Genomic DNA, 55,035 nt, shown 5'->3' with positions numbered 1-55,035 from the left:
AGGTGGAACCTGCGTCGTCGGGGCCGGAGTTGGAGATGACCTGGATGTCCGGGTACTTCGCCTGGACGGCCGCGCGGAACTGCCGGAAGCGGGTGAGGAACTCGTTCGGCAGGTTCTCCTCGTTGCCGACCTCGATGTGGGTGAGGTGGAAGGGCCTGGGGTGGCCCATCCCGGCGCGCACCTTGCCCCATTTCGAGGAGGCGGGCCCGTTGGCGAACTCGACGAGGTCGAGGGTGTCCTGGATGTGCCGCTTCAGCAGGGCGTCGTCGGCGACGGCCTTGTTCTGGCCGCAGCCGGTCACCAGGGCCGGTACGACGGGCAGCGGCATGGCGCCGATGTCCTCGGCGAACCGGAAGTACTCGAAGTAGCCGAGGCCGTACGACTGGTTGTAGCCCCAGAAATTGGAGTTGACGGCGCGCTGCTCGACCGGGCCTACGGTGTCCTTCCACTGGTAGGAGCGCCGGCGCTGCCAGCCGGAGGCCTCGCTGTAGTCCTCCATGGAGCCGGTGTTGACCAGGCAGCCGCCGGGGAAGCGGACGAAGCCGGGGTGCAGGGCGGCGACCTTCTCGGCGAGGTCCTCGCGCAGGCCGTTGGGCTCGTGCTTGTAGGTGTCACGGGGGAAGAGGGACACCATGTCGAGGGCCGTCGCGGCGTCGGCGGCGACGGTGAGGCGGCCGGTGGTGCTGGTGCGGGCGGCGGTGAAGGAGGCCTTGTACCGGGCCCAGCCGTTCTTCCTCACGGCGGTCCGCCGGGCGGGCGCGAGCGTGCCGCCGGCGTCCTGGAGGGTCACGGTGAGCGTGCTGCCGGCCTCGGCCCGGGCCCAGACCGAGAAGTCGTACCTCTTGCCGTCCTGCACGGCGATGCCGGTGTTGTAGCCGGCGTTGGTGACGGACGAGCCGGCGGCCAGGGCGAGGTAGGCGCGGTTGCGGTCGTTCAGCCGGCCGGAGTCGTTCACGACCCGGGCGGTCCCCGAGACCGTCCACGCGGTCAGCGGGGTGTACGCCTTGTTGTCGTCGGCGGAGTACTCGAAGGACCGGTTCTGGACGAGTTCGGCGTACAGGCCGCCGTCGGCGGCGCGGTTGATGTCCTCGAAGAAGACGCCGTACATCGTCTTGTCGATCTTCGGCCCGGTGGCGGAGGGGTCGACGGTGATCGCGTAGTCGGTGACGTCCTCGGCGTGGGCGGGGGCGGGGAGGGCGGCCGTGGCGAGCAGGAGGGCGCTCGTCGTCAGGCCGAGTCTCCAGCGGACGGTGCGTGACATGGATACTCCGCGGCTCGATGTTCGAAATATCAGACGTTGGTCAGCACTTCGAACGCACGATAGGGAAGGGGTATGGACACGTCAATGGGACGGAGCGCGGCGCGTAAGCTCTGCGACATGGACGGGTGGGTGCCGTACGGGATCGTGTTCGGCTTCTTCGCAACAGTGCTGGGCGTTCTCACCTGGCTCGCGCGCGCGATCCGGCGCCGGGGCGCGGCGGGCGGGGGCGCGGGGGCCGCCCTGGCCGCCTACGAGGAGGCGTTCCGCACCACGGGGTACGCCGCGTACCAGGAGATCCGGGCACAGGCGGAGCGGAAGACACCCGCCGACTCGCCCGACGGCCCGCACCGGCGGACCCGGGGGGCGCGGTGACGGGTGGGGTGTGGCCGGTGCCGGACGTGCTGGCCCATCTGGCCGGGCGCTGGCGGGTCGAGCGGGACGTACGGGATCTGGCGAGCGGGGCCGAGGGGCACTTCGGCGGGGTCACCGTCTTCAGCGCGCTGGAGGGCGGCGGGCTGCTGCACGAGGAGTCCGGGACCTTCACCTGGCAGGGGACGGCGCGGCCGGCCACGCGGACGCTGAGGTTCCTGCCGCATCCGGTGCCCGGCCGGGCCGACGTGCGGTTCGCGGACGGGCGGCCCTTCCACGAGCTGGACCTGACCACCGGGCGGTACGTCGCCTGTCATCCCTGTGCCGCCGACCGCTACCGGGGCGAGTTCACCGTCCGGGACGCCGACCACTGGCGCACGGTGTGGCGGGTGGCGGGCCCGGCGAAGGACCTCCTGCTCACCACGGACTACGTGCGCGAGCGCTGAGCCGGTATGCCGTCCAGGCGCAGGTTCCAGCGGCCGCCGCGGCCCGTGACCGTGGTCGTGGACAGCGGGCGGACGTCGATGTTCCAGTACGTCGAGGGCGGCGCCTTCAGCGCGTAGACCAGGGCCGCCCGGATCACCGACGGCTCGGCCACGGCGACGATCCGGCCGCCGTCCTCCACCGGCCGGGTGTCCAGCCAGCCGCCGACCCGCGAGATGAACGCCAGCAGCGACTCGCCGCCGTGCGGGGTGGAGCGCGGATCGGCGAGCCAGGCGTCCACCGCCTCCGGCTCCCGGGCCATCGCCTCCCCCAGCGTCAGCCCGCGCCAGCGCCCCATGTCGCAGTCGCGCAGCGCGAGCTGGACCAGCGGGGCGTACCCCAGGGCGTCGCCGGTGGCCCGGCTGCGCGGGGTCGGCGAGCAGTAGCGCAGCTCGGCGGCGGCCAGCGGCAGCAGTTCCCCGGCGACGCGCTGCACCTCGTCCCAGCCGCCCTGGTCCAGCGGCCGGTCGTCCTCGAAGCGCTCCGCGAGCGGCGGAGCACCGCGTGCGGCGGCGACGAACGTCACCCTCAGTGGCATGCGGTGATGGTGAGCCGTGCGGGGGTGCGGGTCAAGGGCCGTGACATGGGAGTTACCAGAGGTATGCCGATGTTTACCCGAAGGTGTGCGCCATCCACTGGTCAGGGCGGTCCAGGGGCCGGAAGCCGAGCTTCTCGTAGACGCCGTGCGCGTCGTGCGTCGCGAGCAGGAGGCGGCGCAGCCCGAAGGGCACCAGGTGGTCGCGGACGCGGGCGACGAACGCCGTGCCGATGCCCTTGCCGCGCACCGACGGGTCGACGTACACGTCCGCGAGCCAGGCGAACAGCGCCTGGTCGGTGACCACGCGCGCGTACGCCACCTGCTCGCCCGACACCGTGTCGTACACCCCGAAGTTCAGCGAGCACGCCATCGCCCGCTCGTGCTTCTCGCGCGGGCGGCCGGTCGCCCAGTACGCGTCGGACGACAGCCAGCCGTGCACACGGTCGACGTCGACCCGGGCGGAGTCGGCGGAGAACTCGTACCCCTCGGGGAGGTCAGGTGTGTCGCTCATACGGTGATCCTCACAGACCGGGCCGGTCGGTGACGAACGGATTCGGCACCACCTCGTCGTACGCCGTCCGCAGCCGCCGCACGCCCTCCGCGATCTCCCCCGTGCCGGCGACGGCCGCGAAGCTCAGCCGGACATGGGCGGCGGGGGGTTCGGCGCTGAAGTAGGGGCGGCCCGGGGTGAGGGCGACGCCCGCGCGGAGGGCCGCCGCGGTCAGGGCCGACTCGTCCGTGCCCTCCGGCAGGCGCAGCCACAGGTGGTAGCCGCCGGACGGGATGTGCGGCAGGGCCGGCTCGGGCAGGTGCCGGGCGAGCGCGCCGGTCATGGCGTCCCGGCGGGACTTCAGCTCGGCCGAGAGCGCCCGCAGATGGCGGGGCCAGGCCGGGGAGCCGACGAGTTCCAGGGCGGCCTCCTGCAGCGGCCGGGGGACGAAGAAGCTGTCCACGACCTGGATGGCGCGCAGCCGTTCCAGCACCGGTCCGCGCGCGGCCAGGGCGCACACCCGGAAGCTGGGCGAGGTGGCCTTGGTCAGCGAGCCGACGTGGACGACGACACCGTCCGGGTCGTCGGCGGCCAGCGGGCGCGGCAGCGGGCCCGCGTCGGCGTGCACGAGCCGGCGGACGAAGTCGTCCTCGACGACGAACGCGCCGGCCGCGCGGGCGATGCGCAGCACCTCGGGGCGCCGGGCGGGGGCCAGCACGGCACCGGTCGGGTTCTGGAACAGCGGCTGACAGACGAACACCCGGGCGCCGGTGGCGTGGAAGGCGTCCGCGAGCAGGTCCGGGCGGACCCCGTCGGGGTCGACGGGAACCGGGACGGGCCGCAGTCCGGCCGCGCGGGCGAGGGCCAGCATGCCCGGGTAGGTGGGCGACTCCACGAGCACCGGGGCGCCGGGCGGGGCGAGCGCGCGCAGGGCGGTGGCCAGCGCGGCCTGCCCGCCCGCCGCGATCAGCACCTCCGCCGCGGTGACGCCGCCCCCGATCCCGCGCGCGAACCACTCCCGCAGCTCCGGCAGCCCCTCCAGCGGAGGCCTCCCCCAGGCACCGGGGCGCCGCCCGGCACGGGCGAGGGCCGCGGCCATGGCCCGCTCCGGCTGGAGGGAGGGGTGCAGATAGCCGCCGTTGAGCTCCAGCACCCCGGGCGGCGGGACGGCCAGCGACACCGTGACACCCCGGGCCTCCACCGTGCGCGGTACGAGGTCGGCGGTGCCGTCGGCGCTCAGCGCGACCTCCTGCCAGGAGGTGTCCCCGGCCGGGGACTCCTTCGGGCGCGGGCGGGCCCGGAAGGCGCCGGCACCCGGGCGGGTGACCACCAGGCCCTCGGCGGCGAGCTGGGCGAGCGCCCGGGAGACGGTCACCGGACTCACCCGGAAACGCTCGACCAGCGCCCGGCTCGACGGCAGCTTTCCACCTGGAGAGTAGCGCTCCAGCTCGCTCCGCAGCTGTTCCGCCAGTTCACCCACACTGCTACGCTGTTGCATGACACCACAGAGTAGCGCTACTACCGCCAAGCCGATAGCAGTCACCGGCCCCCGGGAGGCCCGGGGACTCGGCACCGCCCAGGCGGCACTGGGCGTGGTCGCCTTCTCGCTGACCTTCCCCTCGACCGCCTGGGGCCTGGAGAGCTTCGGCCCCTGGTCCCTGGTGGCGCTGCGCGGGGTTCTCGCCGCGCTCGTCGCCGGCTGCTGTCTGCTCGCCGCGGGGGTGCGGCCCCCGGCGCGCCGGCATCTGGCCGGGCTGGCCGTGGTCGCCGGCGGCGTGGTGGTGGGCTTCCCGATGCTGACCACGCTCGCCCTGCAAACATCCACCACCGCCCACGCGGCCGTCGTGGTGGGCCTGCTGCCGCTGACCACCGCCGTGTTCTCGGCCCTGCGCACCGGAGCCCGGCCCTCCCGCCGGTTCTGGCTGGCGGCCGTGGCGGGCGCGACGGCCGTGATCGGCTTCACCGTCGCCCAGAGCGGCGGCGCGCTCACCGCGGCAGACGGCTATCTGTTCGGGGCGCTGCTGGTGTGCGCCGCCGGCTACACCGAGGGCGGCCGGCTGGCCCGGGTGATGCCGGGCTGGCAGGTCATCGGCTGGGCGCTGGTGCTGTGCCTGCCGCTGGCCGTGGCGGCCGGGGCGCTGGCGCTCGCCCACGAGCCGGTGCACCTGAGCTTCCACGGGGTGGCGGGTCTGGTGTGGGTGGCGGTCGGTTCCACGTTCCTCGGACTGCTCGTCTGGTACCGGGGCATGGCGGCCATCGGCATCCCCCGGGCGAGCCAGTTGCAGTTGGCTCAGCCCCTGCTCACACTGGTGTGGTCGGCGCTGCTGCTGGGCGAGCACTTCACCGTGGCCGCTCCCCTGACCGCCGTGGCCGTGCTCGTGTGCATCGCCGTCACCCAGCGGTCGTGATCGTGAGGAGGGCCGGCAGATGCGCGCATCCAAGGGCGACCAGCTTGTGCAGCACGGCAGGGTGGTGGGCCAGCACGACCAGGTCTCCGAAGTGGTCGAAGTGATGGGCGACAACGGCAATCCGCCGTACCGCGTCCGCTTCGACGACGGGCACGAGGCGATCATGTCTCCCGGCCCCGACTGCCAGGTCAGGCACCGGGAGCAGCAACAGCAGTAGTCACCGGAGCGGTCACCGCGGTGGTGTCGCCGGCTCCCGGTAGTGGTCGGCGACCACCCGCGCCATCGCCCCGGCCGGATCCGCCGCCAGGTCCTTGGCGGCGAAGTACACGTGCCCGCGCACCCGCGGGTACCGGGCGGCCAGGGCCAGGTGCCGGGAGAGCTCGGCCGGGTCCTGCCAGGCCGCCGGCTCCCCCGCGGCGCCCGCCCGGTACAGCGCCTCGCCGACGTACAGGTGCGTCCTGGTGCCCTCGGCGACCTCCGCCCACCAGGCCACGAGCCGGGCGTAGTCGGCGGCCGCGTGGCCGATGTGCCAGTAGAGCTGCGGCACGATGTAGTCGATCCAGTGGTTGCGCACCCACGTGCGGGTGTCCGCGTACAGGTCGTCGTACGTCTCGACGCCCGCCCGGGTGTCGGAGCCGCGCGGGTCGGTGGCGGCGTTGCGCCACACGCCGAAGGGGCTGATCCCGAACCGGGTGCCGGGCCGGACCCGCCGGATCCCGGCCGCCATCTCCCGCACCAGCTGGTCGGTGTTGTCCCGGCGCCAGGCGGCCCGGCTGGAGAAGGCGCCGCCGTAGCGGTCGTAGGCCTCGTCGTCGTCGAAGGTCTGCCCGGCGACCGGGTAGGGGTAGAAGTAGTCGTCGAAGTGGACCGCGTCGACCGGGTACCGGGCGACCGCGTCGAGCATCGCCCGCTGCACGAACGCGCGGACCGCGGGCAGGCCCGGGTTGTAGTAGAGCCGGCCGCCGTAGCGCACCACCCAGTCGGGATGTTCGCGCGCGGGGTGCGAGGCGGCCAGCCGGGTGGGGTCGGTGTGGTTCGCGATCCGGTACGGGTTGCACCAGGCGTGCAGTTCCAGACCGCGGGCGTGTGCCTCCTTCACGGCCGTGCCCAGCGGGTCCCAGCCGGGGTCTCGGCCCTGGGTGCCGGTGAGGTACTCCGACCAGGGCTCGTACGGTGACGGCCACAGCGCGTCGGCCGTGGGCCGGACCTGGAGGATCACCGTGTTGAGCCGGTCGCGCACCGCCCGGTCGAGATGGGCGAGCAGCTCCTTGCGCTGCGTGCTCGCCGGGAGCCCGGGCCGCGAGGGCCAGTCGCGGTTGACGACGGTGGCGATCCAGACGCCCCGCATCTCGGCGCTCGCGCGGGGCAGCCGGCCGGCAGCGGGCGCGGTGGGCTGGGCGGGGACGGGAACCGGGTCCCCGACGGACGGAGCCGGCCGCGGACCCGTGACGGACGCGCCCGGTCCCGGAGCCGTGGCGGACGCACCCGGCCCCGGGTCGGCGGCGGAAGGTCCGGCCCCCGGTGCCGGTGCCGTGACGGCCGCCCCCGGCTGCGGGCGCGGGGCGCTCGCGGCCGTCGCCGCGGTCGGTACCGAGGCCAGCGTGGACAGGGCGGCCAGGGTGAAGGTCCGCCGAGACATGCGCCCCATCGGCACACCCCCATACGCTTCGGATCCGCTCCGTCACGGATCGTTCCGCGCCTCAGGATGCCCCCACCCGGCTGATCGATCATCGATACTTGACGGTAACGTGCACGATCGGAGCAGGCGCCGAACCCGGAGGTCTGCCATCGAGCCGGAGAACACAGCGAAGGGGACGATGTGACCGACATCGAGCGCGTCGGAATCGTGGGCTGCGGCCAGATGGGTGCGGGCATCGCCGAGGTGTGCGCCCGCGCCGGACTGGACGTGAAGGTCGCCGAGACCACCGGCGAGGCCCTGGAGATCGGCCGTACCCGGCTGCTCAACTCCCTGGCCAAGGCCGCCGAGCGCGGCAAGATCACCGAGGAGGAGCGGGACGCCACCCAGGCGCGGCTGAGCTTCACCACCGACCTCGGCGAGTTCGCCGACCGGGACCTGGTGATCGAGGCCGTGGTCGAGAACGAGCAGGTGAAGACCGAGATCTTCCAGGTGCTCGACCAGGTGGTGACCCGCCCGGACGCGATCCTGGCCTCCAACACCTCCTCCATCCCGCTGGTGAAGCTGGCGGTCGCCACCTCCCGTCCGGACCACGTCGTCGGCGTCCACTTCTTCAACCCGGCCCCGGTGCAGAAGCTGGTGGAGCTGATCCCGGCGCTCACCACCTCCGAGGGCACCCTGAGCCGCGCCCAGGTCTTCGCCGAGAAGACGCTCGGCAAGCACGCCATCCGCGCCCAGGACCGCTCCGGGTTCGTGGTGAACGCGCTGCTCGTGCCCTACCTGCTGTCCGCGATCCGGATGTTCGAGTCGGGCATCGCGAGCCGCGAGGACATCGACAACGGCATGGAGATGGGCTGCGCCCACCCGATGGGCCCGCTGAAGCTGTCCGACCTGATCGGTCTGGACACCATCGTCTCCATCGCCAACTCGATGTACGCCGAGTACAAGGAGCCGCTGTACGCCGCTCCCCCGCTGCTCCAGCGCATGGTCGAGGCGGGCCGGCTGGGCCGGAAGACCGGCTCGGGCTTCTACACCTACGGCTGATTACGAAGAGCGACGCCTGCGGGCCCGGCACTCCTGCGAGTGCCGGGCCCGTCCGTTTCACACACCGTGTGCGCGCCGGGCACGCATATGCCCGCCACACACGCTCCCCACGCGCCCACCAGGCGAGTTGACTCATCATGCGCATGCAAGGGATGCGGAACCACCCATTTCGACTACTGAAAGGAGCGGACCCGTGACCGCCGAACCGGAGCATCCCGTGGTCCATGGAGAACTCGCAGAGTTACGCCGCCGCCTCGACGTGGCCTACGCCCGTGTCGAGGGAGGGCTGGCGCTGCTGCGCCACCGTACCGAGGAGACCGCCAAGGAGCTGGACGAGCTGGACGCCCGCCTGAACTCGCTGGAACACGCACGCTGGCCGCTGCCCTCGCTCGCCGCGCTCACCTCGCTGGGCGCGCTCCTGGTGACGATCTGGCAGGCGCTGGCCCATTAGCCGTCGGCGAGCCTGAGGTGGTGCAGGAGGAGTAACGCGGCCGCCATGTTGGCGGCCGGGACCTCCCCACGGGCGATCAGGTCGGGGACGAGTTTGAGGGGGACCCATTCCCGCCGGTCCGACTCGAAGTCGTCCACGGGGTGCCCGACGTACTCGCCCCGGTCCGACCAGTAGATGTGGTGCCGGGCGTCGGTGAGGCCGTTGGACGGCTCCACGCTCATGAGGTGGTGCAGGGGCCCCGGCCGCCAGCCGGTCTCCTCCTCCAGTTCCCTGGCCGCCGCGCTCGCGATGTCCTCGCCGTCCTCCACGACGCCCGCGGCCAGTTCCCAGCCCCAGCTGTCGGTGATGAAGCGGTGGCGCCACAGCAGCAGCACCTCGTTCGCCTCGTTCACCACCGTGGCCACCGCCACGGGGCGCAGCCGGATCAGGAAGTGGTCCAGGTGCCGGCCGTCCGGCAGCTCGACATCTGCGAGATTGACGCTGAACCAGCGGTTTTCATACACCGTTTGTTCGTTCTGTTTCGTCCACTGCACGGTTCTGCCACCTTCCGCCGAGTAAGTGGCAATATCGCAGCAGGGACGGTGCGCCCCACAGTGGGCCTACAGCGGTACGCGCAGTGCTCCGTCGATGAGTTCGGCGGCCTCGGCGGTGCCGGCCGAGCCGCAGCGCACCAGATGCTCGCGTACCGCGCGGAGTCTGTCGCGCAGCCGCTGGGACTCCATGCCCCGGGCCTGCTCCGCCATCCGCACGGCGGTGACCACCGCTTTCTCGGCGTTGCCCTGGCGCAGTTCGATGGTGCTGAGCATGGCCAGCCGGTGCACCCGCCCCCGGTCGTGGGCGGGATTGCCGACGGCCGCCGCCGCGTGCTCCCCGGCGGCGGCGAGTTCACCCAGACTGAGCAGTGCCTCGGCCACCTGGACGTTGACCAGCCCGGGCTGGACGTACCCGGTCTCGTCGGGCTCGTATCCCCGCCGGATCCGGTCGGCCGCCGTCTCCGCCCGCCGGATGCAGGACAGCGCGCTGCCGCCGTCCCCGAGATGGGCGTACGCCTTGGCCTGCATCGCGTACAGGTCGGAGGCGAGCGCCGGGGTGATGTGCCGGCCGGCGGCGCGCAGCGCGGCCTCCGCGAAGGCGACGGCCTGCCGGTACTCCCGCATGAACAGCGACTGGTTGACCAGCAGGGCGATCACATAGGCGCCGAGTCCCCGGTCCCCGCTGGCCTTCGCGAGCCGCAGCGCCTGGTGGAAGTAGCGCTGGGCGAGTCCGTGGGCGTCGGAGTCGTACGCGCAGATGCCCGCGATCGCCACCAACCCGCCGGTGGCGCGGTGCAGTTGGCGGCCGGTGGCGTCGGTGTAGCTGCCGCGCAGCAGCGGCGCGGCCTCGGTGTTGAGGAAGCCGACGATCCGCGTCCGGGTCGCGATTCCGCCGGCCTTGCGGTACATCTGCTCGTAGTGCGCCCGGGCGGCCCGCAGCATCTCGATGTCGGCCGCGGTGACCGGGCTCCGGCCGCCGCGGGAGACGTCCACGTCCTCGGGCGGGTTCTCCCACTCCCACACCGGCATCACGGCCGGGGTCCCGGTGACGGCCGGGGCGCCCAGCACATGGGGCCGTTGCTGTTCGTCGGAGCGCCACAGGGCGGTGGCCCGCTCCACGAAACCGCCCAGCGAACCGGCGTGCGGGGTGCTGGGCTCGCCGGGCACGCCGAGGCCGATGTCGTCCAGGGTGACGGGCCGCTGGAGCCGGGCCGCGAGCACCTCGCAGATCAGGTCGGGAACCTGGCCGCGGGGCCGCTGGCCCTTCAACCAGCGTGCCACGGCGGTGTGTTCGTAGCGCAGGGCGAGACCGCGGGCGCGGCCCGCCTGGTTGACGTGGGCGGCGAGGCCGGCATGGGAGATCCCCGCCTCGTCCAGGATGGCGTCGAGCAGAGTGTTGGGCTGCATGGGATGCCCCCCGAGTGGCCTGGTGCGGTCAGCGTAGTGGCTCCGCCTTCACACGGGGTGTGAACGGAGTGCCCGTATCCACCGGGTGCGCGCGCTGTCGCGGAGCGTGTCGGCCCGGTTGACTGCGGTGTCTCGCAAGAGACCGGCCGGGCCGCCGGCTCCCCCTCGAACGACGGCGGCCCGGCCCTGGGCGCGGGAGGCGCCAGGGGATTCCGCGCGGACCCGGGCCGGTCCGGACATGACCCCCTAGCGTCGCGTGACGGCCGGTCGCGGGGCACCCGGGCGGGTCCGCTCGCCCCGGGTCCGGCCGTTCCGCAGCACCAGGAGGGCCACGTCGTCCGTCGGTCTGCCGGCCGTGTGGTGCAGGAGGGACCTGAAGAGAGTGCGCAGCACCGTCTGCGGTGGCACCGGCTGGTCGCCCACCGCCTCGCGCAGCGCCGCGGACAGCGGGAAGAACCGGCCGTGCGGGTCCCGGGCGTCCTCCGCCCCGTCCGTGAAGAGGACGAGCGACTCCCCCGGATGCAGCCGGCCGCAGGACAGGACCTCCAGCTCCGCCGGGAGCGGAAACGGTCCGAGCGGCGGAAGGGGATCCCCGGTCAGCGGTTCGACCGTCGTGCCGCTGACCAGATACGGCCATGGATGACCGCAGTTGAGGGCGCGCAGCTCGCCCGCCCGGCCGATCTCCAGGAGCAGGACGGTGACGAACTCCTCGGCGACCGGGTTGCCGAGGTCGGCGGAGCCGTTCGCGGGGTGCTCGGCGCGGGCGCGTTCGCGGAGGTGGCGGGCGAGGGCGCGGTCCAGTCTGCGCAGCACCAGGCCCAGTTCCGGCTCGTCGTGGGCGGCCTCGCGGAAGCTGCCGAGGAGGGCGGCGACGGTGCCGAGGGCGGCCAGACCGTGCCCTCGTACGTCTCCCATCACCACCCGGACCCCGTGCTCGGTGGCGATGGCCTCGTACAGGTCGCCGCCGACGCTCGCACCCCGGTCGGCCGACACCTGGGCGGCGGCGACGTCGATCCCGTCGAGTCTGGGCGGCAGCGGGCGCAGGACGACGTTCTGCGCGGCCCGCGCCGCCCGCCGGGCGAGCCGCAGCTCCCGCAGCAGGGTGCTGCGGACGTGGAATATGAGGCCGGTGCCCACGGCGAAGAAGACGGCGCTGGTGGCGATGCGCGCGCCGAGGCCGTCCTGCTGGGAGAGCGGGCAGCCGAACTTGTAGCCGACCGCGACGGCTCCCCAGACCGTGGGCAGGACGACTGCCCGCCCGGTGGGCGCCCGTGCCTTGATGCGGATCATGCCTCTGGTCCCCCCTGTGGGCCCTGACAGAGCAGACGGACCGACCCCGAAAGGCCGGTCCGATTCTGTCCACGGCATGACCCGGCTGGGTCGGATCACCCTCACTTCCCACCCGAACGAGTGAGACGACCCGGGCCGCCTCGCATTTATGCAGCTGGCGGCAGGGCTGAGGAACCGTGCGGCCGGCGGCGGAGAACCCGCGGCCGGCCGCACCCGGAGCCTTGAACGGCGACTAGCCCCGCAGGACCGCCCCGGTCCGCTCGCCCGCGAGGGCGACCGCCGCGTCCCGCGCGGCCGAGGCCTCGTCCACGGTCAGCGTCCGGTCTCCGGCGCGGAAGCGCAGCGCGTACGCCAGCGACTTCTTCCCGTCGCCCAGCTGCTCGGCGTTCTCGTACACGTCGAACAGCCGGATCGACTCCAGGAGTTCCCCCGCGCCCTCACGCAGCGCGGCCTCCACGTCGGCGTGCGGCACGAACTGGTCGACCACGAGGGCGACGTCCTGCGTGGCGACCGGGAACGCGGAGATCCGCGGCGCCCGCGGGACACCGTCGCCCGCCGCCTCCAGGGCGTCCAGGTCCAGCTCCGCCGCGCAGGTCCGCTCCGGCAGGCCCAGGGCCTTGAGGACCCGCGGGTGCAGTTCGCCCGCGTGACCCACGACCCGCTCCGTGCCGTCGGCGACGACGACCAGCTCGGCGCAGCGGCCGGGGTGCCAGGGACCGTACTGGCCCTTGCGCACGATCAGTTCGGTACCGGCCTCGCGGGCCACGGCACGCGCCGCCTCGACGGCGTCGGCCCAGTCCGAGGGACGGCCCTTGCCCCACCAGCCGGACTGCTCGCGAGCGCCGGCGAGGACGACGGCGACGTGGCGCGGCTGCTCGGGCAGCGCGGCGTCCAGCGCGGCGATCTCCTCGTCGGTGGGACGCCGGTCGACGGGCAGGTGCGCGGCGACGCGCTGTTCCTCACGCGGGTGGAACACCAGCCCGGTCTCGAACAGCGCCAGGTCGTGCGAGCCCCGGCCGGCGTTGCGCCGCAGCGCGCCGAGCAGGCCCGGCAGCAGCGTGGTGCGGAGCGCGGGCTCCTCGTCGCTGAGCGGGTTGACCAGCTTGACGACCCGGCGGGCCGGGTCGTCGGCCTCCAGGCCGAGCTGGTCGAAGACCTGCTCGCTGACGAAGGGGTAGCTCGGCGCCTCGACGTAGCCCGCGCCGGCCAGGGCGCGGCCGGCCCTGCGGTGCAGCCGCTGGCGGTGCGTGAGGCCGCGGCCCGAGGGGAGCTTGGGCAGCGTGGAGGGCAGGTTCTCGTAGCCTTCGAGCCGGATGACCTCTTCGGCGAGGTCGTTCGGGTCGGTCAGGTCGGGCCGCCAGGACGGGACGGTGACGATGAGCTCGTCCTGCCCGTAGACGTCGCAGCCGACCTGCTGGAGGCGGCGGACGACCGTCTCCCGGCCGTACTCGACACCCGCCACCTTGTCCGGGTGGTCGGCGGGGATGGTGATGGTGTGCGGGGCCGAGGGCGCGATGACCTCGGTGACACCGGCCTCCGCCGTACCTCCGGCGAGCAGGACCAGCAGGTCCACCGTGCGCTGCGCGGCGGCCGCGGCGGCCTGCGGGTCGACACCGCGCTCGAAGCGGCGGGACGCCTCGGACAGCAGCTTGTGGCGGCGGGCCGTACGGGCGATCGAGACGGCGTCGAAGTGGGCGGCCTCGATGACCACGTCGGTCGTCGCGCTCGCGGCGTCCTCGTGGTCGGCGATCTCCGTGTGGGCGCCGCCCATGACACCGGCGAGGCCGATCGGGCCGCGCTCGTCGGTGATGACCAGGTCCTCGGCGTGCAGCGTGCGCTCGACGCCGTCGAGGGTGACGAGCTTCTCGCCCTCCTCGGCCCGGCGTACGCCGATGGTGCCCTCGACCAGCTTGCGGTCGTAGGCGTGCAGGGGCTGGCCCAGCTCCATCATCACGTAGTTCGTGACGTCGACGGCGAGCGAGATCGGGCGCATGCCGACCTTCTGCAGCCGGCGCTGGAGCCAGATCGGGGAGCGGGCCTCGGGGCTCAGGCCGGTGACGGTGCGGGCGGTGAAGCGGTCGCAGCCGAAGGGCTCGGAGACCTGCACCGGGTGGCCGAAGGCGTTCGGGGCCGGTACGTCGATCAGGGCCGGGTCGCGCAGCGGCAGGCCGTAGGCGATGGCGGTCTCGCGGGCGACGCCGCGCAGGGACAGGCAGTCGCCGCGGTTGGCGGTGACGGCGATGTCCAGGACCTCGTCGACCAGCTCCAGCAGCTCGATGGCGTCCTTGCCGACCTCGGTCTCCGGCGGCAGCACGATGATGCCGTGCGTGCCGTCGTCGCCCATGCCCAGCTCGTCGCTGGAGCAGATCATGCCGTGGGACGTCTTGCCGTAGGTCTTGCGGGCGGCGATGGAGAAGCCACCGGGGAGTGTGGCGCCGGGGAGGACCACGACGACCTTGTCGCCGACCGCGAAGTTGCGGGCGCCGCAGACGATCTCCTGGGGCTCACCGGTGCCGTTGGCCTGGCCGACGTCGACCGTGCAGAAGCGGATCGGCTTCTTGAAGCCCTCCAGCTCCTCGATGGTCAGCACCTGGCCGACGACCAGCGGGCCCTTGAGGTCGGCGCCGAGCTGCTCGACGGTCTCGACCTCCAGGCCGGCCGAAATGAGCTTGGCCTGGACGTCGCGGCCGGTCTCCGTCGCCGGCAGGTCGACGTACTCCCGCAGCCAAGAAAGCGGGACCCGCATCAGATCTCCATCCCGAACGGCCGGGTGAACCGGACGTCACCCTCGACCATGTCTCGCATGTCTTCGACGTTGTGGCGGAACATCAGCATCCGCTCGATGCCGAACCCGAAGGCGAAACCGCTGTACTTCTCCGGGTCGATGCCGCAGGCCGTGAGGACCCGCGGGTTGACCATGCCGCAGCCGCCCAGCTCGATCCAGCCCTCGCTGGAGCAGGTGCGGCAGGGCCGGTCGGGGTTGCCGACGGACTCGCCCTTGCACACGTAGCAGAGCATGTCCATCTCGGCGCTCGGCTCGGTGAAGGGGAAGAAGTTGGGCCGCAGCCGGGTCTTCATGCCCTCGCCGAACAGGGACTGGACCATGTGGTCCAGGGTGCCCTTGAGGTCGGCCATGGTCAGGCCCTCGTCCACGGCGAGCAGTTCGACCTGGCGGAACACCGGGGTGTGGGTGGCGTCCAGCTCGTCGGTGCGGTAGACGACACCCGGGCAGATCACGTAGACCGGCAGCTCGCGGTCGAGCATCGAGCGGATCTGCACGGGCGAGGTGTGGGTGCGCAGCACCATGCCGGACTCGGTGCCGCCGTCGGGGCCCTGCACGAAGAACGTGTCGGCCTCGCCGCGGGCCGGGTGGTCCGGGCCGATGTTGAGCGCGTCGAAGTTGAACCACTCCGCCTCGACCTGCGGGCCCTCGGCGACCTCGTAGCCCATGGCCACGAAGATGTCCTCGATGCGCTCGGACAGGGTGGTCAGCGGGTGGCGGGCGCCGGCCGGGACGCGGTCGTAGGGCAGCGTGACGTCCACCGCCTCCTCGACCAGCACCCGGGCGTCACGCTCGGCCTCCAGCTCGGCCTGGCGGGCGGCGAGGGCCTTGTTCACCGCGCCGCGGGCCATGCCGACGCGCTTGCCGGCCTCGGCCTTGGCGTGCGGGGGCAGGGCGCCGATCTCGCGGTTGGCGAGCGCCAGCGGGGAGGCCGGGCCGGTGTGGGCGACCTTGGCCTCGTGGAGCGCGTCGAGGGAGTCCGCGGCGGCGAAGGCGGCGAGCGCCTCGTCCCGCATGCGCTCGATCTCTTCCGGTTTCAACGCCTCGACCTCGACAGGGTCGTACGACTTATTGGGTGCCGACATCTCTTCCCGTGCTTCCGATTGGCTGGCGGATGGTCCCCGTGACCGTGGTGGGCCGTGAGAAGGACACAAAGGTGCCAAAGGCCGAGTCTAACGGGGTGGAGGTATGCGAATGCGCCCGTGGGCCGTCAGGCCCACCCGTCACCCGCCACCGCCCTATACGACGCTACGCGGCACCTCGAATTCAAACGCCGGGGCCGCCACGGGCAACGTAAATCGGAACTCGGCGCCGCCGCTCGCGGCGCGGCCGACCGTGATCGAGCCGCCGTGGGCCTCCACGATGCCCTTGACGATGTACAGCCCGAGACCCGTGCCGCCGCGCTTGCTGCCCCGCCAGAAGCGGGTGAAGACGCGGTTCATGGACTCCTCCGGGATGCCGGGCCCCTCGTCGCTCACCGTGACCGACGTGCCTGTGTCCTCGCCCTCGCGCGGGGACGGTGCGGGCGTGACGTCAATGGTGACGGTTCCCTCTCCGTGCCGCACGGCATTTTCGATGAGGTTGCTGAGCACCTGGTCGATCTTGTCGGGGTCGGCCCACAGCGCGGGCAGCGGCTGTTCGATGCGGAGCAGGAAGCGGTCGGCACGCTGGCCGGCGGCGACGTAGGCCTGGATGTGCCGGGAGACGGCGGCCCCGATGTCGACGGGCTGACGGCGCACCTCCAGCCGGCCGGAGTCGATGCGGGAGATGTCCAGCAGCTCGGCGATGAGGCGGGTGACACGGTCGGCGTCGGCGTCGACGGTCTCCAGCATCAGCCGCTTCTGGTCGTCGGTGAAGCGTTCCCACTTGGCGAGCAGGGTGGCGGTGAAGCCCTTCACGGAGGTGAGCGGGGAACGCAGCTCGTGGGCCACGGTGGCGATCAGCTCGGCGTGGCTGCGCTCGGTGCGGCGGCGGGCCTCGGTGTCGCGGAGGGAGACGACCACGGACCGGACCGGCCCCAGCGGCTCGTCCCGCACGTAGCGGGCGGTGACGAGCACCTCACGGCCGCCCGGCAGCAGCAGGTTGCGCTCGGGCTGCCGGACCCGGATCGGCAGCCCGCCGTAGGGATCGGTGAGCTGCCACCAGCGCCGGCCCTCCAGGTCCTCCAAGGGCAGCACCTTCTCCAGGGACTGGCCGAGGGCGTCGGCGGCCCGGACGGCGGTGATCCGCGCGGCGGCGGCGTTGAAGCAGGTCACGCGGCCCTTCTCGTCGGCGATGACGAGGCCGTCGGGCAGCTGGTCGGGATCGACGCCCGGGCAGCCGTCGGCGGGCCCGGGCGCGGGCGCGCGCCGCGCGTCCCGCCCTTCCGGCGCGGTGCTCGTGCCGGCCACACTCATCCCCGTACCCCACCTCTCAGACGGCGCAGGGCCCCGCGCTGGTCACCTTACTGGCTCTCGGTGACGGAGCGGCACCCTCCGGAGGCGCGCTGTGCACGGGCCGACGCGTAGAGACATACGGCGGCGGCGGTGGCCAGGTTCAGGCTCTCGGCCTTCCCGTGGATGGGGACGCGGACGACGGCGTCGGTGAGGGCGCGGGTCTCCTCCGGCAGCCCCCAGGCCTCGTTGCCGAACACCCAGGCGGTCGGGCCGCCCATCGTCCCCTTGTCCAGCTCCTCGTCCAGGTCGCGGTCGCCGGCCCCGTCGGCCGCGAGGATGCGCACCCCGGCCTCCTTCAGCCCGGCCACGGCCCGCTCGACGGGGACGCCCACGGCGACGGGCAGGTGGAAGTGGGAGCCGACGGAGGCCCGTACGGCCTTGGGGTTGTACAGGTCCACCGAGGCGTCGGTGAGGACCACGGCCTCGGCGCCGGCGGCGTCGGCGCAGCGCAGCACGGTCCCCGCGTTCCCGGGGTCGCGTACGTGCGCGAGGACGGCGACCAGCCGGGGCCGGCTCCTGAGGATCTCCTCGAAGGGGGTGTCCAGGAACCGGCAGACCCCGACCAGGCCCTGCGGGGTGACGGTGGTGGAGATCTCGGCGATGACCTCTTCGGAGGCCAGGTGCACCCGGGCACCGGCGTCCCGGGCCTCCCCGACGATGTCGGCGTACCGCTCCGCGGCCTCGACCGTGGCGAACAGCTCGACCAGCGTCGCCTGTCCCCCGGCCCGGTGCCCGGCAGCCTCCCGCACGGCCTGCGGCCCCTCGGCGAGAAACAGCCGGTCCTTGCCCCGGAAGTTCCGCTTGGCGAGCCGGCGGGCGGCGGAGACACGGGCGGAACGGGGGGAGATGAGCTCAGGGGAGACGGGGGGCATCCTCGTACCTTCGGAGACGTGTGGCGCCCCGCGGGGGGCGCGGGGCTCTGTCGATGTGCGGCTCCGCCGCGCGGGCGCGGGCGGCCACGGCGGACCCGTGGCCGAAGGACGTGCAGTGGACCCAACAACAGGACCCGCAAGCCGTGACAGCCTGCGGGTCCTCCAGTGAACGTCGGCTCAGAGCCAGCGCGGCGTCACGCGGCCTTCGGGGCGTTGACGTCCGACGGCAGCGCCTTCTGCGCGACCTCGACGAGCGCCGCGAAGGCGTTCGCGTCGTTCACGGCCAGCTCGGCCAGGATCTTGCGGTCGACCTCGATGTTCGCGGCCTTCAGACCCTGGATGAAGCGGTTGTAGGTGATGCCGTTGGCGCGGGCAGCGGCGTTGATGCGCTGGATCCACAGCTGACGGAAGTCGCCCTTGCGCTTCTTGCGGTCGTTGTAGTTGTAGACCAGCGAGTGGGTGACCTGCTCCTTGGCCTTGCGGTACAGGCGCGAACGCTGACCGCGGTAGCCGGAGGCCTGCTCCAGGATCGCCCGGCGCTTCTTGTGGGCGTTGACTGCCCGCTTGACGCGTGCCACTTGTTAACTCCTTGTAGCGGGGTCGTGGGGGTGCTCACACGACCCGGAAACGATTCGGTCCCGGTCCCGACGCACGGCGCTCAGAGGGCGCCGCGGCGTCACTTGCCGAGAAGCTTCTTGATCTTCGCGGCGTCGCCCGGGGCCATCTCGGCGTTGCCGGTGAGGCGACGCGTGACGCGGGACGACTTGTGCTCGAGCAGGTGGCGCTTGCCGGCGCGCTCACGGAGCACCTTGCCGGAGCCGGTGACCTTGAAGCGCTTGCTGGCACCGCTGTGCGACTTGTTCTTCGGCATAGCGCCGTTATCTCCTCGTCGGTGGCGCTCCGGTGCCCGGTCGTGAAACCGGGCACGGCGGAGCGTCGCTCTTCTTTCGGTTACATCCTCGGGGACGTACGTCCCCCGGGATCACGCCTCGGCGGAAGCCTCGGCAGGGGCCTCGTCGTGGCCCTCGGCGTTCACAGCGTCCGGGTCCGCGGCGTTCTGCGACTTGCCGGGGTTCGCCTTCGCCTCGGCCTTGCGGGCCTCCTGCGCCTGGCGGGCCTCGGCCATCGCCTCGGTCTTCTTCTTGTGCGGACCGAGAACCATGATCATGTTTCGGCCGTCCTGCTTCGGGTTCGACTCGACGAAGCCGAGGTCCTGGACGTCCTCCGCGAGACGCTGCAGCAGTCGGTAGCCCAGCTCGGGGCGGGACTGCTCGCGACCACGGAACATGATCGTGATCTTGACCTTGTCGCCCTGCTTGAGGAACCGGACGACGTGACCCTTCTTGGTGTCATAGTCGTGCGGGTCGATCTTCGGCCGGAGCTTCATCTCCTTGATGACCGTGTGCGCCTGGTTCTTGCGCGCCTCACGGGCCTTCATGGCCGACTCGTACTTGAACTTCCCGTAGTCCATGAGCTTGCACACGGGCGGACGGGCGTTCGCCGCGACCTCGACCAGGTCCAGGTCGTACTCCTGCGCAAGCTCCAGTGCCTTCGCGAGCGGGACAATGCCCACCTGCTCGCCACTGGGACCGACAAGTCGCACCTCGGGAACGCGAATCCGGTCGTTGATGCGGGGCTCGGCGCTGATGGATCCTCCTCGGTAGCACCACACGGCGGTCTGGCGGACAGCCGCGTAACGTCTCTTTTCGTTAGACCTAACCGCGCCGAAGCACAAAAAATGCCCCGGACGATCACAGGCGGGGCTCCAAGCACTACCGGAGCACCGCCGCGATGCCGCGGGGCGCGCTTTCGGGCGACTCCATCGTCCGTACGGAACGATGGTGGCCGCCTGACCGGGTGACCCGCCGTCCCGGAGGACGGTCGGGTGGGAGATCGGAGCCTCCACTTGTGGGCCGGACACAGTCATGTCCAGCCGGTCGTCTCCCAGACTAGCAGGCTCCCTTGACAAGGGCTAATTGAGGGGCACCGGGCCCGACCACCTATGGTGTGGGACATGAGTGACACCCCTGCCGAGTCCCCTGAGTCCTCAGAGGCCCCCGACTTCGACGCGATGACCCGGGACATCGCCGAGGTCCCCGCCGTCGAGGTGATCGTGACGGTCGCCGTCAACCTGATGAGCGCCGCCGCCGTGAAGCTCGGGCTGAGCGAGGAGGGCGACAAGTACAAGGACCTGGACGAGGCCCGCAAGCTGATCACCGCGCTCGCCGGTCTGCTGGACGCGGGCGCGACCGAGATCAGCTCCTTCCACGCGGCCCCGCTGCGCGACGGCCTGAAGTCGCTGCAGCTGGCGTTCCGCGAGGCGTCGATCGTCCCGGACGAGCCGGGCCAGGGGCCGGGCGAGAAGTACACCGGCCCCGTCTACGGCTGATCTACTCCTTCACGTACAAGGGCTCGCCCGGAGGCGTGGTCCCGGCCGGCAGCAGTGCCAGGTCGAGGCCGCGCACCAGGCGGGCCCGCAGTGTTTCGTCCGCCGCCAGCCGCTCGGCGACCGCGCGGGCGGCCTCGGCGGGCGGCGCGGCCGGGTCGAGGACGAGCGCGAGGGTGCCGTCGGCCCGCCCGGGGCCGAGGTGGGCGCGCAGCACGGCGGGCTCGGCCGCCACCGCCGTCCGGACGGCCTCCACCACGGCGGGGTCGGCGAGCGGGTCGGTGCTGGTGCGGCCCTCGGCGAGGGCCAGCAGCGCCGGGCCGGTCAGCTCGAACGGCACCGGTCCGGCGAGGTCGAGGACGACCGTGTCGGCCTTCTCGTGCGCGGCGGCCTGGAGCGCCTGGTGCAGGGGCACGGCGACCGGGCGGGCCGCGGGGTCCCAGCGGGCGAGGGAGTCGGTGGAGGTGAAGGCGGGCAGCGCGGTGCGGTCGCCGGCCTTCAGGGTGGGTACGGCCATGTCGCTGGTCTTCTCGCGGCGCAGCCCGTTCTCGTCCTCCTCGACCTCGCCGAGCACGGCGACGACGGGGACCAGCAGACGGGCGCCCTTGAGCGCCTCCAGGACGGGCCCCAGGGCGCTGCGGTCCTCGGCCCAGGCGGCGAGCGCGGCGCTCAGCCGGGGGTCGGCGGAGCCGTCGTCGTCGGAGAAGCCGGGGTCGGGAATGTTCTTGTTCGCCACGGTCACCGACCCTATCGGCACGTCTCCGGGCCGCCACAGGCACGCCACCCGGCCCACGGCACGCGCGTCCTCACAGGAACCCGCTGCGGGGTGCTTCGTCGCACCCGCCCGGAGACCGGGTACGCCGCGGGCGGCGGCTCAGGCCGGCCGTCTGCGGCTCCGCCACAGGATCACGCCGGCCACCAGCAGGACCCCGCCCACGCTGCCCGCGAGCGGCGCAGCCCAGCCGGAGGCGCTGCCCGCGGCCCTGACGGGGTCCGGGCCGGCACCGAAGTACTCGTCGCCGTACGACGCCGGGCGCAGGCCCCCGGGTTCGAGGCGGACGGCCGCCTTCAGCGCGGCCGCCGGGTCGATCATGCCGAAGCCCCGGGAGTCGTCCCGGCCGCCCACCGGGGCGTCCCGCGCGGTGTCCTCCAGGAGCTTCTTGATCTGGGCCGGGGCCAGGTCGGGATGGGCGGACCTGATCAGGGCGGCGGCGCCGGAGACGAAGGCGGAGGCCGCGCTGGTGCCCCAGCCCGCGTAGTACTTGTGGTCGGGGTCGGCGATGACGACGTCGACTCCGGGTGCGCTGACGGCGGCGTACCAGCGGCGGGTCGAGAAGGCGGCGCGGGTGCCGTACTTGTCGACGGCGGTGGCGGCGATGACGCCCGGGTAGGCGGCCGGGTAGGAGACGTGGTCGCCCTTGTCGCCGCCGTTGCCCGCGGAGGCGACGACGACCACTCCCTTCTTCAGGGCGTACTGCACCGCCTCGTCCTCGCTCGGCTCGGGGTGCGCGGAGTCGGAGTCGTCGCCGAGGGAGAGGTTGATGACGTCGGCGCCGTGGTCGGCGGCCCAGCGGATGCCGTCGGCGAGGGCGTTGCCGCGGGTGGTACGGGCCTTGGCGCGGGCGGGGTCGCCGTCCTCCAGGATCACCCGGACGGGCAGGACGCGGGCTTGCGGGGCGACGCCCATGACGCCCTCGGAGTCGCCGGTTCCGTGGCCGTGCCCGGCGATGATGCCGGCCATGGCGGTGCCGTGCCGGCCCCAGGTGCGGTCACCTGGTTCGGCACCGAAGCCGATCATGTCCTTGGCGGGCAGGACGTTGCCGGCGAGGTCCGGGTGGTCGGTCTGCACACCGGTGTCGAGGACGGCGACGGTGACGCCGCGGCCCTTCGTGGTCTGCCAGGCCTCGTCCAGGTGGAGGGCGGACAGGCCCCACTGCTGGGCGCGGATGCCGTCGGCGTGGGCGGTGGCGGACGGCAGGAGGGCGAGGGAGCCGGCGAACAGCAGGCTCACCGCCGCCTTGGCGGCATGCTTCATGAAGGCTTCTCCGTGGCTGTGCCGACGGTTTTCCGCAGGCGCCGCTGGACGCGGTCGGCCAGGCCCTGCGCCTCGTTGCCGAGGCCGGCCCGGGCCGGGTCGGTGGTGGCGCCGGAGCGGACGGCGTCCGCGGCGGGCTGGGGGGCGTCGACGGTACGGCCGTCGGCCCAGCCGGAGACGGCGTAGGCGACGACGGGGGCGTCGGTGAGGACGGAGAGGGTCCAGGAGGCCCGCTGCCGGTCGCCGAAGGCGGCGGCGGCCGTGCCGGCGGCGGCGTACGGCCGGGGCATCAGGTCGGCACGGCTGTCCAGGTGTTCGTCGCGGAAGCGGGCGGCGAGCGCGGTCATGGCGGCCGGGTCGGCCTTGGTGAACAGCAGGCCGACGGTGGTGACGTAGCTCTGGGTGGCGTCGGTGTAGGTGGCGCGCAGCAGCCGCTGGCAGCCGACCGGGGCGAGCGCCTTGGACAGCAGCGGGTCGAAGGCGTGGGCGCAGCCGCTGTCGGGGGCCACGGCGATCCGGGTCCAGGTGCGGTCGGCGCCGCCGGGGCCGGCACCGGTGCCCTGGACGGTGGGCGGGAACAGCTGGTCCACGGGCACGCTGTGCCAGAGCGTCCGGGCGGTGCCGAACGAGTCGCGGGTGCCCTTCGCGCCGTCGTCCCCGGTGAGCCAACTCCCGGTAGCGGCACCGCCGATGAGACCGAGTCCCAGCACGAGGCAGGCGGCGGCGGCGACGGTGCGCGGGCCCACCCGGGGACGCGTGCGCCCGCCGGACACATCGGGCTCCGCGAAGGACACCACGGGCCGCCCGCCCGGCGCGGCACTCCAGGAGTGCGCCGGATCCGGCCCGGGGTTCACGGGGTGCGCGGGCGCCATCGGACTCCGGGCGGCAGCACGGCCTCCTGCCAGCCCCGTGGACCGTGCCGCGGGTGCGGGGTGAGGGGGTGCCGGGGCGGTGGGGTGCGTGGGCGCGGGATGCGTGGGCGCGGGATGCCGGGGACCGGGTGCCGAGGCGCGCGGCGAGGCGGACGCGGACCCGGAGGCGGACGCGGACCCGGACGCCGGGGACGCCGAACGGATCGGACGCAACCGGGCCGTGGTCTCCGACCGGGTCTCGGCCGGCGCGCTCTGCCTGCCGGCCCGGAGCCGGGCCGTCGTCGTCTCCCCGACGCCCCCCTCCGAAGTCTCCGTCCCGCCCGGCGCCGTGCCCCTTCCCGGCCCAGTCCCGGCCACGCGCGCCGCCGCGCCGACCGGGGCTGCGGGAGATGCCGGAGAGGTGGCGGTGGTGGGAGGCGAGAGACAAGGGGAAGCTGACGAACTCCCCGCGCCTGCGGGGCCGGTGGGGCCTGGGCGGACCACCGAGGCCGCGGCACGACCCGAGCCCGCCGGTCCCCTCCGACCCACCGGGCCCGGCGAGCCCGGCGAGCCCGGCGAGCCAGCCGAGCCAGCAGAGTCCGCCGGACGAACCGGGCCCGCCGAGGCCGCTCCCCCACCCGAGCCCACCGGGCGCGCCCCGCCCGCCGGAGTCGCCGCAGCGCCCGGGCCCGCGGGCGTCGAGGGGCCCTGGGGCATCGGGCCGAGCGGGCCGGCCGGGGCGGTGTCGCCCTGGCGTTCCGCTGCGGAGCCGGCCGGTGGGGTGTCGGGGAAGCGGGCCGAGGCGGGGGGCGGGGGCGGGCTGGTGGGGGCGGGGGGTTCGGGGACGGTCGACGCGCCGGGCCGGTGAGGGCGTGCGGGCGGGACGGCCGGCGGGCGGGGGCCGCGCGGGGTGAAGACGGACGGCTCCTCGTCGGGGTCGTCGGCCGGAGCCGGGGGCGCGGAGGGCATCGGGGGGTGGGCCGGGGGCGTGGTGTCGGTGCGCCACGCGGGGCCCGCACTGTCACCGGCCGGGGCATGTCGCGCTTCCGTGCTCATGCACCCCCCGTTTCCTCATGCCCGGGCCGTTGCCGTACGCGGGCCGTCCTGCTGCTCGGCCGCGCCCGGTGCGACAGGTCCTTCCGGGCACGCATACCCGTACGGCCGGAGCGGCATCCCGGTTCACGCGGGTGCCGGGCGCGTCCGCCGTACGTGCGCGTCACTCTACGGGTTGTCGGGGGGCGGGACGGAACCGGTCCGCGGCGCCGGGGCATCTGCCCGGAACGTCCCCCTACCCTGCGGTAATCCTGTCTGGCAGGCTTCCGTCATGACTGCGCCTGCCGCCGCCCGGGCCCGTTACGACCGGGCCACCGCCCATCTCGACGCCCCCCTCGCGATCGTGGATCTGGACGCCTTCGACGCCAACGCGGACGACCTGGTCCGGCGCGCCGCGGGCAAGCCGGTGCGGGTCGCCAGCAAGTCGGTCCGCTGCCGGGCCCTGCTGGAGAGGGTCCTGGCCAGGGAGGGTTTCCAGGGCGTCATGTCGTTCACCCTGGCCGAGTCGCTGTGGCTCGCGCGGTCGGGGTTCGAGGACATCCTGCTGGCCTATCCGTCGGCCGACCGGGCCGGGTTCGCGGAGCTGACCGCCGACCCCAAACTCGCCCGTGCCGTCACGGTGATGGTGGACGATCCGGCCCAGCTCGACCTCATCGACGCCTCCCGGGACGGCGGGCGCGAAGCCGTCCGGGTGTGCCTGGAGCTGGACACCTCGCTGAGCCTGCTCGGCGGCCGGGTGCGGGTCGGCGCGCGGCGCTCCCCGCTGCGCTCGCCCGCCCAACTCGCCGAGCTGGCCCGGTCGGTGGCCCGGCGGCCGGGTTTCCGGCTGGTGGGGATCATGGCGTACGAGGGACACGTCGCCGGTGTCGGGGACGCGGTCGCCGGCCGGCCCCTGCGCTCGCGGGCGATCCGGCTGATGCAGGCCGCCGCCCGGCGCGAGCTGGCCGAGCGGCGGGCCGCCGTGGTGCGGGCGGTGCGGGCGGTCGCGCCGGACCTGGAGTTCGTCAACGGCGGCGGCACCGGCAGTGTGCAGCACACCGCCGCCGAGGAGGCGGTGACCGAGATCGCGGCCGGTTCGGGGCTGTACGTGCCCCGGCTGTTCGACAACTACTCGTCCTTCACCGGCCGTCCGGCGGCCCTCTTCGCCCAGCCGGTCGTCCGGCGGCCCGGGGTGGGTGTCGTCACCGTGCTGGGCGGCGGCTACCCGGCCTCCGGCGTCGCCGGACCCGACCGGCTGCCGGTGCCGTACCTGCCGGAGGGGCTGGCCTACGACCCGCAGGAGGGGCCCGGCGAGGTGCAGACCCCGCTGCTCGGCTCGCCCGCCGACGACCTGCTCCTCGGCGACAAGGTGTGGTTCCGGCACGCCAAGGCGGGCGAGCTGTGCGAGCGGTTCGACGCCCTCCACCTGATCGAGGGGGACACGGTCACCGCGACCGTGCCCACCTACCGGGGTGAGGGGCACACGTTCCTCTGAGGCTTCCTACAGGGGCGTGACGTACGCGCCGGCGATCCCGCCGTCCACGAGGAAGTCGGTGGCGTTGACGAAGGAGGAGTCGTCGCTGGCCAGGAAGGCGACGGCGGCGGCGATCTCCTCGGCCTCGGCGAACCGGCCGAGCGGGATGTGGACGAGCCGGCGGGCCGCCCGCTCCGGGTCCTTGGCGAACAGCTCCTGCAGCAGCGGGGTGTTGACCGGTCCGGGGCACAGCGCGTTCACCCGGATGCCCTCCCGGGCGAACTGCACGCCCAGCTCGCGGGACATGGCGAGGACGCCGCCCTTGGAGGCCGTGTAGGAGATCTGGGAGGTGGCCGCTCCCATCCGCGCCACGAAGGAGGCCGTGTTGATGACGGAACCCTTGCCCTGCCGGCGCATGTAGGGGATGGCGGCCTTGCAGCACAGGTAGACGGAGGTCAGGTTGACCTCCTGGACCCGCTTCCAGGCCTCCAGGCCGGTGTCCAGGATGGAGTCGTCGTCGGGCGGGGAGATGCCCGCGTTGTTGAAGGCGATGTCGACGCTGCCGTAGGTGTCGTACGCCGCCTTGAACAGCGCCTCGACCTGCTCGGGGTCGGTGACGTCGGTCTTCACGAAGAGTCCGCCGGTCTCCTCCGCGGCGGCCTTGCCGCGGGTCTCGTCGACGTCCGCGCAGACGACGTGGGCGCCCTCGGAGGCGAGCCGGCGGGCGGAGGCGAGTCCGATGCCGCTGCCGGCTCCGGTCACGACGGCGGTACGGCCGACCAGGCGGCGGCAAACACTGGTGTCGGTCACTGTGCGGGGCCCTCCGTGCTGATGAAGACGTTCTTGGTTTCGGTGAAGGCGGTCAGGGCGTCGGGGCCGAGTTCGCGGCCGAGGCCGGACTGCTTGAACCCGCCGAACGGGGTCCAGTAGCGGACGCTGGAGTGGGAGTTGACGGACAGGTTGCCCGCACGGACGGCCTGCGACACGCGCAGGGCGCGGCCCACGTCCCGGGTCCAGACGGAGCCGGAGAGGCCGTAGGGGGTGTCGTTGGCGAGACGGATGGCGTCCTGCTCGTCGGTGAAGGGCAGCAGGACGGCCACGGGTCCGAAGATCTCCTCGCGGGCGGCCGGGCTGTCGGGCCGTTCCCCGGTGAGCACGGTCGGCGGGAACCAGAAGCCTGGCCCGTCGGGGGCGCTGCCGCGCAGGGCCGGGGCGTCCGCGGCGGCGTACGACCGTACGCGCTCCCGCTGCCGGCCGGAGATCAGCGGGCCCATCTGGGTCTTCTCGTCGGCCGGATCGCCCACGACCACGGCGGCCAGCGCGTCGGCGAGGAAGGCGCGGGCCTCGTCCAGCACCGTCTCCTGGACGAGGATGCGGGTGCGGGCGCAGCAGTCCTGGCCGGCGTTGTCCAGGAAGGAGAAGGGGTCGAGGGCGGCCTTCAGATCGGCGTCGGCGAAGACGAGGCTGGGGCTCTTGCCGCCGAGTTCGAGGGTGACCGGTTTGACCAGGCGGGCGCAGCGCTCCATGACCTCCCGGCCGGTGCGGGTCGAGCCGGTGAACACGATCTTGGCGACGTCGGGGTGGTCCACCAAGGCGCGGCCGGCGGTGTGGCCGTAGCCGGGCAGCACCTGGAAGACGTGCTCGGGCAGGCCTGCCTCCAGGGCGAGTTCGGCGAGCCGGAGCGCGGTGAGCGGGGTGGTCTCGGCGGGCTTGAGGAGCACGGCGTTGCCGGCGGCGAGGGCGGGGAAGGAGCCCCAGGCGGCGATCGGCATGGGGAAGTTCCACGGGGCGATCACGCCGATCACGCCCAGGGGTTCCTGGAAGGTGACGTTCCAGCCGCCGGGCACCGGGATCTGGTGGCCGAGCAGGCGTTCGGCGCCGCCGGCCGCGTAGAGGAGCAGGTCGCGGGCGTTGGCCGCCTCCCAGCGGGCGCCCGCGACGGTGTGGCCGGCCTCGCGGACCTCCAGCCGGGCGAGTTCCTCGGTGTGGGCGTCGACGGTGTCGGCGAAGCGGCGCAGCAGGCGGGCGCGGTCGGCGGGGGCGAGGGCGGCCCACCCGGTCTGGGCGCGGGCGGCCCGTACGACGGCGGCGGCGACGTCCTCCTCGCTCGCGGCGGGGACGGTGGCGACGGTCTCCTCGGTGGCGGGGTTGAGGACGGTCAGCTCGTTCGGGTCGGACACGGGGTGACCTTTCACAGGCGTTCGAAGGAGCGGCGCAGCTCCCAGTCGGTGACCGCGGCGTCGAAGGCCTCCAGTTCGACGCGCGCCATGTTGCGGTAGTGGGCGACGACCTCGTCCCCGAAGGCGGCCTTGGCGATCGCGCTGTTCTCCCACAGCTCGGCGGCCTCGCGCAGGGTGGTCGGGACGTGCTCGAAGCCGGCGGTGTAGGCGTTGCCGGGGCAGGGCTCGGGCAGTTCCAGTTTCCGCTCGACCCCGTACAGGCCGGCCGCGACGAGGCCGGCGACGGCGAGGTGGGGGTTGACGTCTCCGCCGGGGAGGCGGTTCTCGAAGCGCAGGGAGCGGCCGTGGCCGACGACCCGCAGCGCGCACGTGCGGTTGTCGTGGCCCCAGGCGACGGCGGTGGGGGCGAAGGAACCCGGCTGGAACCGCTTGTAGGAGTTGATGTTGGGGGCGTAGAGGAGGGAGAAGTCGCGCAGGGCGGCGAGCTGTCCGGCGAGGAAGTGGCGCATGACGTCGGACATCCCGTCGCCGTCGGCCATGGCGTTGCGGCCGTCGGCGTCGGCGAGCGAGAGGTGGATGTGGCAGGAGTTGCCCTCGCGCTCGTTGTACTTGGCCATGAAGGTGAGCGAGACGCCCTCCTGGGCGGCGATCTCCTTGGCGCCGGTCTTGTAGAGGGCGTGCTGGTCGCAGGTCCGCAGTGCCTCGTCGTAGCGGAAGGCGATCTCGTGCTGGCCGGGGTTGCACTCGCCCTTGGCGGACTCGACGGTGAGGCCCGCGCCGGCCATGTCGTTGCGCAGGCGGCGCAGCAGGGGCTCGATGCGGCCGGTGCCGAGGATGGAGTAGTCGATGTTGTACTGGTTGGCCGGGGTCAGGCCGCGGTAGCCGGTGTCCCAGGCCTGTTCGTAGGTGTCCTTGAAGACGATGAACTCCAGCTCGGTGCCGACCTGGGCGGTGTGGCCGAGTGCGGCGAGCCGGTCGAGCTGGCGGCGCAGGATCTGGCGGGGCGCGGCGGCGACCGGGGAGCCGTCGTTCCAGGCGAGGTCGGCGATGAGCAGGGCGGTGCCGGGGTGCCAGGGGATCCGGCGCAGGGTGGCGAGGTCGGGGCGCATGGCGAAGTCGCCGTAACCGCGCTCCCATGAGGACATCGCGTAGCCGTCGACGGTGTTCATCTCGGTGTCGACGGCGAGCAGGTAGTTGCAGCCCTCGGTGCCGTGGTGCAGGACCTCGTCGAGGAAGAAGCGGGCGGCGAACCGCTTGCCCTGGAGCCGCCCTTGCATGTCGGGGAAGGCCAGGACGACAGTGTCGATCTCACCGCCCGCGACGAGGGCGTGCAGTTCCTCGACGCTGAGCGGGGGTGTGCGGTCTGCCACGGGAGAGCCTCCTTCGGCGCCATCGCGCTTTTTCGGCCGGGCCGGGAGCCATAAGGTATTGCGGAGAACCATTGCTTGGGAAGGGGGTACGGCGGATGTCGCACGACATGGGTACGGGCGGCCTTCAGGACCGGCTCGCCCCGGTGCTGCGGCCGGTGCGGGCCGGCAACGGTTTCGAGGAGGCGCTGGAACAGATCCTGCAGATCGTCCGGCTGGGCCTGGTGCCGGGCGGCGAGCGGCTGCCGGCCGAGCGGGAGCTGGCGGAGCGGCTCGGGATCAGCCGGGTGACGCTGCGCGAGGTGCTGAAGGTGCTCCAGGACCAGGGTCTGGTGGAGGCGCGGCGCGGGCGGTACGGCGGAACGTTCGTGCGGCCGCGCCAGGACGCGGGCGGCGAGGACGAGCTGCGGCGCCGGATCGCCGAGGTCGACATCGAGGACGTGCTCCGCTTCCGCGAGGTGTTGGAGGTGGGCGCGGCCGGGCTGTGCGCGGCGCACGGGCTGGCCGAGGAGCAGGCGCAGCGGCTGCGGGAGGCCTTGGACCGCACCCACGGGGCGCCGCTCGCGGACTACCGGCGGGCGGACACGCTGCTGCACCTGACGCTGGCCGAGCTGTGCGGTTCGCCGTCGCTGACCGCGCAGTACGCGGCGGTCCGGGCCACCGTGAACGACCTGCTGGACTGCATCCCGCTGCTGGTGCGCAACCTGGAGCACTCCCAGCGGCAGCACACGGCGCTGGTCGGGGCGGTGCTGGACGGGGACGCGGACGGGGCGCGGGAGATGATGCGCGAGCACTGCGCGGGGACGGCGGCGCTGCTGCGGGGCTTCCTGGCGTGAGCCGGTTCTGCGAAAGTGGGGGCGACAAAGGTATTGCTGACTACCTTTGCGGGTGGGCAGTTTGAGAGCGGGCGCCGAGGGCGCCGGGCACCGATGGAGCCGGGTGCTGAGGGAACCGGCACTCATGAAGCCGGGCACCGACGACGCGGGGCGCTTTTCCAGGGAGGGCAGCATGACCGCACGGCCGCTGATCGGCGTGAGCACGTATCTGGAGTCCGGGGTGCGCTGGGGGGTGTGGGAGCTGGACGCGGTACTGCTGGCGGCCGGCTATCCGCGGCTGGTGCAGCGGGCCGGCGCGCTCGCGGCGCTGCTGCCGCCGGACGCGCCGGAGCACGCCGCGGCCGCGGTGGCCCGGCTCGACGGGCTGGTGATCGCGGGCGGCCCGGACGTCGACCCGGCTCGCTACGGCGCCGAGCGCTCACCCCGCACCGGACCGCCCGCGCCGGAGCGGGACGCCTGGGAGCTGGCGCTGATCGAGGCGGCGCTCACGGCGGGGGTGCCGCTGCTCGGCGTCTGCCGGGGCATGCAGTTGCTGAACGTCGCCCTCGGCGGCACGCTCGTCCAGCACCTGGACGGGCACGCGGAGGTGGTCGGCGCGTTCGGCGGCCACCCGGTGAAGCCGGTGCCGGGCACGCTGTACGCCGGGATCGTCCCGGAGGAGACGACGGTGCCGACGTACCACCACCAGGCGGTGGAGCGGCTCGGCGAGGGCCTCGTGCCGTCGGCCTACGCGGCCGACGGCACCGTGGAGGCCGTCGAACTGCCGGCGGACCGGGGCTGGGCGCTGGGCGTGCAGTGGCATCCGGAGATGGGCGAGGACCTGCGGGTGATGCGCGCCCTGGTCACAGCCGCCTCCTGAGCCGGACCGGAGCGGCCTCGCCCCGGGCACTCCGGAAGGCCGAGCCCGCCGACGCCGGCCACCGCGAACCCGGCCACAACCAACGGCTCAGGCCACGCCCCCGCCGACCCCGGCCACAACCAACAGCCCAGGCCACGCGCCCACCGACCCCGGCCACAACCAACGGCTCAGGCCACGCGCCCGCCGACCCCGGCCACACCCAAGCCCGACAACCCCGGCCACAGCCCACCCCGCCGCCACCGCCCCCTCAGCCAGACCAAAGCAGCCACCCCCGGCGCACGCCGGAAGGCCGAGCCCGCCGACGCCGGCCACCGCGAACCCGGCCGCAACCAACGGCTCAGGCCACGCGCCCGCCGACCCCGGCCACACCCAAACCCGACAACCCCGGCCGCAGCCCACCCCCGTCACCACCGCCCCCTCAGCCAAGCCAGAGCGGCCAGCCCCTGCGCGCGCTGGAAGGGGCGCAGGGTGGGCAGGCCCGGTGGGGCCGGCTGGAGGGAGGCGTGCAGGAAGTAGCCCGTGAGGGCGGCCAGCGCCGCGGTCACGGCGTCCGGGGCCGCCGCCCGGCCGAGGGGGTGCGCGGTGAACACCGCCTCGGGGTCGGGACCGCCCTGGGCCCGCACGCACGGCAGCATGACCAGCAGGTCGAACCAGGGCGCGGCGCGCAGGGCGTGCGGCCAGTCCACGAAGACGAGGCCGTCGGCCGTGAGCAGGACGTTGTCCGCGCGGAGGTCGCCGTGGGCCAGGGTGTCCCCGGACGCGCCCTCGGCCCATCCGTCCGCCAGCGCCGCGAGTTCCGGCAGACGGCCGGCGACCCACGCGCCGAGCCGGCCGCGCACGTCCCCGGACTCGCCCGCGAGGAGGCGGCGCCAGCCCGAGAAGGCCTCGGCGAGGTCCTCGGCGACGGGCGGGGCGTCGACCGGGGACGGGGTGCCGGTGCGGGCGAGCTCGGTCACGGCGTCGAGCACGCGGTCCAGTTCGGCCCGCCGCCAGGGCACGCCGGGCTGGTGCCCCGCGACCTCCTCGAAGACCAGCGCCACCCAGGTGCCGTCGTCGTACGAACCGAGCAGCCGGGGCGCCGGTACGGCGGCCGGGAGGGCGGCGGCGTTGCGGGCCTCCTTGCGGTGCAGGCCGGGGCTGTGCGGGTTGGTGTCGGCGCTCACCGCCTTGACGAACCCGGCCCGGCCGGCGGCCGTGCGCACGCGGGCGGCGACACCCGGGGAGAAGCCGCCGCTCTGGGTGACGGCCCGCACGACGGGTGCCCCGAGCACCTCCCCGACGGCGTCGCGGACGACGGCCGGGAGGTCTTCCCAGGGGGTGCGGACGCCGGTGGCGGGCGGGGCGGTGAGGGTCATACCGCATGATGGCGAGCCGGGCCGCGCCGGGGCCAAGGATTTTCCGCGCGGGTGGCGACCCGTCATCCCCGTGTCAGCGACAGCAGTTCCCGGGCCGGGCCCGTCGGGCGGTGACCGGTCGGCCAGACCGCGCGCAGGTCCCGGTGGAGCGAGACCCCCTCCACGGGGATGCTGACCAGCCGCCGCATCGACAGCTCCTCCCCCACCGCCAGTTCGCTGAGGACGGAGGGTCCGGCGCCGCTGACCGCGGAGGCCTTCACCGCCGTCGTGGAGGACAGTTCGATCAGCGGGCGGGCCAGGCCGCCGAGCGCCGCGTCCAGGACCTGCCGGGTGCCGGAGCCGCGCTCGCGCAGGATGAGCGGGGTCGCGGCCAGCTCCGCCGCCGTCAGGGGCCGCCGGCGGCGGGCCCACGGATGGCCCGGCGCGGTGACGACGATCAGCCGGTCGTGGGCGATGACCGCGGAGTCCAGGCCCGGCGGGACCGACAGGCCCTCCACGAAGCCCAGGTCGGCGTCGCCCGCCAGCAGCAGTTCCGCGACCTTCGCCGAGTTGCCCGCGAGCAGCGACACGGCCGTGTCGGGCCGTTCGGCGTGCAGCGCCAGGAGCCAGCCGGGCAGCAGGTACTCGGCGATGGTCATGCTCGCCGCGACCCTGAGCCGCGAATCCCGCCGGTCCCGCAGCGCCCGCGCCCCCGCGTCGAAGGCCGCAGCGGCCTCCACCACCCGCCGGGCCCAGTCGGTGACCAGGGCGCCCGCGTCGGTGAGCCGGGAGCCGCGCGGCGAGCGGTCGACGAGGGCGACCCCCAGCTGCCGCTCCATGGAGCGGATCCGGCTGCTCGCGGCCGGCTGCGTGATGCCGACCTCCCGGGCCGCCGCGCCGAGACTGCCCAGCCGTGCCACGGCCAGCAGCAGTTCCAGCGCGGCGAGGTCCGGCACCCGGTGCGCCAGGGATGCCGTCCGCTGATCCTCCGCCTTGCTCATAAGACCAGCTTATGCCCTCATAGACGGGAACTCCCTGGTCAGGGGCGATCGGTTACGGGATCGTAGGGGCATGGTCACCGCAGTCGAGCCCCTCCGTCTCCCCCGCGCCGCCCGGATCCGGCACCTCGGTCCGAACTGGTACGCCGCCGTCATGGGCACCGCCGTCGTCGGCTCGGCCGGTGTCGCGCTGCCGGGACCGGTGCACGGGCCGCGCGGTGTCTTCGCGGCTGTCTGGGCGCTGTCCCTGTTCCTGCTGCTGACCCTGCTGGCCGCCCGGGCCTGGCACTGGGGCCGCCACCGCGACCAGGCCCGCGCCCACCTCCTCGACCCGGCCATGGCCCCCTTCTACGGCTGCCTGGCGATGGCCCTGCTCTCGGTGGGCGGCGGCGCCCTGACGGCGGGCCGGCAGCTGATCGGCGCGTGGACGGCCGTCGCCCTGGACACCGTGCTGTTCTCCACGGGTACGGTGATCGGGCTCGCGGCAGCCGTGGCCGTGCCCTACCTGATGGCCGTACGGCACCGCGTCGACGCAGCCCAGGCCACCCCGGTGTGGCTGCTGCCGCTCGTCGCGCCCATGGTGTCGGCCTCGGCCGGCCCCCTGCTCGTGCCGCATCTGCCGCCCGGGCAGCCCCGGGAGACCCTGCTGCTGGCCTGCTTCGCGCTGTTCGGGCTGAGCCTGCTGGCCGTGCTGGTGATGCTGCCGCTGATCTTCGCCCGGCTGCTCACCGGCGGGCCGCTGCCGCTCGTGCTGACCCCGACCCTTTTCCTGGTCCTCGGCCCGCTCGGGCAGTCCACCACCGCGGTCGCCCTCGTCGCGGACGCCGCCCCCGGGGTCGTACCGGCCCCCTACGACCGTGGCCTCGACGTCTTCGCCGTGCTCTACGGGGTGCCGGTCATGGGGTTCGCGCTGCTCTGGCTGGGGCTGGCCACCGCGCACGTGGTGCGGGCCCGGCGCCGGGGCATGGGCTTCTCGCTGACCTGGTGGTCGTTCACCTTCCCGGTGGGCACCTGTGTCACCGGCGCCGCCGCCCTCGCCCGGCACACGGGACTGGCGATGTACGACGCCACGGCCACCGGTCTGTACGGCGTCCTCGTGGCCGCCTGGCTCGCGGCGGCCTGGGGCACCGTGCGCGGCCTGTTCAGCGGTGAGCTGCCCGCAGCGCCTCGGTCAGCACCCGTGGCGCCTCCGTCAGTGCCGGCCCGTACCAGGTCAGGTGCCGCCCGCTGACCAGCGCGCAGGGCAGGCCGGGGAACGCCTCCGGGCCGTCGTCGGCGGTGAACCGGTACGGCTCGTCGGGCAGCACCACCAGTTCCGCTCCCGCCGCCCGCAGTTCCTCCAGCGGGACGCGGGGATAGCGCTCGGGGTGGCCGGCGTACACGTGGTCCACGCCGAGACGGGCCAGGACGTCGCCCGCGAAGGTGTCCCGCCCGAGCACCATCCAGGGCCGGCGCCAGACCGGTACGACCGCCCGCGTACGTGCCGCCGCCCCGGGCAGGCCGGCCCAGGCCGCCTCCGCCGCGTCCAGCCACACGGGCCGCGCCGGCGCACCGCACGCGGTGAGCACCCGGTCCAGCTCGGTGAAGGCCCGGGGCACGCTCCGCACCTCGGTGACCAGCACGTGAAGGCCCGCGGCGCGCAGCACGTCGAGGTCCGGGGCGCGGTTCTCCTCCTCGTTGGCGATCACCAGGTCGGGGGCGAGGGCGATGACGCGGTCGACGTCCGGGTTCTTCGTCCCGCCGATCCGGGTGACGTCGAGGTCCGCCGGACGATCGCACCAGTCGGTGGCGCCGACGAGGACGCCGGGCAGGGTGACGGCCACCGCCTCGGTGAGGGACGGGACCAGGGAGACGACTCGCACCGGTCAGCGGGCCCTGTCCTGCACGGCCTCGATGTGCTCGGCCACCGCCACCACGATGATCCGGGTGTCCGGGACGGTGGCCCGCCACCGGTGCCGTACCCCGCCCGTGAGGTACAGCGTGTCCCCGCGTCCGAGGCGGTACGCGCGTCCCTCGGCCTCGATCTCGACCGCGCCGTCGGCGACGTACATCAGCTCGTCGTTGCGGTGCTGGAACTCGCGGCCGGCGTCGTGGTCGCCGGTGAACTCGGAGGCGTGCAGCTGGTGGTGGCCGCGCACCAGGGAGCGGGTCCGCGGGTCGAAGTCGCCCTCGGGGAGGGTCTCGGCGCGCACGACGTCGACGCTGGCGGCCGGGTCGGCGGCGGCGAGGAGCTCGACGGCGGTGGTGCGCAGGGCGTCGGCCAGCTTCTCCAGGGACGTACGGCTGGGACGGGCCTTGTCGTTCTCGACCTGGCTGAGGAACGGCACCGACAGGCCGCTGCGCTCGGCGACGGCGGCGAGGGTCAGTTCCAGCACACGGCGGCGCCGCCGGACGGCCGCGCCCACCCGCACGGGCTGCTGCTCTTTGTGGTCGCCCATCGCTCCGGCTCCCTCCCTCGCTCGTCGTGCCGCTGTCCGGGTGCCCGCTGCGGGGCGCATCTCTTCCGATGACTTCTCTGCACCCTACGCATGTTCGGCAAACCGTTTCACGTGCCTGTCGCATCCCCGGCATGCCCGTGATCCCCCACCCTCTCAGTTCGCGCCAGCACTTGGGGGCCGGTGACCGGTCCGTGACCCGGTCACCCTGGGGGATGAAGATGCCGACCAGCTGGGCGCGACAGCCCGGCGGGCCAACGGTCCGCACGGACGGTGATTGGCCGGATTCCTGCCGTAGGGGAAACAACGGGGGGCGGGCAGCGCCGGACGCGTGGGGGCGTCCGGCGGCGCCCGCCCCCCGGGGAGGCGGTCCGGGCCGGTCAGGTCACCCGGCCGCCTGGCTGGTGGCGCCGTCCCGGGCGGTGACGGGCGCCCACTTGTCGACGAGGCCGGGGTGCTGCCGCAGCCAGCCGCGCACGGCGTCCTGCTCCTTGCCCTTGCCGGACTTCTGGATCTGCGCCTCCAGGCTCGTCAGCTGCTCCTCGGTCATCGAGAAGTCCTTCAGCCACCGGCCGACCTGCGGGTTGTCGGCGGCGAAGCCCTTGCGGGCGAGGGTGTGCACCCCGTCGCCCCGGCCCCAGGCGCCCTTGGGGTCCTTGAGCTTCTTCAGGTCGTAGTCGCTGTACGCCCAGTGCGGCGACCAGAGGGTGACGACGACCGGCTCCTTGCGGGCGTAGGCGCGCTTCAGCTCGGCGAGCATGGCCGGTGTGGAGCCGTCCACCACGTCGTAGGCGCCGTCGAGCCCGTACTCCTTGAGCACCCTGCTCTTCAGCAGACCCATCATGCCCGCGCTGGGCTCGATGCCGATGATCTTCCCGTGGAACTCGGAGGCGTGGCCCTTGAGGTCCGTCAGGGAGTTCACGTCCTTGACATAGGACGGGACGGTCAGCTCCAGGGAGGTGGGTCCGTACCACTTGCCGAGGTCGTCCAGCTGCCTGCCGTACTTCGTCCAGTACTCGGCGTGGGTGGTGGGCAGCCAGGAGTCGGTCTGGAAGTCGAGCTGGCCGGTGGCCAGGCCGGTGTAGAGGGGGCCGGCCGCGTACTGGGTCGTGGTGACCTCGAAGCCGCGTTCCTCCAGGAGTTCCTTCCACAGGAAGGTGGAGGCGATGCCCTCGTCCCAGGGGATGTAGCCGATCCGGATCTCCTTGCCCTTGCCGACGTCCGTGCCGGAGGCCTCGGAGGTACCGGCGGAGGAGCCGAAGATCCCGAGTCCGCCGGCGACTAGGGCGAGGACGACGGCCCCGGTCACGGCGACGGCCGGGCGCGGGCGGTACGACCACGCGCGCGTGGGGGCCTTCGCGGCGGCCCTGCGGCCCAGCGGGGAGAGCTGGGTGCCGAGCGCGCCGGTGACGCGGTCGAGGTAGATGGCGAGGACGACGATGCCGACGCCCGCCTCGAAGCCGTAGCCGATGTCGAGCCGGCCGATGGCCTCGTTGACGGCGCCGCCGAGGCCGCCGGTGCCGACCATGCCGGCGATGACGACCATGGACAGGCCGAGCATGATCACCTGGTTGACGCCGGCCATGACGGTCGGCAGGGCGAGCGGCAGCTGGACCCGCCACAGGATGTCGCGCGGGCTGGTGCCGAACGCCTCGGCGGCCTCGACCAGCTCTGCGTCGACCTGGCGGATGCCCAGCTCGGTCATGCGGACGCCGGGGGCGAGCGCGAAGATCAGGGTGGCGACGACACCGGCGGCGGTGCCCAGGCCGAAGAAGAGCATCGCCGGGATCAGCAGCACCATCGAGGGCATGGTCTGGAGCAGGTCCAGGACCGGCCGTACGGCGGCGCTGACCGCTTTGGAGCGGGCGGCCCAGATGCCCAGCGGGATCGAGATCACCAGGGCGATCACGGTCGCCACGAGGACCAGGGCGAGGGTGGACATGGCCCGGTCCCACAGGTCGAGCGAGTCGACGAGGGCGAACCCGGCGAAGGCGAGGACACCGGCGAGCAGCCCGCGCAGCCACCAGGCGAGCACGGCGAGGATGCCGGCCGTCAGCAACGGCTGGGGGGCGGCGAGTACGGCGTCGATGCCGTCGTACATGCCCTCCATGACCGCCTTGACGGCGTCGAAGAGCCAGGAGAGGTGATCGACCAGCCAGGAGACGCCGGAGTCGACCCAGTCGCCGAGGTGGATCCTAGGCACGGCTGATCACCTTGCCCTCCGGGTTGTCGCAGGGTGCGGGGCCGGCCGTCTCCTCGCCGAGGAAGCCGACCAGCCGCTGCCGGGGGACGACACCGATGACGCGGTTCGCCTCGTCCACGACGGAGACGCGGTGGGACAACCGGGCGCTGATCGCGCACAGCCGGGTGAAGGGGGTCTCGCGGGTCGCGGTCTCGCAGCCGCACAGCGGGGCGTCGGCCGTGACCGAGGTGTCCATGAGGGCACCCGCCGTCAGCACCCGGGAGCGGTCGACGTCCTGGACGAAGGAGGCGACGTAGTCGTTCTCGGGGCGCAGCAGGATGTCCTCGGCGGTGCCGGTCCGGACGATCCGGCCGTCGCGCATGACGGCGATGCGGTCGCCGAGCCGCATGGCCTCGTTGAGGTCGTGGGTGATGAAGACGATGGTCTTCTTCAGGGTCTTCTGCAGTTCCAGCAGCTGGTCCTGCATGTCGCGGCGGATGAGCGGGTCCAGGGCGCTGAAGGACTCGTCCATCAGCAGCACGTCGGCGTCGGTGGCGAGCGCGCGGGCGAGGCCGACGCGCTGCTGCATGCCGCCGGACAGCTCGTCGGGCCAGGACGTCTCCCAGCCGGCCAGGCCGCACAGGGCGAGCGCCTCGTCGGCGCGGCGCTCGCGCTCGGCGCGGGGCACGCCCTGCACTTCCAGGCCGTAGGCGGCGTTGTCGCGGACGCTGCGGTGCGGGAACAGCGCGAAGTGCTGGAAGACCATGCTGATCTTGTGGGAGCGCAGCTCGCGCAGCGCCCGGTCGGACAGCGCGGCCAAGTCCTGCCCGTCGAAGCGGACGCTGCCCGCGGTCGGCTCCAGCAGCCCGTTGAGCATGCGCAGCAGGGTGGACTTCCCGGAGCCGGACAGCCCCATCACCACGAAGATCTCGCCGGCCGCGACGCGGAACGACGCGTCGATCACGGCGGCGGTCGCGCCGTCGGCGCGCAGCTCCGTCCGGTCGGCGCCCTCGCGCAGGCGTTCCACTGCTTGCTCCGGTCGTCTGCCGAACACCTTGAACAGGTGTTCCGCCTCAAGCCTGGCTGATGACACGCGGACCTCTCGTCTGGCGGGGACAGGACAGAGGCGGCGCCTCCCCAGGTCAAGCCCGGGCAAACCCGCAAGTGGCCCGGTTCACGGCAGTGCGCGTCACGCAACGCGTTCCGGGAGCCGGGGCCGCTGTCGGTGGCGTGCGGCATGATGCGTGCGTGACCGGACGACTCATGCTTCTCGACACCGCCTCGCTGTACTTCCGCGCCTATTTCGGCGTCCCGGACTCCGTGAAGGCGCCGGACGGCACGCCCGTCAACGCGGTCCGCGGGCTGCTGGACTTCATCGACCGGCTGGTCAAGGACCACCGGCCGGAGCACCTGGTGGCCTGCATGGACGCCGACTGGCGCCCGCAGTGGCGGGTGGACCTGATTCCCACCTACAAGGCGCACCGGGTCGCCGAGGAGCACGAGGGCGCGCCGGACGCGGAGGAGGTGCCGGACACCCTGGCCCCGCAGGTGCCGGTGATCGAGGAGGTGCTGGACGCGGTCGGCATCGCGCGCGTCGGCGTCGCGGGGTACGAGGCGGACGACGTGATCGGCACGTTCACCGCGCGCGCGAAGGGCCCGGTGGACATCGTCACCGGCGACCGCGACCTGTACCAGCTGGTGGACGACGCGCGCGGGGTGCGGGTGCTGTATCCGCTGAAGGGCGTGGGCACGCTGCAGCTGACCGACGAGGCGGTGCTGCGCGGGAAGTATGGCGTCGACGGGCGCGGGTACGCGGATCTGGCGCTGTTGCGCGGCGACCCGAGCGACGGCCTGCCGGGCGTGGCCGGGATCGGCGAGAAGACGGCCGCCAAGCTGCTCGCCGAGTTCGGCGACCTGGCCGGGATCATGGCGGCGGTCGACGACCCGGGGGCGAAGCTCACGCCGTCGCAGCGCAGGCGGCTCACCGAGGCCCGGCCGTACGTCGCGGTCGCGCCGAAGGTGGTGCGGGTGGCCGACGACGTGCCGCTGCCGGACGTGGGTACGGCGCTGCCGCACGCCCCGCGCGACCCGGCGGCGCTGGAGGAGCTGGCGCGCAGGTGGGGTCTCGGCGGCTCCCTGCAGCGGCTGTTGACGACGCTGGCGCGGTGAACCCGAGCGGAATATTCAGGTAAAGCGATCACGCAGGGGGCTCGGAAAGAGGGGTGGCACACCGGAGCGAGATGCTAACTTAGGTAAACCTAACCAACCTCGCAGGAGGCCGTGATGGCAGAACGTCCGGGACGAAAGCCGCGCAAGCCCCAGACCGCCCAGGTGGTGCGCACCGAGCGCCTGACCCCGCACATGCAGCGCGTGGTCCTCGGCGGCGAGGGCCTGGCCGGATTCGCCGCGGACACCTGCACCGACCACTACGTGAAGCTGCTCTTCGGCGCCGACGGGGTCACCTACCCGGAACCCTTCGACCTGGAGCGGATCCGTGCCGAGTTCCCCCGCGAGCAGTGGCCGGTGACCCGGACGTACACCGTGCGCGCCTGGGACCCGGTCCGGTGCGAGCTGACCCTGGACTTCGTCGTCCACGGCGACGAGGGCCTGGCCGGCCCCTGGGCTCTGCGCGCACAGCCCGGCGAAACGGTTCGCTTCATGGGCCCCGGCGGCGCGTACACGCCCGACCCCGCCGCCGACTGGCATCTGCTCGCCGGTGACGAGAGCGCGCTGCCCGCGATCGCCCGCGCCCTGGAGGCCCTGCCCGCCGGCGCCCGCGCCCACGCCTTCGTCGAGGTGTCCGGCCCCGAGGAGGAGCAGAAGATCGACACCGAGGTGCAGGTCGTCTGGCTGCACCGCGGGGACCGCCCGGTCGGCGCGGCCCTCCTGGAGGCCGTACGCGGCCTGGACTTCCCCGAGGGCCGGGTGCACGCCTTCGTCCACGGCGAGGCGGGCTTCGTGAAGGAACTGCGCCGCCTGCTCCGGGTCGAGCGGCAGATCCCGCGCGAGGACCTGTCCATCTCCGGCTACTGGCGCCTCGGCCACAACGAGGACGGCTGGCAGGCCTCGAAGCGGGACTGGAACGCCCGCGTCGAGGCCGAGCAGGAGGGCGTGGCGGCAGCGGCGGCCTGAGCGGGCCCTCAGGGGGCCGTCCGGTTGATCCTGCCGAACGGGATGTGCACGCTGGGCGTGGTCCGGGCCGTGCTCTCCAGATGGGTCACCTGGTCGTCGAAGAAGATGTGCGGGTCCAGCACCCTCATCACCGCCCCCTTGTCGACGCCGCCGAGGAAGAAGGCGTCGTTGACCCGCAGACCCCACTCCTTGAGGCTGTTCACGGCACGCTCGTGGGCGGGGGCGTTGCGCGCGGTCACGATGGAGACGCGGACCCGGACCGCGTAGTCCGGATCGCTCGCCCGCCGCTCCTCCTCGCGGCGCTGTATCCGGTTCACCCCGGCGAGGAAGTCCCGCAGCGGCCCGGGATCGTGCGGGGTCGCCGCGTGACGGGCCTCGTGCGCGCGGAACTCCTCCAGTCCGTCGGCCTGGTACACCCGCTCGGCGGCGTCGCCGGCGAGCACCCCGTCGAAGTCGAACGCCACCCGCAGCTCCCGGTCGGCGAGGTCGTCCGGGTACGCCCCGCCGCGGACGTGCCCCGCGGGCAGCCCGGCGGCCACGGCCTCGCGCACGTCGTCGCCGTTCGCCGACAGGAACAGGGACATGTTCAGCGCGGGCATGAACGGGTACGGGGAGCGGCCCTGCATGAAGACGGCGCGGGTGATGGGCAGGTGACGGTCCCGGATCGAACCCATCACCCGCAGGCCGGTGTCCGGGTCGTTGCGGGAGAGGATGATGACCTCGACGAGCGGATCCCCCGGCTCGCCCAGGTCGTTCAGCGACAGCAGCCTGCGGATGAACCCGAAGGCGACACCCGGCTGGAGCGTGTTGTCCCGGTTTTCCTCCTGGTAGGCCCGGTACGCCTCCTCGCCCTGCTCGCGGAAGACCGCGTCCGACTCCCGCAGATCGAACAGGGCGCTGGAGGCGACACCGACGACGAGTCGGTTCGCGAGGTCGTAGGCCGGCATGTCGTCCATCCTCACACCGGCCGGCCCCTACGGCGTCACACCGACCGCTGGTACGAGCGGAAGGTACGGATGGACAGCCCCACCGCCGCGACCGCCAGAGCGAGCAGCGCGCCGCCGCGGCCCAGGACGTCGTCCCGGTGGGGCTGCCCGGACAGCGCCGAACGGCCCGATGTATCGCGTATGAGGCGCTCCACAAGGGAGCGGCCACGCCGACGGATACGACGGCATACGACGGCTCAGTCGCCCCGCACCCGCGCGTGCAGGTGCATGTCGTGCCAGCCGTCCTGGTGGTTGAGGGCGCTGCGCTTGGTGCCCTCCAGAACGAAACCGGCCTTGCCGGCCACCCGGCAGGAGGCCTCGTTGGCGGTGGCGTGCGTGAGCTCCAGGCGGTGGAAGCCGACCTCCTCGAAGGCCCAGTGGGCCAGGGCCGCCGTGGCGCGCGCGGCGACACCGCGGCCCCGGGCCCGCGCCACCGTCCAGTACGCCACCTCCGCGACACCGTCCCCCAGCAGCATCTGGCGCAGCGCGACCCGGCCCAGCAGCTCGTCCGAGGCGCTGTCGACGACGGCCCACTGCGCGTCGCGCTCGTCGGCCCAGCCCTGCTCCCACTGCGCGATCCAGCCGGCGGCCTCCTCGGCGGAGTCACAGGACCTTATGTGCCACTGCCGCAGCACCGGGTCCTGGAAGGCGGCGTGCACGGCGGGCGCGTCCTCGGGCCGCCAGGGGCGCAGGACCAGGTCGTCGTCGGCGGGAACGGTGGGCTGGGGCGTACGGGCGAGGGTGCCGGGTGTCATGACCGGGCTGGTGAGGTACGGCATGGTCGACATCCTGCCGAGTGCGGTGACCGGCGGCCCACCCCTTTTCGTCCGCCGCACGGGTGACCGCGCCCCCGTACCCTTGACCCCGATGAGACGCCGTACCCCGCCCCCGCCCGCCCCGCTCCCCCAGCGCCGGGGAGTCGACCCCGTACGGGTACGGCTGCCGGCGGACGGAGCCTGGGCCACCGTGCGGGAACATCTCGTGGAACGGCTCACGGGGGCCGGGCCCGGGATGGTCGAGTCGATGTTCGCCGCGGGGCTGGTGGTGGGGGCCGACGGGCGGGCCGTGGCACCGGACGCACCGTACCGGCCGGGGATGTTCGTGTGGTTCCACCGGGAGCTGCCCGCCGAGGTGCCCGTGCCGTTCCCGGTGGAGGTGGTGTACCGGGACGAGCACATCGTGGTGGCCGACAAGCCGCACTTCCTGGCCACGACCCCGCGCGGCATGCACGTCGCCGAGACCGCGCTGGCCCGGCTCCGCCGCGAGCTGGACATCCCGACGCTGACGGCGGCCCACCGGCTGGACCGGCTCACCGCCGGACTGGTGCTGTTCACGGTACGGCCCGGGGAACGCGGCGCCTACCAGCGGCTGTTCCGGGACCGGCGGGTGCGCAAGGAGTACGAGGCCGTGGCGCCGTACGATCCCGCGCTCACCCTGCCCCGGACCGTGCGCAGCAGGATCGTGAAGGAGCGCGGGGTGCAGGCCGCCCGGGAGGTCGAGGGCGAGCCGAACGCCGAGACCCGGGTGGAACTGACCGGGCACCGGGCCGGCCTGGCCCGCTACCGCCTCCTCCCGGCGACCGGCCAGACCCACCAGCTCCGGGTCCACCTGAACACCCTGGGCGTCCCCATCCTCGGCGACCCGCTGTACCCGGAGGTCACTCCCCCGGTGCCGCCCGGCGACTTCCGACGCCCCCTGCAACTGCTCGCCCACACCCTGGAGTTCACCGACCCGGTCACCGGTACGGCCCACACCTTCACCAGCCGCCGCAGCCTCCGGGCGTGGACGTCGTACGACGCCTGGGCAGACGGCCGGCCGGACCCACGGACGACTTGCCCGGGTTCCACGGACGACTGACCAGGGGTCGGGGGTGGCCTGCCCGGGTTACGTGCACGGCTGGCCAGGGGCTGGGGGTGGCTTGCCCGGGTTCCACCGACGCGAACCAGGGGCCGGGGGTGGCATGCCCGGGTTCCGTGGACGGCTGGCCAGGGGCGGGGGGCGGCTGGCCAGGGTTGGGGGGCGGCCTGCCCTGACTCGCCAGCGGCCGGCCCGGGCCCGCGGGTGGCTAGCAGGACCCGCGGGCGGCCGGGCGGAGGCCGCGGGCAACTGACCCAGGCCCGCAGGCGACTTGCCCTGGCCCGCAGTCGGCGCTGGACCACGGACGGCTGGCGGGACACCCGTGGTCAGCCCGCCCGCACCCGCAGGCGACTGCCCGGGCCGGCGAGCGGCTGAAAGGGACCCGCAGGCGGCCGGCCAGGGGCCGCACGTGACCACCCCGGACCCGCAGTCGGCCGGCCCGGCCCCGCAAGCGGCTAACGGGACCCCGGACGACCAGCCCGGACCCACGAGCGGCCAGCCTGATCCGCACGACTGCCCCGGCCCGCGAGCGACTACCCGGACCCGCAGGCGACCGGCCCAGGCCCGCGGCCAACTGGCACGGACCCCGGCCGACCAATTCCGGACCCACAACCGACCAACCCGGATCCGCATGCGACCACCCCGGATCCGCGAGCCGTCGGCTCGGGCTCCCGAGTGGCTCACGGGCCGCAGACGACCAGCCCAGGCCCGCGCGCGATTCCCCGGACCCGCGGGCGACCGGCCCGGCCCCGCCCGCGCGCGACCAACGGGCCCCGCGGACGGCCGACCCGGGTCCGCACGCGACTACTCCGTACCCGCAGGCGGCCGGCCCGGGACACACGAGCCGCTAACGGCACCCGTGGACGACCGGCCCGGCCCCGCGGACCACTGGCCCGGGCCCGCGGCCGACCCGGCCCGGGCCGGCCCGCAGCCGCTCCCGGCCCCCGAGCGGCCAGCGGAACGCGCAGGCGGCCCGCCCGGTCTCACTCCCCGCGCCACCACGCCAGCAGTCGGCGCCACAGGCCGCGGGGGCGGAGGGGCTCCGGTGCCGCGGGGGGCGGGGCCGGGGCGGGGGTGGGGGTGGGGCGGGGGGTGGGCTGGGGGGCGGCGGGGGGTGTGGGGTCGGTGCTGAGGGTGCCGACCTGCCAGTGGGAGCGCTGCTGCGGCAGGGGCATGGCCTGCGGTGGCAGGTCGACGTCCTGCTGCGGCTTGGGTTCGAAGCGGACCGGCAGGGCCACCAGGTGCCGGGAGGCGATGGACGACCGCCAGTGCAGCTCCTCCTCGGCACAGTCGAGCTGGATGTCGGACAGCCGCGTGAGCAGCGCGTCGACGCCGACGTCCGCGATGGCGCGGCCGATGTCCTGGCCGGGGCACTCGTGCGGGCCGCCGCCGAAGGCGAGGTGCGCGCGGTTGCCCTGCATGCTCGCGGACAGGTCGGGCCGTACCCGCGGGTCGACGTTGCCCGGCGCGGGCGCGAACAGCAGCCCGTCGCCCTTGCGGATCCGCTGTCCGCCCAGCTCGGTGTCCTGCTTGGCGTAGTAGCCGAAGACGGTGCTGAACGGCGGCTCGTCCCACAGGGACTGTTCGATCGCCTCCGGCACCGTCATCTGCCCGCCGTTGAGCTGGGCGCGGAAGCCCGGCTCGGTGAGGACCATGCGCAGGGCGTTGGCGAGGAGGTTGGCGGTGGCCTCGTAGGCCGCGAAGAGGACGACCCGCAGGTGTTCGCGGACCTCGTCGTCGGTGAGCCGGGCCGGGTGGGTGATGAGGTGGCTGGTGAAGTCGTCCTCGGGCCGGGCGCGCCGCCGGGTGGTGAGCCGGCTCAGCGCGTCCATGACGTAGGTGTGGCTCTGGATGGCGGTCTCGGTGCCCTTGAGGGCGTCCCGGGCGGCCTGCACCATCCGGTCGTTGTACTCCTCGGACATGCCGAGGATCTCGCACATCACGGCCATCGGCAGGTGCTCGGCGAACTGGGAGACCAGGTCGGCCCGGCCGCGCTCGCAGAAGCTGTTGACCAGGATCTGCGTGTAGCGCCCGATGTGGCGGCGCACACTGCGGTGGTCGATGGTCTCCATGGCCGCGGTGACGGCGCCGCGCAGCCGCTTGTGCTCCTCGCCCTCGGCGTGGGAGCAGATGGGCTGCCAGGCGATGTGCGGCATGAGCGGGTGGTCGGGCTTGACCCTGCCGTCGAGCAGCGGGGTCCAGATCCGGCTGTCACGGGTGAACTGGGAGGCCTGGCGCACCATCTGGAGGTTCTCGGCGTGGCCGAGGACCACCCACATCGGTACGTCGTCGTGGAGCAGCACGGGTGCGACGGGGCCGTGCTCCTCGCGCAGGCGTTCGTACAGGTCGCCGAGGTCCTCCGCGTCGGGGCCGTAGAGCCGGCGCGGCCCGGTGGTGCCGAGGCCGTGCGCGGGGCAGCCCGGCGGCGGGCCGGAGAGGGTGTCGTGTGTGCCGGTGGGTGAGGGGGATTCAGGCGTCACAGTGGTCGCTCCGGGACGGGAAAACGGGAAAGAAGGCAGGGAAACGGAAGGAGGGGCCGGGGTGCGGGGCGCGCTGGTCAGGTGAGGGCGGCGCGGGACAGGGCGATCGCGTGCAGGAAGCGCATCAGGGTCATCAGCACGTCCTTGCTGGAGGCCCGGCGGCGCACGTCGCACTCGATGATCGGGATCTCCGGGCCCAGATCGAGCGCGGTACGCAGTTCCTCGACGGCGTAACGGGGGGCGTCCGGAAAGGTGTTGACGGCGACGACGAAGGGCACGCCGCCCTCCTCCAGCCGGCCCATGACGTCGAAGCTGACCTCCAGGCGCCGGGTGTCGACCAGGACGACCGCGCCGAGCGCGCCTTCGAACAGGCCGTTCCACAGGAACCAGAAGCGTTCCTGGCCGGGGGTGCCGAAGAGGTAGAGCACCAGTTTCTCGGTGATGCTGATGCGGCCGAAGTCCATGGCCACGGTGGTGGCCGTCTTGGAGTCGGAGCCGTAGTCGTCGTCGACGCCGATGCCGGCCTGGGTCATGGTCTCCTCCGTGGTCAGCGGTCTGATCTCGCTGACCGAACCCACCATGGTGGTCTTGCCGACGCCGAAGCCGCCCACGATCACGATCTTCACCGCGGCCTGCGCCGTGTGCGGCAGGTGGTCCTCGGTGCGTGGTCCGGGGAGGGTGTCAGAGCCGTTGAAGTCCATGCATCACCGCTTCGAGGAGGGAACGGTCGGGGAGCGCCTGGCGGACGACGGGGGCGTGCGCCTGCACCAGTTCGGCCGTGATCAGCTCGGTGATCAGGACGGTCATCGTGCTGAACGGCAGTCGGAGGTAGGCCGACAGCTCCGCCACGGAGAGCGGGGCCTGGCAGAGCCGGAGCACCGCCGCCTGCTCCGGGGTGGCGGAGACCGGTGGCGCGCAGCGCGCCATGATCAGGGTCACCAGGTCGAGTTCGGCGCGGCCGCCCTCACCGGATCCGGTGACGGAGTACAGCCGTTCCGGGATGGTGCCCTGCCCCCGGCCGGCCGCCGCCTCGGCCGTCTCCGCCGCGTCGGCCGCCTCGGCGGCCTCGGCCGACGGGGGCTGCGGCAGCTCGTACGGCTGTGGGAGGTGGTGCGGTGCCGGAGGCTCCGGGGCCGGCGGAGGCTGCGGCCGGCGCCGCGTGCGTCGTGGAGGGGTCATACGGTCTGCCCGTTCCGCCGGGGCGGACTGGTGAGATGGCCGCCGATCCGGACGACGAGGTCGCGCATCATGCCGCTCATCCGCCCCGGCTCGCACGTCACGTCCGAGAGCACCGCGAGGTAGGCGCCGGGGCCGGCGTTCATCAGATAGAAGTAGCCGCCCTCGATCTCGAAGACGACGGTCTTCATGTCGCCGGCGCCGGGCAGCTCCTGGATGATGGCGCTGGCCAGGCTCTGTACGCCGGCACAGGCGGCGGCCACCCGGTCGGCGGCGTCGGGGTCGCCGCCGTAGCGGGCGATGCGCAGTCCGTCGGCGGAGAGGACCACGATCATCTCGATGCCCGGCACGCCGTCGTTCAGCTGCTTGAGCATCCAGTCCAGGTTGCCTCGCTGCTGGATCACTTGAGGTCCCCCTCGTCGTCGGCCTCGGTGACGCCCTCGGTGGCGCCTTCGGCGGAGTCGGCCGAATCGTTGAGCAGATGCAGGTACTTGGTGGGGTGGAGCGTGAAGTCGGTCAGTTCGTGGGTGGGGGTGTCCGGCGGCATGCCCTTGCGCAGGCCGTTCCAGAAGTCCTCCATCCACATGCCCGGCGGCCGTTCCCTGAGCTTCTTGATCTCGGGGTCCATCTCGGGCTCGGGCTCCGGTTCCGGCTTCCGCTGGGTCCAGACGGACGGCCGGCCCTCGCGTTCGGCGCGTTCGATGGCGGCCTTCTCGGCGTACCGCTGGCTGAGCGGGGTCTTCATCCGGCTGCGGCGCTGCGGCAGGCCGCCCGCGGTCCACTCGGTGACCTCGGGGACGTCGTCCGTCAGCGAGATGCCGGCGGGGATCTTGGGGCTGGTGGGGCGGCGCTTCTTGGCCGGGCGCTTGGGACCCTCGACGGCGTCCGCCGTGGGGATCTGGGCGGCTGCGGCGCCGATGCCGTGGGCCTGCACGGCGCCGACACCGGGCTCGGTGGTCGTCATGACGCGCGGGACGACGAGGATGGCGCGGACGCCGCCGTACGCGGAGGCGCGCAGCGAGACCTCCATGTCGAACCGCTTGCACAGGCGGCCGACGACGGCGAGGCCGAGGCGCGGGTTCTCGCCGAGGTTGTGCGCGTCCTCGCCGTTCTTGGCGTCCTCGATCATCCGCTCGATGCGGGCGCGGGACTCCTCGCTGAGACTGACCCCGCAGTCCTCGATCTCGATGACGACGCCCGACTGCACCTCGACGGCGGTGACGTGCACCTTGGTCGTGGGCGGCGAGTAGCGGGTGGCGTTGTCGAGGAGTTCGGCGGCGGCGTGGATGATCGGCTCGACCGAGGTGCCCTTGATGTTGATGTTGACGATCGAGGCGAGGTTGATGCGGCGGTACTCGAGGATGCGCGACATCGCGCCGCGCAGCACGCTGTAGAGGGAGACCGGCTGGGGCCACTGGCGGCCGGGCCGCCCGCCGCCGAGGACGGAGATGGTGTCGGCGAGCCGGCCGATCAGCGAGGTGCCGTGGTCGATGCGCAGCAGGTCGTCGAAGACCTCCGGGTTGCGGCCGTGGTCCTCCTCCATCTCGCGGAGTTCCTCGGCCTGCTGGTGGACGATGGCCTGGACGCGGCGGGCGACGCTCACGAAGGAGCGCTCGGTGGCGTCGCGCATCGAGATCTCCTGGTCGGCGCCGCGCAGCGCGATGCGTACCAGTTCGCGGTAGCCCTCCGGCAGGCCGCGCAGGGAGGGGTCGGCGTCGAAGACGTCGCGTACGGCGTTGCGGAGCACCTGGCCGCGGCGCAGCCGGTAGAAGCCGTTGGGCAGGATCTCGGTGGCGAAGCGCTCCATCAGCGCGTTGTGCGCGGCGATCCGCTGTTCCAGATACGCGGCGTGACGGGTGTGTTCGGCCTGTGCCTCGCGGAGCAGACGGCCGCGGCGGACGGCCTCCCCGGCCGTGCCGAGGACCAGCAGCACCGCCAGCACTCCGCACACGCCGACGGCGATCCGGGCCGAGGGCGGTACCAGGGCGACGGCGGTTCCGGCCGCCGCGGCCATCACTATGGCCGGCGGCAACAGCACGCGCGCATAGGGCCGTTCACGGCGACCGGGAGGCTTCTGAACACTCACCATGGATGCCTTCTGAGACGAGTCGGCTGGGTGTCGGGGGAGCTTTCGGGGGGAAGGTTCAGGTAACTGTCGGGATCTACTGCATTTTTGGGAACAGACGCGCGAATTGCCTCAACTCGGTGCGCCGCGGGCGAGCTTAGTCCGACCGGATCATCGCCGTGTCATATTCGGCAAGCACCTGAAATCGCCCCGCCGGAGGAGTAACCTCAACTCCTTTTGCACGGTGCGCTTCCGTTCGCACACCATCCGTGACGGGAAACGGGCGTACGAACGTCACTCACCGTGAAGAGTGAAACGGCGGCCGGGGGCGCACCCCTGCGCCCCCGGCCGCCGTTCCCTTGGCCGTGACCGCCGTCCGCGGTCACGCGCCGAACGTCAGGTCACCCCACCGACGAGTAGGCGACGACGCCCCGCAGCAACTGGTCGACCGCCTTGCGCGCGGCCTTGGCCACGGTCGAGCCCTCCGCGGGGGCCGCCGCCGAGATCTGTCCCAGCACGTCGATGACCTGCTTGCACCAGCGCACGAAGTCACCGGCCGGCATCTCCGCCTCGCGCAGCACCTCGTCGAGCGCCGTGCCGGACGCCCACATGTACGCGGCCCAGGCGAACCCGAGATCCGGCTCCCGTTGCCCGACGCCCTCGGTCTGGCTGATCCGGAAGTCCTCCTCCAGCCCGTCGAGCCGGCCCCAGATCCGGACCATCTCGCCGAGCGCGGCCTTGGCCTTGCCGGAGGGCAGCTTGGGCGCCAGCGCGTCGTCGCCGACCCGTGCCTCGTACACCAGGGCCGAGACGCAGGCCGCGAGTTCGGCCGGGGAGAGCCCCTCCCAGACCCGCTCGCGCAGGCACTCGCTGGCCAGCAGGTCCAGTTCGCCGTACAGCCGGGCGAGCCGCTTGCCGTGCTCGGTGACCTCGTCCCCGCGCAGGTAGTCCAGCTCGGTCAGCAGCGCCACGATCCGGTCGAAGGTCCGCGCGATGGTGTTGGTACGGCCCTCGATGCGCCGCTCCAGCTGCGAGGTGTCGCGCAGCAGCCGGTGGTAGCGCTCGGCCCAGCGGGCGTGGTCCTCGCGGTCGTTGCAGCCGTGGCACGGGTGGGCCCGGATCGCGGTGCGCAGCCGGGCGATCTCGCGGTCGTCGGCGGCCTGGGACCGCTTCTTGCGCGCCCGCTCCGGCGGAATGTGCCCGGCCTTGGTGCGCAGCGCGGAGGCGAGGTCCCGACGGGACTGCGGCGAGCGCGGGTTGAAGGACTTCGGGATCCGCATCCGGTCCAACGGCTCGACCGGCACCGGGAAGTCCATCGACGCCAGCCGCTTGACCTGCCGTTCGGCCGTCAGCACCAGCGGACGCGGCCCGTCGTGGTGGTCGAAGCCGCGGTGGCCGTTGGACCGTCCGGCGGGCAGACCCGGGTCCAGCACCAGGGCGAGGCCCGCGTACTTGCCCGTGGGCACGTGGATGACGTCGCCGGGCTTGAGCTTCTCCAGGGCGACGGCGGCCTCGGCGCGGCGCTGGTTGGCGCCCTGCCGGGCCAGCTCGGTCTCCCGGTCCTTCAGCTCCCGGCGCAGCCGCGCGTACTCCTCGAAGTCGCCGAGGTGGCAGGTCATGGAGGCCTTGTAGCCCTCCAGCCCCTCCTCGTTGCGCTGCACCTGGCGGGAGATGCCGACGACCGACTTGTCGGCCTGGAACTGCGCGAAGGAGGTCTCCAGCAGCTCGCGCGAGCGGTGCCGGCCGAACTGCTCGACCAGGTTGACCGCCATGTTGTACGACGGCTTGAAGCTGGAGCGCAGCGGGTACGTGCGGGTGCCCGCGAGACCGGCGAGGTGCTCGGGGCTCATACCGCGCTGCCAGAGCACGACCGCGTGGCCCTCGACGTCGATGCCGCGGCGGCCGGCGCGGCCGGTCAGCTGGGTGTACTCGCCGGGCGTGATGTCGGCGTGCTGCTCGCCGTTCCACTTGACGAGCTTCTCCAGCACCACCGAGCGGGCGGGCATGTTGATGCCGAGCGCGAGGGTCTCGGTGGCGAACACGGCCTTGACCAGGCCGCGGACGAACAGCTCCTCCACGACCTCCTTGAAGGTCGGCAGCATGCCCGCGTGGTGGGCGGCGATGCCCCGCTCCAGGCCCTCCAGCCATTCGTAGTACCCCAGGACGTGCAGGTCCTCGGGGGCGATGTGGGCGGTGCGCTCCTCGACCAGGGCGCGGACCCGGTCCCGTGCCTCCTCGTCGTTGAGCCTGAGGCCCGCGTACAGGCACTGCTGGACGGCGGCCTCGCAGGCGGCGCGGCTGAAGATGAAGGTGATGGCCGGGAGCAGGCCCTCGGCGTCGAGACGCTCGATGACCTCCGGCCGGCCCGGGGTCCACACGCGCGAGCGCTGTCGGCGCTCACGCTCCCGGTCGGCCTCGCGCATCGCCCGGCCGCGCCTGCGGTCCTGGTACGACGGTCTCGTCGCCTCCATGCGGGCCAGGCGGACCAGGTCGGGGTTGACGGCCTTCTTGTGGCCCTCGCCCTCCTCGAACAGGTCGTACATCCGGCGTCCGGCGAGCACGTGCTGGAACAGCGGGACGGGCCGGTGCTCGGAGACGATCACCTCGGTGTCGCCGCGGACGGTGTCCAGCCAGTCACCGAACTCCTCCGCGTTGGAGACGGTGGCGGAGAGCGAGACCAGGGTCACCGACTCGGGCAGGTGGATGATCACCTCCTCCCAGACGGCGCCGCGGAAGCGGTCGGAGAGGTAGTGCACCTCGTCCATGACCACGTAGCCGAGGCCGAGGAGGGTCTGCGAGCCGGCGTAGAGCATGTTCCGCAGCACCTCGGTGGTCATCACGACCACCGGGGCGTCGGAGTTCACACTGTTGTCGCCGGTGAGCAGGCCGACCTGCGCCGTGCCGTAGCGGCGGCACAGGTCGGCGTACTTCTGGTTCGACAGCGCCTTGATGGGTGTCGTGTAGAAGCACTTCTTGCCCTGTCGCAGGGCGAGGTGGACGGCGAACTCGCCCACGATCGTCTTGCCCGAGCCGGTGGGGGCGGCCACCAGAACGCCCTTTCCCGCTTCGAGCGCCTGGCAGGCCTCGATCTGGAAGGGGTCGAGGCCGAAGTCGTACATCTCGCGGAAGGAGGCGAGTGCGGTGGCCTGCTCGGCTGCCCGCCTGCGGGCTGCCGCGTACCGCTCGGCCGGTGAGAGGTCCTCTGTCATCGTACTTTCGAGCGTACCGGGCCTCACTGACAACAGGACGATCATTATCCGGATCCCCGGCCGCCGGGAGACGACCGATGCCCCCGCACCGGTCTGGTGCGGGGGCATCGCGTGCGGCGGCTCGGTGGACGTCAGGTCACGTCGTCGTAGCCGTTGACCCGGTCGGTGCTCGCCTGCTCGGGCAGGGCCCGGGCGGCCGGGACGGGCTCGATGTCGCCGATGTCCTCGGGAGTGAGGTCCAGCTCGGAGGCCTCGTCGTCGCCGGGACCCGCGGCGTCGCGGCGGGCTCGGCGCCGGTCGTTGAGCAGCGCAATGGCCACGGCCACGAAGTAGAGTCCCCAGATCGGTGCCGCGAGCGCAAGCATCGTCATCGGGTCCGGGCTGGGCGTGGCCACGGCCGCGAACACGGTGATGCCGATGACCATGCCGCGCCACCAGCCCAGCATGCGCCGCCCGGACAGGACGCCGGTGAGGTTGAGCATGACCAGCAGCAGCGGCATCTCGAAGGCGAGACCGAAGACGACGATCATGCGGGTGACCAGGTCCAGCAGGTCGTCCAGCGGCAGCAGGTTCTCGGCACCGGACGGCGTGAGGTCGATCATCACCCGCGCCGTCGTGGGCAACACGTTGAACGCGAGGTAGCCGCCGCCGAGGAAGAGGGGGAAACCGAAACCGACGAAGGCGTAGGCGTACTTCTTCTCGTTGCGGTGCAGGCCCGGCGCGACGAACGCCCACAACTGGTACAGCCAGACCGGCGACGCCAGCACGACACCGGCCATCAGGGCGACCTTCAGGGCCAGGGTGAACGGCGCCAGCAGGCCACTGACGGTGATGTGCGCGCAGTGGACGTTCTTGGCCTGGGCCAGTTGCCCGAAGGACTGGTGGCAGCCGATCTCGTCGAGCATCGGCCGCGTGATGACATCGATGATGTCCCTGTAGAAGAAGGCCGCGACGATCGTGACGGCAAGGATCGCCAGGACACCCTTCGCGAGCCGGTTGCGCAGCTCACGCAAGTGATCCGCGAGCGGCATCCGCCCCTCGGGATCCCTCTCCTTCTTGCGGGCAGACTTGAGCAACCCACATCCTCATCTCGTACAGCGGACCGGACGCTCCCGGTCCTCGCGTCAGCGCTGGGTCGTGTCCGTCGGCTCGTTGACCGGGCGGGAGCTGGTCACGTCGCCGGGCGCGGCCTGGATCGTACGCTGAGCGGGAGTGGGCTCCTCGGCGGACTGGGCGGTGCCGGTGGGCTGCTTGCCGTCCTCCTTCATCGCCTTCGCCTCGCTCTTCAGGATGCGGGCGGACTTGCCGAGCGAGCGCGCCATGTCCGGCAACTTCTTGGAGCCGAACACGAGGAGGATCACCACAACGAGGATCAGCAGGTGCCACGGCTCGAGTCCGTTGCGGAACATAAATCTTCACCTTCTCATCGAGGCGGGTATGTCCGACAGGTCGGACAGTCATCCGAAACGTCAACCTGGCTGCGATCGTAACGCCTGGGGGTGAACGCCGAACCACCCCGGGACGTACTCCCGCTCCGCGGACCGCGCCTCGTCACCGGGCCGCGACCAGCAGCGTACCTGGCCGCACCGGCAAGGTGACAGGGCGAAGTGACGCAAAGCGCTTGTCCCGCCGGACCCACGCGCCCCGCTCGGCGTGGCTCACAGGGCGTCCACGGCGTGGGCCGTGCTCACCGCGGCCCGCTCCAGGTCCTCGGCGGCCCGGTTGATACGGCGCGCGGAGTCCGCCACCTGCCGCCCCAGGCGCCGCGCCTCCAGGAACACCCGGACGGCGAGGACGCCGAGGACGGCGAGACCCAGGAAACCCACGGCTACCGCGAACATCGGCCAGAACATGACGTCGAGACTAGACCGTCCGCCGCCGTGGGACGCAGTCGGCTACACCGTGGAGTGCAGCCTGAGGGTCCGCACGCCGCCGCCGGTGAGCAGCTCCACGATCCGCTCCCCGGCGGGCTTGCGGACCGCGGCGCCGCAGTCGGGGCAGGTGAAGGAGTAGAACGTGGTCCGGCTGCTGGCGCCGATGGCGAGGCGCAGGGCGCTCGCCGCCAGCTCGAAGCGGCCCCGGCAGTCGGGGCAGCCGGCCCGGAACACCACCGGGACCGCTCCGCGCATCCCCGCGAAGGCGGTCGCCACCGTCATCTCCTG

The 55,035-nt window shown here is 73.2% G+C and carries 53 protein-coding genes and 1 pseudogene (1 of these 54 running past the window's edge); 14 read left to right on the top strand and 40 right to left on the bottom strand.

Annotated elements, in window-relative coordinates; translation table 11 throughout:
• Positions 1-1,261: the 5' portion of an alpha-L-arabinofuranosidase C-terminal domain-containing protein gene (locus ACZ7N4_RS22190; protein WP_471360207.1), read on the bottom strand. It extends 1,220 nt beyond the left edge of the window; 1,261 of the gene's 2,481 nt are visible here — the first part of the coding sequence; its start codon is at positions 1,259-1,261; the stop codon falls past the left edge of the window.
• 117 nt (positions 1,262-1,378) lie between these two features.
• Between ACZ7N4_RS22190 and ACZ7N4_RS22185 the strand changes: the two genes are divergently transcribed.
• Together ACZ7N4_RS22185 and ACZ7N4_RS22180 are read left to right on the top strand one after the other, a co-directional pair.
• Positions 1,379-1,633, top strand: coding sequence for a hypothetical protein (locus ACZ7N4_RS22185; RefSeq protein ID WP_471360204.1), 255 nt, complete (start codon positions 1,379-1,381; stop codon positions 1,631-1,633).
• Between the two features lie 8 nt (positions 1,634-1,641).
• Positions 1,642-2,076, top strand: a complete 435-nt coding sequence (locus ACZ7N4_RS22180) for a DUF6314 family protein (protein WP_471360490.1) — start codon at positions 1,642-1,644, stop codon at positions 2,074-2,076.
• Here ACZ7N4_RS22180 and ACZ7N4_RS22175 read toward each other — a convergent pair.
• The 3 genes from ACZ7N4_RS22175 to ACZ7N4_RS22165 all read right to left on the bottom strand — a co-directional run bounded on the left by ACZ7N4_RS22175 (position 2,058) and on the right by ACZ7N4_RS22165 (position 4,639).
• The gene (locus ACZ7N4_RS22175; RefSeq protein WP_471360201.1) at positions 2,058-2,651 is read right to left on the bottom strand and encodes a histidine phosphatase family protein; all 594 of its coding nucleotides are present in this window, start codon (positions 2,649-2,651) and stop codon (positions 2,058-2,060) included. The two genes, ACZ7N4_RS22180 and ACZ7N4_RS22175, sit on opposite strands and share 19 nt — an antisense overlap.
• Positions 2,652-2,724: 73 nt before the next feature.
• Positions 2,725-3,162, bottom strand: a complete 438-nt coding sequence (locus ACZ7N4_RS22170; protein ID WP_471360199.1) for a GNAT family N-acetyltransferase — start codon at positions 3,160-3,162, stop codon at positions 2,725-2,727.
• Positions 3,163-3,172: 10 nt separating this feature from the next.
• Positions 3,173-4,639: an aminotransferase-like domain-containing protein gene (locus tag ACZ7N4_RS22165; RefSeq protein WP_471360197.1), complete on the bottom strand. Its 1,467-nt coding sequence runs from the start codon at positions 4,637-4,639 to the stop codon at positions 3,173-3,175.
• On the opposite strand from ACZ7N4_RS22165, the gene ACZ7N4_RS22160 reads away from it, so the two are divergent.
• Together ACZ7N4_RS22160 and ACZ7N4_RS22155 are read left to right on the top strand one after the other, a co-directional pair.
• Positions 4,638-5,549 (top strand): DMT family transporter, encoded by a 912-nt coding sequence (locus ACZ7N4_RS22160; RefSeq protein WP_471360195.1) that lies wholly within the window; start codon positions 4,638-4,640, stop codon positions 5,547-5,549. The genes ACZ7N4_RS22165 and ACZ7N4_RS22160 overlap by 2 nt on opposite strands.
• Before the next feature lie 19 nt (positions 5,550-5,568).
• Positions 5,569-5,766, top strand: coding sequence for a DUF1918 domain-containing protein (locus tag ACZ7N4_RS22155; RefSeq protein ID WP_471360192.1), 198 nt, complete (start codon positions 5,569-5,571; stop codon positions 5,764-5,766).
• Positions 5,767-5,778: 12 nt separating this feature from the next.
• Here the strand turns inward: ACZ7N4_RS22155 and ACZ7N4_RS22150 are convergent, their stop codons facing one another.
• The gene (locus tag ACZ7N4_RS22150) at positions 5,779-7,197 is read right to left on the bottom strand and encodes a glycoside hydrolase family 10-like protein (protein WP_471360189.1); all 1,419 of its coding nucleotides are present in this window, start codon (positions 7,195-7,197) and stop codon (positions 5,779-5,781) included.
• A 171-nt stretch (positions 7,198-7,368) separates the two neighbouring features.
• Between ACZ7N4_RS22150 and ACZ7N4_RS22145 the strand changes: the two genes are divergently transcribed.
• Entirely contained in the window at positions 7,369-8,229 is an 861-nt protein-coding gene (locus ACZ7N4_RS22145; protein WP_471360187.1) for a 3-hydroxybutyryl-CoA dehydrogenase, read from the top strand.
• 193 nt (positions 8,230-8,422) lie between these two features.
• Positions 8,423-8,680: a hypothetical protein gene (locus ACZ7N4_RS22140; protein WP_356156893.1), complete on the top strand. Its 258-nt coding sequence runs from the start codon at positions 8,423-8,425 to the stop codon at positions 8,678-8,680.
• On the opposite strand, the gene ACZ7N4_RS22135 is transcribed toward ACZ7N4_RS22140, so the two are convergent.
• From ACZ7N4_RS22135 to infC, 10 genes are all read right to left on the bottom strand, one after another.
• Positions 8,677-9,213: an NUDIX hydrolase gene (locus ACZ7N4_RS22135; RefSeq protein WP_189300290.1), complete on the bottom strand. Its 537-nt coding sequence runs from the start codon at positions 9,211-9,213 to the stop codon at positions 8,677-8,679. The genes ACZ7N4_RS22140 and ACZ7N4_RS22135 overlap by 4 nt on opposite strands.
• Positions 9,214-9,279: 66 nt before the next feature.
• Positions 9,280-10,620: a transcriptional regulator gene (locus ACZ7N4_RS22130; protein ID WP_471360182.1), complete on the bottom strand. Its 1,341-nt coding sequence runs from the start codon at positions 10,618-10,620 to the stop codon at positions 9,280-9,282.
• A 246-nt stretch (positions 10,621-10,866) separates the two neighbouring features.
• Positions 10,867-11,910, bottom strand: a complete 1,044-nt coding sequence (locus ACZ7N4_RS22125) for a PP2C family protein-serine/threonine phosphatase (RefSeq protein WP_471360179.1) — start codon at positions 11,908-11,910, stop codon at positions 10,867-10,869.
• Positions 11,911-12,142: 232 nt separating this feature from the next.
• Positions 12,143-14,656 (bottom strand): phenylalanine--tRNA ligase subunit beta, encoded by a 2,514-nt coding sequence (gene pheT, locus ACZ7N4_RS22120; RefSeq protein ID WP_471360176.1) that lies wholly within the window; start codon positions 14,654-14,656, stop codon positions 12,143-12,145.
• Complete coding sequence (pheS, locus tag ACZ7N4_RS22115) at positions 14,656-15,777, bottom strand: phenylalanine--tRNA ligase subunit alpha (RefSeq protein WP_388324508.1); 1,122 nt, start codon at positions 15,775-15,777, stop codon at positions 14,656-14,658. The genes pheT and pheS overlap by 1 nt, the downstream gene beginning before the upstream one ends.
• A gap of 153 nt (positions 15,778-15,930) precedes the next feature.
• Entirely contained in the window at positions 15,931-17,088 is a 1,158-nt protein-coding gene (locus tag ACZ7N4_RS22110) for a sensor histidine kinase (RefSeq protein WP_471360173.1), read from the bottom strand.
• A gap of 47 nt (positions 17,089-17,135) precedes the next feature.
• Entirely contained in the window at positions 17,136-17,999 is an 864-nt protein-coding gene (locus ACZ7N4_RS22105) for a TrmH family RNA methyltransferase (protein WP_471360170.1), read from the bottom strand.
• Positions 18,000-18,193: 194 nt separating this feature from the next.
• Complete coding sequence (gene rplT, locus ACZ7N4_RS22100; protein ID WP_016642495.1) at positions 18,194-18,577, bottom strand: 50S ribosomal protein L20; 384 nt, start codon at positions 18,575-18,577, stop codon at positions 18,194-18,196.
• A gap of 98 nt (positions 18,578-18,675) precedes the next feature.
• Positions 18,676-18,870 (bottom strand): 50S ribosomal protein L35, encoded by a 195-nt coding sequence (gene rpmI / locus ACZ7N4_RS22095; RefSeq protein ID WP_004933563.1) that lies wholly within the window; start codon positions 18,868-18,870, stop codon positions 18,676-18,678.
• 111 nt (positions 18,871-18,981) lie between these two features.
• Positions 18,982-19,671, bottom strand: coding sequence for a translation initiation factor IF-3 (gene infC, locus ACZ7N4_RS22090; protein ID WP_358643454.1), 690 nt, complete (start codon positions 19,669-19,671; stop codon positions 18,982-18,984).
• Between the two features lie 342 nt (positions 19,672-20,013).
• Between infC and ACZ7N4_RS22085 the strand changes: the two genes are divergently transcribed.
• Positions 20,014-20,388, top strand: a complete 375-nt coding sequence (locus ACZ7N4_RS22085) for a DUF1844 domain-containing protein (RefSeq protein WP_471360165.1) — start codon at positions 20,014-20,016, stop codon at positions 20,386-20,388.
• Position 20,389: 1 nt separating this feature from the next.
• Here the strand turns inward: ACZ7N4_RS22085 and ACZ7N4_RS22080 are convergent, their stop codons facing one another.
• From ACZ7N4_RS22080 to ACZ7N4_RS22070, 3 genes are all read right to left on the bottom strand, one after another.
• On the bottom strand, positions 20,390-21,121 hold the full coding sequence (locus ACZ7N4_RS22080; RefSeq protein ID WP_356156915.1) for an SseB family protein: 732 nt from the start codon (positions 21,119-21,121) through the stop codon (positions 20,390-20,392).
• Positions 21,122-21,259: 138 nt separating this feature from the next.
• Positions 21,260-22,420 carry a type VII secretion-associated serine protease mycosin gene (gene mycP, locus ACZ7N4_RS22075; protein WP_471360162.1) on the bottom strand — a complete coding sequence of 387 codons (1,161 nt, stop codon included), beginning with the start codon at positions 22,418-22,420 and terminating at the stop codon, positions 21,260-21,262.
• Complete coding sequence (locus tag ACZ7N4_RS22070) at positions 22,417-23,193, bottom strand: hypothetical protein (protein WP_471360159.1); 777 nt, start codon at positions 23,191-23,193, stop codon at positions 22,417-22,419. The genes mycP and ACZ7N4_RS22070 overlap by 4 nt, the downstream gene beginning before the upstream one ends.
• Before the next feature lie 1,402 nt (positions 23,194-24,595).
• On the opposite strand from ACZ7N4_RS22070, the gene ACZ7N4_RS22065 reads away from it, so the two are divergent.
• Complete coding sequence (locus tag ACZ7N4_RS22065; protein WP_471360156.1) at positions 24,596-25,798, top strand: amino acid deaminase/aldolase; 1,203 nt, start codon at positions 24,596-24,598, stop codon at positions 25,796-25,798.
• 6 nt (positions 25,799-25,804) lie between these two features.
• On the opposite strand, the gene ACZ7N4_RS22060 is transcribed toward ACZ7N4_RS22065, so the two are convergent.
• Genes ACZ7N4_RS22060 through ACZ7N4_RS22050 form a run of 3 tightly spaced genes read right to left on the bottom strand, consistent with a single transcriptional unit; the run spans position 25,805 to position 29,327 of the window.
• Positions 25,805-26,587 carry a 3-oxoacyl-ACP reductase gene (locus tag ACZ7N4_RS22060; protein ID WP_471360154.1) on the bottom strand — a complete coding sequence of 261 codons (783 nt, stop codon included), beginning with the start codon at positions 26,585-26,587 and terminating at the stop codon, positions 25,805-25,807.
• The gene (locus ACZ7N4_RS22055) at positions 26,584-27,957 is read right to left on the bottom strand and encodes an aldehyde dehydrogenase family protein (protein WP_471360151.1); all 1,374 of its coding nucleotides are present in this window, start codon (positions 27,955-27,957) and stop codon (positions 26,584-26,586) included. Before ACZ7N4_RS22055 ends, ACZ7N4_RS22060 begins: the two co-directional genes overlap by 4 nt.
• An 11-nt stretch (positions 27,958-27,968) precedes the next feature.
• Positions 27,969-29,327: a glutamine synthetase family protein gene (locus tag ACZ7N4_RS22050; RefSeq protein WP_471360148.1), complete on the bottom strand. Its 1,359-nt coding sequence runs from the start codon at positions 29,325-29,327 to the stop codon at positions 27,969-27,971.
• A gap of 95 nt (positions 29,328-29,422) precedes the next feature.
• On the opposite strand from ACZ7N4_RS22050, the gene ACZ7N4_RS22045 reads away from it, so the two are divergent.
• Both ACZ7N4_RS22045 and ACZ7N4_RS22040 read left to right on the top strand, forming a co-directional pair.
• On the top strand, positions 29,423-30,160 hold the full coding sequence (locus tag ACZ7N4_RS22045; protein ID WP_471360145.1) for a FadR/GntR family transcriptional regulator: 738 nt from the start codon (positions 29,423-29,425) through the stop codon (positions 30,158-30,160).
• 172 nt (positions 30,161-30,332) lie between these two features.
• Complete coding sequence (locus tag ACZ7N4_RS22040; protein ID WP_471360142.1) at positions 30,333-31,019, top strand: gamma-glutamyl-gamma-aminobutyrate hydrolase family protein; 687 nt, start codon at positions 30,333-30,335, stop codon at positions 31,017-31,019.
• Positions 31,020-31,423: 404 nt separating this feature from the next.
• Here the strand turns inward: ACZ7N4_RS22040 and ACZ7N4_RS22035 are convergent, their stop codons facing one another.
• Entirely contained in the window at positions 31,424-32,374 is a 951-nt protein-coding gene (locus tag ACZ7N4_RS22035; protein WP_471360140.1) for a phosphotransferase, read from the bottom strand.
• 62 nt (positions 32,375-32,436) lie between these two features.
• Positions 32,437-33,354: a LysR family transcriptional regulator gene (locus tag ACZ7N4_RS22030; RefSeq protein WP_471360138.1), complete on the bottom strand. Its 918-nt coding sequence runs from the start codon at positions 33,352-33,354 to the stop codon at positions 32,437-32,439.
• A 70-nt stretch (positions 33,355-33,424) separates the two neighbouring features.
• On the opposite strand from ACZ7N4_RS22030, the gene ACZ7N4_RS22025 reads away from it, so the two are divergent.
• Positions 33,425-34,582, top strand: a complete 1,158-nt coding sequence (locus ACZ7N4_RS22025) for a TDT family transporter (protein WP_471360136.1) — start codon at positions 33,425-33,427, stop codon at positions 34,580-34,582.
• Here ACZ7N4_RS22025 and ACZ7N4_RS22020 read toward each other — a convergent pair.
• The 4 genes from ACZ7N4_RS22020 to ACZ7N4_RS22005 all read right to left on the bottom strand — a co-directional run bounded on the left by ACZ7N4_RS22020 (position 34,494) and on the right by ACZ7N4_RS22005 (position 39,061).
• Positions 34,494-35,213, bottom strand: coding sequence for a helical backbone metal receptor (locus ACZ7N4_RS22020; RefSeq protein ID WP_471360134.1), 720 nt, complete (start codon positions 35,211-35,213; stop codon positions 34,494-34,496). The two genes, ACZ7N4_RS22025 and ACZ7N4_RS22020, sit on opposite strands and share 89 nt — an antisense overlap.
• Before the next feature lie 3 nt (positions 35,214-35,216).
• Complete coding sequence (locus tag ACZ7N4_RS22015; RefSeq protein WP_467928936.1) at positions 35,217-35,789, bottom strand: helix-turn-helix domain-containing protein; 573 nt, start codon at positions 35,787-35,789, stop codon at positions 35,217-35,219.
• 382 nt (positions 35,790-36,171) lie between these two features.
• Complete coding sequence (locus ACZ7N4_RS22010) at positions 36,172-37,989, bottom strand: ABC transporter permease/substrate binding protein (RefSeq protein ID WP_471360132.1); 1,818 nt, start codon at positions 37,987-37,989, stop codon at positions 36,172-36,174.
• The gene (locus ACZ7N4_RS22005; protein WP_471360130.1) at positions 37,982-39,061 is read right to left on the bottom strand and encodes a quaternary amine ABC transporter ATP-binding protein; all 1,080 of its coding nucleotides are present in this window, start codon (positions 39,059-39,061) and stop codon (positions 37,982-37,984) included. The genes ACZ7N4_RS22010 and ACZ7N4_RS22005 overlap by 8 nt, the downstream gene beginning before the upstream one ends.
• 155 nt (positions 39,062-39,216) lie before the next feature.
• Between ACZ7N4_RS22005 and ACZ7N4_RS22000 the strand changes: the two genes are divergently transcribed.
• Together ACZ7N4_RS22000 and ACZ7N4_RS21995 are read left to right on the top strand one after the other, a co-directional pair.
• Positions 39,217-40,137 (top strand): 5'-3' exonuclease, encoded by a 921-nt coding sequence (locus ACZ7N4_RS22000; RefSeq protein WP_471360128.1) that lies wholly within the window; start codon positions 39,217-39,219, stop codon positions 40,135-40,137.
• A 114-nt stretch (positions 40,138-40,251) separates the two neighbouring features.
• Positions 40,252-41,100, top strand: coding sequence for a siderophore-interacting protein (locus tag ACZ7N4_RS21995; RefSeq protein ID WP_471360126.1), 849 nt, complete (start codon positions 40,252-40,254; stop codon positions 41,098-41,100).
• 8 nt (positions 41,101-41,108) lie between these two features.
• Here the strand turns inward: ACZ7N4_RS21995 and ACZ7N4_RS21990 are convergent, their stop codons facing one another.
• From ACZ7N4_RS21990 to ACZ7N4_RS21980, 3 genes and pseudogenes are all read right to left on the bottom strand, one after another.
• On the bottom strand, positions 41,109-42,047 hold the full coding sequence (locus ACZ7N4_RS21990) for a 5'-nucleotidase (protein WP_471360124.1): 939 nt from the start codon (positions 42,045-42,047) through the stop codon (positions 41,109-41,111).
• Between the two features lie 35 nt (positions 42,048-42,082).
• Positions 42,083-42,217: pseudogene (locus tag ACZ7N4_RS21985) on the bottom strand (ABC transporter permease); the annotation flags it as partial.
• Between the two features lie 66 nt (positions 42,218-42,283).
• Positions 42,284-42,865, bottom strand: coding sequence for a GNAT family N-acetyltransferase (locus tag ACZ7N4_RS21980; RefSeq protein WP_471360122.1), 582 nt, complete (start codon positions 42,863-42,865; stop codon positions 42,284-42,286).
• Positions 42,866-42,953: 88 nt separating this feature from the next.
• On the opposite strand from ACZ7N4_RS21980, the gene ACZ7N4_RS21975 reads away from it, so the two are divergent.
• Positions 42,954-43,943 carry an RluA family pseudouridine synthase gene (locus ACZ7N4_RS21975; protein ID WP_471360121.1) on the top strand — a complete coding sequence of 330 codons (990 nt, stop codon included), beginning with the start codon at positions 42,954-42,956 and terminating at the stop codon, positions 43,941-43,943.
• A 983-nt stretch (positions 43,944-44,926) separates the two neighbouring features.
• Here ACZ7N4_RS21975 and ACZ7N4_RS21970 read toward each other — a convergent pair.
• The 10 genes from ACZ7N4_RS21970 to ACZ7N4_RS21925 form a co-directional block, all read right to left on the bottom strand.
• Positions 44,927-46,423, bottom strand: coding sequence for a cytochrome P450 (locus ACZ7N4_RS21970; RefSeq protein WP_471360119.1), 1,497 nt, complete (start codon positions 46,421-46,423; stop codon positions 44,927-44,929).
• Between the two features lie 77 nt (positions 46,424-46,500).
• Positions 46,501-47,124 carry a GTP-binding protein gene (locus ACZ7N4_RS21965; protein ID WP_471360117.1) on the bottom strand — a complete coding sequence of 208 codons (624 nt, stop codon included), beginning with the start codon at positions 47,122-47,124 and terminating at the stop codon, positions 46,501-46,503.
• Entirely contained in the window at positions 47,105-47,602 is a 498-nt protein-coding gene (locus tag ACZ7N4_RS21960; RefSeq protein ID WP_471360115.1) for a DUF742 domain-containing protein, read from the bottom strand. The genes ACZ7N4_RS21965 and ACZ7N4_RS21960 overlap by 20 nt, the downstream gene beginning before the upstream one ends.
• The gene (locus ACZ7N4_RS21955; RefSeq protein ID WP_189300217.1) at positions 47,599-48,003 is read right to left on the bottom strand and encodes a roadblock/LC7 domain-containing protein; all 405 of its coding nucleotides are present in this window, start codon (positions 48,001-48,003) and stop codon (positions 47,599-47,601) included. Before ACZ7N4_RS21955 ends, ACZ7N4_RS21960 begins: the two co-directional genes overlap by 4 nt.
• On the bottom strand, positions 48,000-49,688 hold the full coding sequence (locus ACZ7N4_RS21950; RefSeq protein ID WP_471360112.1) for a sensor histidine kinase: 1,689 nt from the start codon (positions 49,686-49,688) through the stop codon (positions 48,000-48,002). Before ACZ7N4_RS21950 ends, ACZ7N4_RS21955 begins: the two co-directional genes overlap by 4 nt.
• Positions 49,689-50,065: 377 nt before the next feature.
• Positions 50,066-52,918, bottom strand: a complete 2,853-nt coding sequence (locus tag ACZ7N4_RS21945; protein WP_471360110.1) for a DEAD/DEAH box helicase — start codon at positions 52,916-52,918, stop codon at positions 50,066-50,068.
• An 86-nt stretch (positions 52,919-53,004) separates the two neighbouring features.
• A complete protein-coding gene (gene tatC, locus ACZ7N4_RS21940; protein WP_471360108.1) occupies positions 53,005-53,949 on the bottom strand; it encodes a twin-arginine translocase subunit TatC in 945 nt (314 codons plus the stop codon).
• A gap of 48 nt (positions 53,950-53,997) precedes the next feature.
• Positions 53,998-54,282, bottom strand: a complete 285-nt coding sequence (gene tatA / locus ACZ7N4_RS21935; RefSeq protein WP_471360106.1) for a Sec-independent protein translocase subunit TatA — start codon at positions 54,280-54,282, stop codon at positions 53,998-54,000.
• A gap of 249 nt (positions 54,283-54,531) precedes the next feature.
• Positions 54,532-54,726 carry a hypothetical protein gene (locus ACZ7N4_RS21930; RefSeq protein ID WP_471360105.1) on the bottom strand — a complete coding sequence of 65 codons (195 nt, stop codon included), beginning with the start codon at positions 54,724-54,726 and terminating at the stop codon, positions 54,532-54,534.
• Positions 54,727-54,768: 42 nt separating this feature from the next.
• On the bottom strand, positions 54,769-55,029 hold the full coding sequence (locus ACZ7N4_RS21925) for a hypothetical protein (protein ID WP_356149439.1): 261 nt from the start codon (positions 55,027-55,029) through the stop codon (positions 54,769-54,771).
• Positions 55,030-55,035: the final 6 nt, after the last annotated feature.

It is taken from the genome of Streptomyces sp. NPDC107654, assembly GCF_055639035.1.
This window is presented reverse-complemented; position numbering and strand designations above follow the sequence as displayed.

What these genes read in the sequence shown, in the direction of transcription:
- ACZ7N4_RS22185 (WP_471360204.1), top strand. Translation starts at nt 1,379, where the DNA reads ATGGACGGGTGGGTGCCGTACGGGATCGTGTTCGGCTTCTTCGCAACA.
- ACZ7N4_RS22030 (WP_471360138.1), bottom strand. Translation starts at nt 33,354, where the DNA reads ATGAGCAAGGCGGAGGATCAGCGGACGGCATCCCTGGCGCACCGGGTG.
- ACZ7N4_RS22175 (WP_471360201.1), bottom strand. Translation starts at nt 2,651, where the DNA reads ATGCCACTGAGGGTGACGTTCGTCGCCGCCGCACGCGGTGCTCCGCCG.
- ACZ7N4_RS22105 (WP_471360170.1), bottom strand. Translation starts at nt 17,999, where the DNA reads ATGCCCCCCGTCTCCCCTGAGCTCATCTCCCCCCGTTCCGCCCGTGTC.
- ACZ7N4_RS22025 (WP_471360136.1), top strand. Translation starts at nt 33,425, where the DNA reads ATGGTCACCGCAGTCGAGCCCCTCCGTCTCCCCCGCGCCGCCCGGATC.
- ACZ7N4_RS22165 (WP_471360197.1), bottom strand. Translation starts at nt 4,639, where the DNA reads ATGCAACAGCGTAGCAGTGTGGGTGAACTGGCGGAACAGCTGCGGAGC.
- ACZ7N4_RS22160 (WP_471360195.1), top strand. Translation starts at nt 4,638, where the DNA reads ATGACACCACAGAGTAGCGCTACTACCGCCAAGCCGATAGCAGTCACC.
- tatA (WP_471360106.1), bottom strand. Translation starts at nt 54,282, where the DNA reads ATGTTCCGCAACGGACTCGAGCCGTGGCACCTGCTGATCCTCGTTGTG.
- ACZ7N4_RS22015 (WP_467928936.1), bottom strand. Translation starts at nt 35,789, where the DNA reads ATGGGCGACCACAAAGAGCAGCAGCCCGTGCGGGTGGGCGCGGCCGTC.
- ACZ7N4_RS21990 (WP_471360124.1), bottom strand. Translation starts at nt 42,047, where the DNA reads ATGCCGGCCTACGACCTCGCGAACCGACTCGTCGTCGGTGTCGCCTCC.
- ACZ7N4_RS22040 (WP_471360142.1), top strand. Translation starts at nt 30,333, where the DNA reads ATGACCGCACGGCCGCTGATCGGCGTGAGCACGTATCTGGAGTCCGGG.
- ACZ7N4_RS22065 (WP_471360156.1), top strand. Translation starts at nt 24,596, where the DNA reads ATGACTGCGCCTGCCGCCGCCCGGGCCCGTTACGACCGGGCCACCGCC.
- ACZ7N4_RS21930 (WP_471360105.1), bottom strand. Translation starts at nt 54,726, where the DNA reads ATGTTCTGGCCGATGTTCGCGGTAGCCGTGGGTTTCCTGGGTCTCGCC.
- ACZ7N4_RS22170 (WP_471360199.1), bottom strand. Translation starts at nt 3,162, where the DNA reads ATGAGCGACACACCTGACCTCCCCGAGGGGTACGAGTTCTCCGCCGAC.
- ACZ7N4_RS22045 (WP_471360145.1), top strand. Translation starts at nt 29,423, where the DNA reads ATGTCGCACGACATGGGTACGGGCGGCCTTCAGGACCGGCTCGCCCCG.
- rpmI (WP_004933563.1), bottom strand. Translation starts at nt 18,870, where the DNA reads ATGCCGAAGAACAAGTCGCACAGCGGTGCCAGCAAGCGCTTCAAGGTC.
- ACZ7N4_RS22035 (WP_471360140.1), bottom strand. Translation starts at nt 32,374, where the DNA reads ATGACCCTCACCGCCCCGCCCGCCACCGGCGTCCGCACCCCCTGGGAA.
- ACZ7N4_RS21975 (WP_471360121.1), top strand. Translation starts at nt 42,954, where the DNA reads ATGAGACGCCGTACCCCGCCCCCGCCCGCCCCGCTCCCCCAGCGCCGG.
- ACZ7N4_RS22155 (WP_471360192.1), top strand. Translation starts at nt 5,569, where the DNA reads ATGCGCGCATCCAAGGGCGACCAGCTTGTGCAGCACGGCAGGGTGGTG.
- ACZ7N4_RS22085 (WP_471360165.1), top strand. Translation starts at nt 20,014, where the DNA reads ATGAGTGACACCCCTGCCGAGTCCCCTGAGTCCTCAGAGGCCCCCGAC.
- ACZ7N4_RS22110 (WP_471360173.1), bottom strand. Translation starts at nt 17,088, where the DNA reads ATGAGTGTGGCCGGCACGAGCACCGCGCCGGAAGGGCGGGACGCGCGG.
- ACZ7N4_RS21945 (WP_471360110.1), bottom strand. Translation starts at nt 52,918, where the DNA reads ATGATCGTCCTGTTGTCAGTGAGGCCCGGTACGCTCGAAAGTACGATG.
- ACZ7N4_RS22125 (WP_471360179.1), bottom strand. Translation starts at nt 11,910, where the DNA reads ATGATCCGCATCAAGGCACGGGCGCCCACCGGGCGGGCAGTCGTCCTG.
- ACZ7N4_RS21925 (WP_356149439.1), bottom strand. Translation starts at nt 55,029, where the DNA reads ATGACGGTGGCGACCGCCTTCGCGGGGATGCGCGGAGCGGTCCCGGTG.
- ACZ7N4_RS22130 (WP_471360182.1), bottom strand. Translation starts at nt 10,620, where the DNA reads ATGCAGCCCAACACTCTGCTCGACGCCATCCTGGACGAGGCGGGGATC.
- ACZ7N4_RS21965 (WP_471360117.1), bottom strand. Translation starts at nt 47,124, where the DNA reads ATGGACTTCAACGGCTCTGACACCCTCCCCGGACCACGCACCGAGGAC.
- ACZ7N4_RS21980 (WP_471360122.1), bottom strand. Translation starts at nt 42,865, where the DNA reads ATGCCGTACCTCACCAGCCCGGTCATGACACCCGGCACCCTCGCCCGT.
- ACZ7N4_RS21960 (WP_471360115.1), bottom strand. Translation starts at nt 47,602, where the DNA reads ATGACCCCTCCACGACGCACGCGGCGCCGGCCGCAGCCTCCGCCGGCC.
- ACZ7N4_RS22150 (WP_471360189.1), bottom strand. Translation starts at nt 7,197, where the DNA reads ATGGGGCGCATGTCTCGGCGGACCTTCACCCTGGCCGCCCTGTCCACG.
- mycP (WP_471360162.1), bottom strand. Translation starts at nt 22,420, where the DNA reads ATGAAGCATGCCGCCAAGGCGGCGGTGAGCCTGCTGTTCGCCGGCTCC.
- pheS (WP_388324508.1), bottom strand. Translation starts at nt 15,777, where the DNA reads ATGTCGGCACCCAATAAGTCGTACGACCCTGTCGAGGTCGAGGCGTTG.
- ACZ7N4_RS21950 (WP_471360112.1), bottom strand. Translation starts at nt 49,688, where the DNA reads ATGGTGAGTGTTCAGAAGCCTCCCGGTCGCCGTGAACGGCCCTATGCG.
- pheT (WP_471360176.1), bottom strand. Translation starts at nt 14,656, where the DNA reads ATGCGGGTCCCGCTTTCTTGGCTGCGGGAGTACGTCGACCTGCCGGCG.
- ACZ7N4_RS21995 (WP_471360126.1), top strand. Translation starts at nt 40,252, where the DNA reads ATGGCAGAACGTCCGGGACGAAAGCCGCGCAAGCCCCAGACCGCCCAG.